The sequence below is a fragment of the Galliscardovia ingluviei genome, from assembly GCF_014635685.1.
GTDB classification, from domain to species: Bacteria; Actinomycetota; Actinomycetes; order Actinomycetales; family Bifidobacteriaceae; genus Galliscardovia; species Galliscardovia ingluviei.
The window spans coordinates 115,344-173,014 of sequence record NZ_BMDH01000003.1 but is presented as its reverse complement, the minus strand read 5'-3'; the positions used below and the strand labels follow the sequence as shown (position 1 = coordinate 173,014).

The 57,671-nt window shown below is 46.6% G+C and carries 52 protein-coding genes, 1 tRNA gene and 1 pseudogene (1 of these 54 only partly in view); 43 read left to right on the top strand and 11 right to left on the bottom strand.

What is annotated here, in order from left to right; all coding sequences use genetic code 11:
* Positions 1–310 precede the first annotated feature (310 nt).
* The 6 genes from IEU85_RS06825 to IEU85_RS06800 all read left to right on the top strand — a co-directional run bounded on the left by IEU85_RS06825 (position 311) and on the right by IEU85_RS06800 (position 5,425).
* Entirely contained in the window at positions 311–1,165 is an 855-nt protein-coding gene (locus tag IEU85_RS06825) for a carbohydrate ABC transporter permease (protein ID WP_188355500.1), read from the top strand.
* Positions 1,165–2,001, top strand: coding sequence for a carbohydrate ABC transporter permease (locus IEU85_RS06820; protein ID WP_188355499.1), 837 nt, complete (start codon positions 1,165–1,167; stop codon positions 1,999–2,001). The genes IEU85_RS06825 and IEU85_RS06820 overlap by 1 nt, the downstream gene beginning before the upstream one ends.
* A gap of 532 nt (positions 2,002–2,533) precedes the next feature.
* The gene (locus tag IEU85_RS06815; RefSeq protein WP_188355498.1) at positions 2,534–2,731 is read left to right on the top strand and encodes a hypothetical protein; all 198 of its coding nucleotides are present in this window, start codon (positions 2,534–2,536) and stop codon (positions 2,729–2,731) included.
* Positions 2,731–3,495 carry an ATP-binding cassette domain-containing protein gene (locus tag IEU85_RS06810; protein WP_188355497.1) on the top strand — a complete coding sequence of 255 codons (765 nt, stop codon included), beginning with the start codon at positions 2,731–2,733 and terminating at the stop codon, positions 3,493–3,495. Before IEU85_RS06815 ends, IEU85_RS06810 begins: the two co-directional genes overlap by 1 nt.
* A 66-nt stretch (positions 3,496–3,561) precedes the next feature.
* Entirely contained in the window at positions 3,562–4,758 is a 1,197-nt protein-coding gene (locus IEU85_RS06805) for a hypothetical protein (RefSeq protein WP_188355496.1), read from the top strand.
* Positions 4,759–4,819: 61 nt separating this feature from the next.
* Positions 4,820–5,425, top strand: coding sequence for a DUF624 domain-containing protein (locus IEU85_RS06800; protein ID WP_188355495.1), 606 nt, complete (start codon positions 4,820–4,822; stop codon positions 5,423–5,425).
* A gap of 78 nt (positions 5,426–5,503) precedes the next feature.
* Here the strand turns inward: IEU85_RS06800 and malQ are convergent, their stop codons facing one another.
* The gene (gene malQ / locus IEU85_RS06795) at positions 5,504–7,687 is read right to left on the bottom strand and encodes a 4-alpha-glucanotransferase (RefSeq protein ID WP_188355494.1); all 2,184 of its coding nucleotides are present in this window, start codon (positions 7,685–7,687) and stop codon (positions 5,504–5,506) included.
* A gap of 373 nt (positions 7,688–8,060) precedes the next feature.
* Between malQ and dnaK the strand changes: the two genes are divergently transcribed.
* The 5 genes from dnaK to IEU85_RS06770 all read left to right on the top strand — a co-directional run bounded on the left by dnaK (position 8,061) and on the right by IEU85_RS06770 (position 13,586).
* On the top strand, positions 8,061–9,944 hold the full coding sequence (gene dnaK, locus IEU85_RS06790) for a molecular chaperone DnaK (RefSeq protein WP_188355493.1): 1,884 nt from the start codon (positions 8,061–8,063) through the stop codon (positions 9,942–9,944).
* A 1-nt stretch (position 9,945) separates the two neighbouring features.
* Complete coding sequence (gene grpE / locus IEU85_RS06785) at positions 9,946–10,656, top strand: nucleotide exchange factor GrpE (protein WP_188355492.1); 711 nt, start codon at positions 9,946–9,948, stop codon at positions 10,654–10,656.
* A gap of 295 nt (positions 10,657–10,951) precedes the next feature.
* Positions 10,952–12,043, top strand: a complete 1,092-nt coding sequence (locus IEU85_RS06780) for a DnaJ C-terminal domain-containing protein (RefSeq protein WP_188355491.1) — start codon at positions 10,952–10,954, stop codon at positions 12,041–12,043.
* Between the two features lie 17 nt (positions 12,044–12,060).
* Positions 12,061–12,564, top strand: coding sequence for a heat shock protein transcriptional repressor HspR (locus tag IEU85_RS06775; RefSeq protein ID WP_188355490.1), 504 nt, complete (start codon positions 12,061–12,063; stop codon positions 12,562–12,564).
* A gap of 272 nt (positions 12,565–12,836) precedes the next feature.
* On the top strand, positions 12,837–13,586 hold the full coding sequence (locus IEU85_RS06770; protein ID WP_188355489.1) for a hypothetical protein: 750 nt from the start codon (positions 12,837–12,839) through the stop codon (positions 13,584–13,586).
* Between the two features lie 114 nt (positions 13,587–13,700).
* Here the strand turns inward: IEU85_RS06770 and IEU85_RS06765 are convergent, their stop codons facing one another.
* The gene (locus IEU85_RS06765) at positions 13,701–15,125 is read right to left on the bottom strand and encodes an L-serine ammonia-lyase (protein ID WP_188355488.1); all 1,425 of its coding nucleotides are present in this window, start codon (positions 15,123–15,125) and stop codon (positions 13,701–13,703) included.
* A gap of 139 nt (positions 15,126–15,264) precedes the next feature.
* Positions 15,265–15,747 carry a 23S rRNA (pseudouridine(1915)-N(3))-methyltransferase RlmH gene (gene rlmH, locus IEU85_RS06760; protein WP_188355487.1) on the bottom strand — a complete coding sequence of 161 codons (483 nt, stop codon included), beginning with the start codon at positions 15,745–15,747 and terminating at the stop codon, positions 15,265–15,267.
* Positions 15,748–15,822: 75 nt separating this feature from the next.
* On the opposite strand from rlmH, the gene IEU85_RS06755 reads away from it, so the two are divergent.
* Positions 15,823–16,050 carry a hypothetical protein gene (locus IEU85_RS06755; RefSeq protein WP_229714814.1) on the top strand — a complete coding sequence of 76 codons (228 nt, stop codon included), beginning with the start codon at positions 15,823–15,825 and terminating at the stop codon, positions 16,048–16,050.
* Between the two features lie 151 nt (positions 16,051–16,201).
* On the opposite strand, the gene upp is transcribed toward IEU85_RS06755, so the two are convergent.
* Positions 16,202–16,840 carry a uracil phosphoribosyltransferase gene (gene upp, locus IEU85_RS06750; protein ID WP_188355486.1) on the bottom strand — a complete coding sequence of 213 codons (639 nt, stop codon included), beginning with the start codon at positions 16,838–16,840 and terminating at the stop codon, positions 16,202–16,204.
* Positions 16,841–17,017: 177 nt separating this feature from the next.
* Between upp and IEU85_RS06745 the strand changes: the two genes are divergently transcribed.
* The 6 genes from IEU85_RS06745 (at position 17,018) to IEU85_RS06720 (ending at position 22,527) form a co-directional block, all read left to right on the top strand.
* Entirely contained in the window at positions 17,018–17,455 is a 438-nt protein-coding gene (locus IEU85_RS06745; RefSeq protein WP_188355521.1) for a nucleoside deaminase, read from the top strand.
* A 4-nt stretch (positions 17,456–17,459) separates the two neighbouring features.
* A complete protein-coding gene (gene ilvA, locus IEU85_RS06740; RefSeq protein ID WP_188355485.1) occupies positions 17,460–18,725 on the top strand; it encodes a threonine ammonia-lyase in 1,266 nt (421 codons plus the stop codon).
* A gap of 121 nt (positions 18,726–18,846) precedes the next feature.
* The gene (locus tag IEU85_RS06735; protein WP_188355484.1) at positions 18,847–19,218 is read left to right on the top strand and encodes a hypothetical protein; all 372 of its coding nucleotides are present in this window, start codon (positions 18,847–18,849) and stop codon (positions 19,216–19,218) included.
* A 178-nt stretch (positions 19,219–19,396) separates the two neighbouring features.
* A complete protein-coding gene (gene ftsY / locus IEU85_RS06730) occupies positions 19,397–20,536 on the top strand; it encodes a signal recognition particle-docking protein FtsY (RefSeq protein WP_443093424.1) in 1,140 nt (379 codons plus the stop codon).
* Between the two features lie 364 nt (positions 20,537–20,900).
* Positions 20,901–22,187 (top strand): ammonium transporter, encoded by a 1,287-nt coding sequence (locus tag IEU85_RS06725; RefSeq protein ID WP_188355482.1) that lies wholly within the window; start codon positions 20,901–20,903, stop codon positions 22,185–22,187.
* 1 nt (position 22,188) lies between these two features.
* Complete coding sequence (locus IEU85_RS06720; RefSeq protein WP_188355481.1) at positions 22,189–22,527, top strand: P-II family nitrogen regulator; 339 nt, start codon at positions 22,189–22,191, stop codon at positions 22,525–22,527.
* Between the two features lie 167 nt (positions 22,528–22,694).
* On the opposite strand, the gene IEU85_RS06715 is transcribed toward IEU85_RS06720, so the two are convergent.
* A complete protein-coding gene (locus IEU85_RS06715; protein ID WP_371866656.1) occupies positions 22,695–24,041 on the bottom strand; it encodes an MATE family efflux transporter in 1,347 nt (448 codons plus the stop codon).
* A 258-nt stretch (positions 24,042–24,299) separates the two neighbouring features.
* Here IEU85_RS06715 and dnaB point away from each other — a divergent pair, with 258 nt between their 5' ends.
* The 8 genes from dnaB (at position 24,300) to IEU85_RS06675 (ending at position 33,764) form a co-directional block, all read left to right on the top strand.
* Positions 24,300–25,730, top strand: coding sequence for a replicative DNA helicase (dnaB, locus tag IEU85_RS06710; RefSeq protein WP_229714812.1), 1,431 nt, complete (start codon positions 24,300–24,302; stop codon positions 25,728–25,730).
* A gap of 5 nt (positions 25,731–25,735) precedes the next feature.
* Positions 25,736–27,142 carry a Mur ligase family protein gene (locus IEU85_RS06705; RefSeq protein ID WP_188355479.1) on the top strand — a complete coding sequence of 469 codons (1,407 nt, stop codon included), beginning with the start codon at positions 25,736–25,738 and terminating at the stop codon, positions 27,140–27,142.
* 82 nt (positions 27,143–27,224) lie between these two features.
* Positions 27,225–28,007 carry a type 1 glutamine amidotransferase gene (locus IEU85_RS06700; RefSeq protein ID WP_188355478.1) on the top strand — a complete coding sequence of 261 codons (783 nt, stop codon included), beginning with the start codon at positions 27,225–27,227 and terminating at the stop codon, positions 28,005–28,007.
* 92 nt (positions 28,008–28,099) lie between these two features.
* Positions 28,100–28,594 (top strand): phasin family protein, encoded by a 495-nt coding sequence (locus IEU85_RS06695; RefSeq protein WP_188355477.1) that lies wholly within the window; start codon positions 28,100–28,102, stop codon positions 28,592–28,594.
* Positions 28,595–28,660: 66 nt separating this feature from the next.
* Positions 28,661–30,589 (top strand): ABC1 kinase family protein, encoded by a 1,929-nt coding sequence (locus tag IEU85_RS06690; protein WP_188355476.1) that lies wholly within the window; start codon positions 28,661–28,663, stop codon positions 30,587–30,589.
* Positions 30,590–30,754: 165 nt separating this feature from the next.
* Positions 30,755–31,474 (top strand): HAD family hydrolase, encoded by a 720-nt coding sequence (locus IEU85_RS06685; protein ID WP_188355519.1) that lies wholly within the window; start codon positions 30,755–30,757, stop codon positions 31,472–31,474.
* Positions 31,475–31,607: 133 nt separating this feature from the next.
* The gene (locus IEU85_RS06680; protein WP_188355475.1) at positions 31,608–32,630 is read left to right on the top strand and encodes a LacI family DNA-binding transcriptional regulator; all 1,023 of its coding nucleotides are present in this window, start codon (positions 31,608–31,610) and stop codon (positions 32,628–32,630) included.
* Between the two features lie 195 nt (positions 32,631–32,825).
* Positions 32,826–33,764 (top strand): glycosyltransferase family A protein, encoded by a 939-nt coding sequence (locus IEU85_RS06675; protein ID WP_188355474.1) that lies wholly within the window; start codon positions 32,826–32,828, stop codon positions 33,762–33,764.
* An 8-nt stretch (positions 33,765–33,772) separates the two neighbouring features.
* Here the strand turns inward: IEU85_RS06675 and IEU85_RS06670 are convergent.
* The 3 genes from IEU85_RS06670 to IEU85_RS06660 form a co-directional block, all read right to left on the bottom strand.
* A tRNA-Ala gene (locus IEU85_RS06670) sits at positions 33,773–33,845 on the bottom strand.
* Positions 33,846–33,911: 66 nt separating this feature from the next.
* Entirely contained in the window at positions 33,912–34,304 is a 393-nt protein-coding gene (locus IEU85_RS06665; RefSeq protein WP_188355473.1) for an MmcQ/YjbR family DNA-binding protein, read from the bottom strand.
* 24 nt (positions 34,305–34,328) lie between these two features.
* Positions 34,329–35,006, bottom strand: a complete 678-nt coding sequence (locus IEU85_RS06660; RefSeq protein ID WP_188355472.1) for a DedA family protein — start codon at positions 35,004–35,006, stop codon at positions 34,329–34,331.
* Between the two features lie 711 nt (positions 35,007–35,717).
* On the opposite strand from IEU85_RS06660, the gene IEU85_RS06655 reads away from it, so the two are divergent.
* The 14 genes and pseudogenes from IEU85_RS06655 to IEU85_RS06595 all read left to right on the top strand — a co-directional run bounded on the left by IEU85_RS06655 (position 35,718) and on the right by IEU85_RS06595 (position 48,815).
* Positions 35,718–37,055 carry a CpaE/TadZ family protein gene (locus IEU85_RS06655; protein WP_188355471.1) on the top strand — a complete coding sequence of 446 codons (1,338 nt, stop codon included), beginning with the start codon at positions 35,718–35,720 and terminating at the stop codon, positions 37,053–37,055.
* A 37-nt stretch (positions 37,056–37,092) separates the two neighbouring features.
* Positions 37,093–38,235, top strand: a complete 1,143-nt coding sequence (locus IEU85_RS06650; RefSeq protein ID WP_188355470.1) for a TadA family conjugal transfer-associated ATPase — start codon at positions 37,093–37,095, stop codon at positions 38,233–38,235.
* Positions 38,236–38,271: 36 nt separating this feature from the next.
* Positions 38,272–39,063 (top strand): hypothetical protein, encoded by a 792-nt coding sequence (locus tag IEU85_RS06645; protein ID WP_188355469.1) that lies wholly within the window; start codon positions 38,272–38,274, stop codon positions 39,061–39,063.
* A gap of 9 nt (positions 39,064–39,072) precedes the next feature.
* Positions 39,073–39,660, top strand: a complete 588-nt coding sequence (locus tag IEU85_RS06640) for a type II secretion system F family protein (protein ID WP_188355468.1) — start codon at positions 39,073–39,075, stop codon at positions 39,658–39,660.
* Between the two features lie 86 nt (positions 39,661–39,746).
* On the top strand, positions 39,747–39,983 hold the full coding sequence (locus IEU85_RS06635; RefSeq protein WP_229714811.1) for a DUF4244 domain-containing protein: 237 nt from the start codon (positions 39,747–39,749) through the stop codon (positions 39,981–39,983).
* Between the two features lie 14 nt (positions 39,984–39,997).
* Positions 39,998–40,552 carry a TadE family protein gene (locus IEU85_RS06630; protein WP_188355466.1) on the top strand — a complete coding sequence of 185 codons (555 nt, stop codon included), beginning with the start codon at positions 39,998–40,000 and terminating at the stop codon, positions 40,550–40,552.
* Between the two features lie 295 nt (positions 40,553–40,847).
* Positions 40,848–41,243, top strand: coding sequence for an Rv3654c family TadE-like protein (locus IEU85_RS06625; RefSeq protein WP_188355465.1), 396 nt, complete (start codon positions 40,848–40,850; stop codon positions 41,241–41,243).
* A 116-nt stretch (positions 41,244–41,359) separates the two neighbouring features.
* Positions 41,360–43,972 (top strand): DNA polymerase III subunit gamma and tau, encoded by a 2,613-nt coding sequence (locus tag IEU85_RS06620; protein ID WP_188355464.1) that lies wholly within the window; start codon positions 41,360–41,362, stop codon positions 43,970–43,972.
* Between the two features lie 104 nt (positions 43,973–44,076).
* A pseudogene (locus tag IEU85_RS08800) lies at positions 44,077–44,394 on the top strand (hypothetical protein); the annotation flags it as partial.
* A gap of 81 nt (positions 44,395–44,475) precedes the next feature.
* Positions 44,476–45,045 carry a toprim domain-containing protein gene (locus IEU85_RS06615; protein WP_229714819.1) on the top strand — a complete coding sequence of 190 codons (570 nt, stop codon included), beginning with the start codon at positions 44,476–44,478 and terminating at the stop codon, positions 45,043–45,045.
* Between the two features lie 271 nt (positions 45,046–45,316).
* Complete coding sequence (locus IEU85_RS06610) at positions 45,317–46,081, top strand: aspartate kinase (protein ID WP_188355463.1); 765 nt, start codon at positions 45,317–45,319, stop codon at positions 46,079–46,081.
* A gap of 173 nt (positions 46,082–46,254) precedes the next feature.
* Positions 46,255–46,824 carry an ACT domain-containing protein gene (locus IEU85_RS06605; protein WP_188355517.1) on the top strand — a complete coding sequence of 190 codons (570 nt, stop codon included), beginning with the start codon at positions 46,255–46,257 and terminating at the stop codon, positions 46,822–46,824.
* A 281-nt stretch (positions 46,825–47,105) separates the two neighbouring features.
* On the top strand, positions 47,106–48,176 hold the full coding sequence (locus tag IEU85_RS06600) for an aspartate-semialdehyde dehydrogenase (protein ID WP_188355462.1): 1,071 nt from the start codon (positions 47,106–47,108) through the stop codon (positions 48,174–48,176).
* A 12-nt stretch (positions 48,177–48,188) separates the two neighbouring features.
* A complete protein-coding gene (locus IEU85_RS06595) occupies positions 48,189–48,815 on the top strand; it encodes a DUF5701 family protein (RefSeq protein ID WP_188355461.1) in 627 nt (208 codons plus the stop codon).
* A 136-nt stretch (positions 48,816–48,951) separates the two neighbouring features.
* Here the strand turns inward: IEU85_RS06595 and IEU85_RS06590 are convergent, their stop codons facing one another.
* Both IEU85_RS06590 and IEU85_RS06585 read right to left on the bottom strand, forming a co-directional pair.
* Positions 48,952–49,626 carry a DUF308 domain-containing protein gene (locus IEU85_RS06590; RefSeq protein ID WP_188355460.1) on the bottom strand — a complete coding sequence of 225 codons (675 nt, stop codon included), beginning with the start codon at positions 49,624–49,626 and terminating at the stop codon, positions 48,952–48,954.
* A 70-nt stretch (positions 49,627–49,696) separates the two neighbouring features.
* A complete protein-coding gene (locus tag IEU85_RS06585) occupies positions 49,697–51,340 on the bottom strand; it encodes a PspC domain-containing protein (RefSeq protein ID WP_188355459.1) in 1,644 nt (547 codons plus the stop codon).
* Positions 51,341–51,461: 121 nt separating this feature from the next.
* On the opposite strand from IEU85_RS06585, the gene IEU85_RS06580 reads away from it, so the two are divergent.
* The 3 genes from IEU85_RS06580 to leuA all read left to right on the top strand — a co-directional run bounded on the left by IEU85_RS06580 (position 51,462) and on the right by leuA (position 55,915).
* The gene (locus tag IEU85_RS06580) at positions 51,462–52,739 is read left to right on the top strand and encodes a sensor histidine kinase (RefSeq protein WP_188355458.1); all 1,278 of its coding nucleotides are present in this window, start codon (positions 51,462–51,464) and stop codon (positions 52,737–52,739) included.
* Positions 52,740–52,821: 82 nt separating this feature from the next.
* Positions 52,822–53,634, top strand: coding sequence for a LuxR C-terminal-related transcriptional regulator (locus IEU85_RS06575; RefSeq protein WP_188355516.1), 813 nt, complete (start codon positions 52,822–52,824; stop codon positions 53,632–53,634).
* 361 nt (positions 53,635–53,995) lie between these two features.
* Positions 53,996–55,915, top strand: a complete 1,920-nt coding sequence (gene leuA, locus IEU85_RS06570; RefSeq protein WP_188355457.1) for a 2-isopropylmalate synthase — start codon at positions 53,996–53,998, stop codon at positions 55,913–55,915.
* A gap of 251 nt (positions 55,916–56,166) precedes the next feature.
* Here leuA and IEU85_RS06565 read toward each other — a convergent pair whose 3' ends face one another.
* On the bottom strand, positions 56,167–57,671 hold the 3' portion of the coding sequence (locus IEU85_RS06565) for a transglycosylase domain-containing protein (RefSeq protein WP_188355456.1). The gene runs 907 nt beyond the window's last position; the window shows 1,505 of its 2,412 coding nt (coding positions 908–2,412); its start codon lies beyond the right edge, outside the window — the gene reads right to left on this strand; it ends in the stop codon at positions 56,167–56,169.

Here is a 57,671-nt window from a genome sequence, read left to right as displayed (position 1 = left end):
TACACGATTTTTTGTACAAAAGTATGGATTTGCAGTGTTTTGCAAACGATTGGTCTACAAACGTTTGCAGATACCTCATTATAGCAGATTTTTTCGGAAAAACATTGGAAAATATGACACTGAGTGTTGCAAAAAAAAATTGCAAAACACAAGTATTCCATTTTTTATGACAACGTTTGACATTTATTGCAAACTGAACTAGCATATTGCATTAGCGTTGGATGCATGGTGCATTCAATAAAGAAGAGACCTAATCGCGGTGCAACACGAGGTTGTGGGGCAAACCAACGAAGGGAGCGGGTGGTGCTTCATGATTAGCATGGCAGGAAAAGCAATACGCCGGTGGTGGGCGTTATTCTCACTGCCGACATTTCTTGCGTTCATAATTGGCTTTGTCGTGCCATTTATTATGGGCGTATATTTGAGCTTCTGTGAGTTCACAACAGTAACAGATGGCGAATGGGTAGGATTGAAGAACTACACCAAGGCGCTTCATGATAAAGAGTTTGTGCACGCACTCGGCTTCTCAACAGCGTTTACCATTGTGACAACGATTGTAATCAATGTCGCAGCCTTTGCTATTGCATATATGCTTACGAAGGCTATTAAAGGTTCAACAATTTACCGCTCGGTATTCTTTATGCCAAACCTTATCGGCGGCATTATTCTAGGCTATATCTGGTTGCTGCTGCTGAATGGTATTTTGGCTCACTGGTCTCGCGCATTGACCTACTCAGCTACCTACGGTTTCTGGGGTCTGGTTATTTTGGTGTGCTGGCAGCAAATCGGTTATATGATGATTATTTATATTGCTGGTATGCAAGCGTTGCCAACAGACGTGCTCGAGGCAGCACAAATGGACGGCGCAACCGGCACGCAAACGATGTTCAAGATTATTATTCCTTTGATGATGCCTTCTATTACCGTTTGCTCATTCCTTACTGTAACTAACGGATTCAAGCTGTATGACCAGAACTTGGCGTTGACTAATGGTGCTCCAAGTAACATGTCTGAAGGCTTGGCAATGAATATTACTCGTACATTCTACGGACGCATGGGCTTTGAGGGCGTCGGTCAGGCTAAAGCTGTGCTGTTCTTCATTTTGGTAGCGGTGATTGCGCTGATTCAAAATAAGCTCACCACAAGCAAGGAGGTGGCAGCATAATGGGCGATAAGGTAAAGCACAGTGGTTTATGGAGCACGCTTTTTGCTGTAATTTCACTGGCATGGGTATTCCCAATTGTGCTGGTGCTCATCAACTCCTTCAAATCAAAAACCTATATTTCTGCTAACACCTTCTCTCTGCCAGTAGGCAAAGCATTCGTTGGTTTGGATAACTACACTCGTGGTATTGAAACGACAAAGTTCTTTGCAAGTTTCGGCTGGACCCTGCTGATTACTGTCGGCTCTGTAGTGCTGATTTTGCTGTGCACTTCAATGTGTGCTTGGTGGATTGTTCGCGTGAATAATTGGGCAGCAAAAGCATTGTATGTGATGTTCCTGTTCAATATGATTGTGCCATTCCAGATGGTAATGTTCACGCTTTCTAAGCTCGCTGATATGTTAAAGCTCAATACGCCATGGGGTTTGTGCATTGTGTACTTGGGCTTCGGTGCTGGCTTGGCAGTGTTTATTTTCACTGGCGTTATCAAGGGTATTCCTGCCGAGCTAGAAGAATCTGCAATGATTGATGGTGCTTCTGTACCACGTATTTTCTTCCAGATTGTGGTTCCAATTATGAAGCCATCTATTGTTTCTGTAGCAATTTTGGAAGCTATGTGGATCTGGAACGACTACCTGCTGCCATACTTAACTCTTGATTTGAGTAAGTATAAGACCATTTCTGTAGCTGTGCAGTATTTGAAGGGCGGCTATGGTTCGGTTGATATGGGCGCTATGATGGCGTGCTTGGTGCTGGCAATTATTCCAATTATCGTGTTCTACATGATCTGCCAGAAGTACATCGTCAAAGGTGTAATGGCTGGGGCTGTTAAGGGTTAAAGCCCTTGGCTGGACAGTCCGGTGGACTGTCCAGAGGCTCATGCTGAGCAAACTATGTTTGCGAAGTAATGTTGGGGCTGCGTATGCAGTCGATAATGGTCGGAGGGGGCTGTTAAGGGTTAAAAACCCTTATATTGACAATCCAGTGGATTGTCAATAAGCCCCAGCCGAGCAAGCCATGCTTGTGAGGTAAGTGTGTGGTCTGCGTAAGCAGTCAGAAATGGCTGGCCGTCAAGGACTAACCAGTCAAAAAATAATTTCAGATGAAATAAATACAGTGCTATCTGTCTCGCGCTTTGCTAACTTGCATTTGCGTGTGGCAGGTAGCATTTTGTATATGTTGTATATGTGCTAAATTTTTTTGTTTTACTATTTTTTTAATTTTGATCCCTGATTTGCCCTCTTAAATGGTCAATTTATGGAAACTATGGTGTTCTTGGAATATATATGAATTATTAAAGTGTACACTACACTCATATAAGGGCATTACTGATGCTCGATATTGATAGTGAAGTCTGATGGAAGAAGTGATATGGATTCGCAGAAACTACTTCTTCGGTTGGCTGTAATGCTTTGCTTTGCCGGGGGAGCTGTAGGCTTTGCCATAAAGCAGCAATATGTTTCGGCAATATTATTTGCTATTGTAGCTTTGGTTTTTCTTTATTCTGCATGGCAGAGTTATAAAAAATCTAGCGAAAACAGAAATAGTAGCGAGAGTAAGAAGCGCTAATGGATGGTGGCGGGATAGACTATAGTAAAACCAATATCACCAGAGAAAATATCAGTGATTGTGCTGATATACTATTACAGCTTCAATCGTTTTCATGCTGGTATAACAAACAACGACCCATTATTAAACAAGGCAATCTGCTCTTTGAAAATGGTTGTGCCACCGGCATTCTTGGAAAAAATGGTGCTGGTAAAACGACGCTGTTTAATGCTATTGCAGGGATACTAAATGGAGTCTCTTATGAGAAGTGTGTGTATTTAGGTGATTCCATTACTCTAAATTCTGTGGACTTTAAGCAATGTCGCATACTATCGTTTGCAGAAGATCATAGTTTCCCGACTTGGAATCTTGAATACTATATCAGTTTTATGAGTAGTGCGTACCGAGTGAAGTTGAAACCTGCATTAGTACATGAGCTTATTGACGGGTTCCAAGTCGGGCGTTATGTGCACGCGCCATTTCATGAGCTATCAAGTGGCAATAGGAAGAAATGCAACCTTATCGCAGCTTTTGCTTTACAGCGTCCTTTACTTATTCTTGATGAATCAACAGATTTCTTGGATTTTGAAGCGACTGAATATGTATATCAGTTGATTCGGCGAAGAACGAAGTGTGGATTATGTACTGTAGTGAGCTCTCATATCGCGCAGACATTCACTCGCTGTTGTGAATATTTGTACATCATTAGTGATGGTGAAATTAGTACACGTTACCGTACTCCGGCAACTGCTGATTCAATAGTAGCTCTTCTTAGTGGTAATTAGCGAGAGTATGGGTATAAGATGAGTGTGCATACTACAAATAAACAATCGAGATTGAATAGCTGTGTAGTGAATACGATTGCTTTGTTGAAGTATGTGGTTCGTGCATTTATCTCAAAAAATACAGTATTTTCTGCGATAATTTTTTCTTGTATCGCCTACCTGTTTTCGCAATTTTTTGCTGTCGCAGTATCTATGCATATGCTTGTATTTGGCATAGAACTAGCCTGCGCTTTATCCGCATATTTTACTGCAGAATCTTGGACACGCACTGACTCTTGGAGAGCTATTATTCTCACTCCGAACAAGCCTAGATTAATGCTAGTAGCGCTAACTTTTGCGGTAACGCTGGTGGTAGTAAGTGAAATACTAATCCCGATTACTGCGTTTACGGTAAGTAGCATGGACTTTCCTCATGCTGGGGAAGGTTGGGCGTATTTGCATATCGCAGTTCTTGCAGTTTTAGTTACGTGTATTGCTTGTATACTATTAGCTGTGCGTTTGCTGTTTCTCAAAACTGTTAGGGAATACAGTATTTTGTTGCTGATGGGTATGTTGTTGATGTTGCCTATGATTTTGCAACGGTATCAAGTACAGCATATGGTTTTTGATAGTGTGCTTTTACTAGCATCGATTGCTACTATTTGTTTCGCAATGGCACTGCCTTGTTCAAATATTATGTGTCTGTCGAGTGGGCAAACCGCGGTATTAACGTCGACAAGCAAACCTCGGTCAATAGTGCAAAAACTCATTGGGCATTCTCTTGTGTTGGGAGAATTGCGAACTTCTACAAGTGCCCAATTAAATACTATAGTGAGTGCGTTGTTTATGGGATTCTTTGCGTTCGTTACATCGCAAAGTGCAATGCAAATGCCTCTGGCGTTTATGCTCATTGGGATTAATTCTCCACTAACTACCATCATTTCTCGTAACAAAGATTCGCAACGTTTGCTAGCCATGCTGCCTCATGCTCCCGCGCTATGGGTGCGCTACTGGAGTGACTTATTCCTAATATGCGTCTTAACTTGTATTCCGCAATACGTGGTATATGCAATACTGCTACCGACTCCAATAGCCGTGATTTATATTATTGCCTCACTGGTTATTTGTATGCAGAATGCTGGAATCTCGGTTGCTTTGGATGTTGGTAAACCTTTGCATAATTGGAAAACGGAGCGCGAGGTACTAAAATCGTCGCGCAAGTTTGTTGCTTCACTTGTTACTGTTATTGAGTTGGGTGTTGCAATGTCGGTTGCTACTATATAGGTGCTTAAATAATACTGCGAAATAGACTTTAGATAAGCACAGCATTGTGTACAGTAGTGGTATGCATTTTCTTTCTCCGGACTCGCGGCTGATGCGTGGGCTTAGTAATTTGACTGACGCGATACTTATTAATGTGCTGCTGATTATTACATCAATCCCTGTGATCACTGCTGGGGCTTCTTTGACCGCAGCTCATGTGGCAGCACGTAAGGCGATTGTTGGAGAGGGGCACCTGTTTTCAAATTATGTGCAGGCGTGGAAGCGCAACTTGTTGCAATCGTTGCCATTATGGTTAGTGTATGGTGTTACTGGTGGGTTACTGGTATACGCTTGGCTATTCTTGCAAATTACACCGTTGCTTGTTCCAAAATTTGGGTTCAGTATTATTTGGCTGTTTGGCTTTGAATGGGTATTTGCGCTCCAGGCGCGGTTTGAAAATAGTGTGGGGCGTACGCTGGTGAATGCGCTTGTATTTTCAGTGACGAATATTGGGTATACGCTGGCGATGATTGCTATGGATGCGGTATATGTGGGGCTTCTGGTCGCTTGCTGGATACTGATGCCGCAGGGGCTGTTTTTATTGGTAGTGCTTGGTTACGGCACGCTGATTATGCTGCATATTCCTCTGCTTGAGCGAGCATTGCGCAAATATATTAACGAAGCATAATAAGTATTGTCACATAGAAACTGGGCTATAGCGTAATGCTATAGCCCATTATCTGTTGTACTTGGTTATCGTAAGAACTTACTGACGTGTGCTAAGCTCACCGTTCATAATGCGTGCCAGACGCTGAACTCGATCAAGCTTGAACACTTCATCAGTTGGCACAACGTGCTTATCTCCATCGGCCAGAGGAATACGCCAATTTGGATACTGCGTGCTAGTGCCAGGCTGATTCTGAGAGCGGCGCTCGCCTACGCCATCAACTAATGCCGCCTGATGCAGTAGCGAAGGGGTGGCAGTAAGCATGCAATGCAATGCCTCGACCACTTCTTGCACATGATGTTCAACATCTTGCGCATACTCTTGGCGTAACCAACCTTCTTCGACCAGCATATTCATCATAGCTGTGCGCTCTGCGAGAGCTGATGCCGCAAACTCTTCTACAGGTCCGGTAAGTAGATGTAGTTTTTCACGCAATTCAACATGTTCAAATTGCAAATAACCTGCTGTTGGAGGCAAATCGTGAGTAGTGACGGATGCCAAAGCGCCCTTACGATAATCTGATGCTGGAGCATACGGGTCGCCGGCATTTGGAGAATTATCAACGCGGGCAAACCATGCCACGTCAGTGCCGAGTACGCCATGTGCTGCGAGAGCTTCGCGCACTTCTTGAGGTACAGTGCCGAGATCTTCGCCAATAACCATGCCGCCTACGCGGGTGGCTTCAATAGTGAGTACTGCCAGCATCGCTTCGTGGTTGTAGGTCACATAAGCGCCATTTTTAGCACCTAAGCCCTTTGGAATCCACCAGAGACGGAAGAGTCCGAGCACGTGATCAATGCGCACTGCACCAGCGTGGGCGAAAACGGAATGTACCATTTCGCGGTAGGTCAAGTATCCAGTTTGCTCAAGATGGCGTGGGTTAAACGGAGGCTGTCCCCAATCCTGACCCTGCTGGTTGTAGAAATCTGGAGGGCAACCCACAGTGACACCGCCAAGGGCAAAGCGTTCAGGGTTGCCCCAGACATCAGAGCCTAGATCATGCACGCCAACAGCCATATCGAGCATGAGACCAAGGGTCATGCCTGCGTCTTTTGCTGCCTGCTGTGCTTCGGTGATCTGGCAGTCTGCAATCCATTGCAGCCAACGGTTAAACTCAAAGAGATCATGATGCTCTTCAATAAGGCTGTGGATGCGTTCACTTTGCAACGTAGTAGTGGTGAACCAAGAATCTTCGCCCCAAGGAGTTCCCCATACTTCAAAAGCCACGCACCAAGTTGCCCATGTGTCAAGGTCTGCGCCTGTGTTATCAAGGAACTGCTCGTAGGTAGCAGTACGGTCTGCATTCATGCCGTGGTCGAAAATAATACGCAATGCTGCGCGCTTTGCTTCCCAAGCGGCGTTAATGTCAATTGGTTCTGCATCGGTGTTAGCATCAGCAACGCGAGCATGTAAAGCATCTACTTGTGTGCGCTCTTGTTCGCTGAGCTGCGCGTATTCTGGAATATCTTGTGGTCGAATATAGGTGACGTTTAAGAAGCGTCGTGACTCTGGCAAGTATGGTGATGGCTCAAGCGGTGCAATTGGCGAGCAAGCGTGAATAGGGTTAATAAGCATAAAATCAGCGCCATGCGTATGTGCTGCATCGGTTGCAAGTGTGCGCAAATCCGAGTAATCGCCTACGCCCCATGAATCTTGAGAGCGCACGGAGTACATTTGTGTCATCCAACCCCAACGGCTGCGCTCTGCAATTGCTGGTGGCACTGGGATAGTCGCTGGTGCGCACAGTACAGTAGCTTGTGCTGTTGTTGTGCCGTTCGCAATAGTGAGTGTGTGGTAGCCCATAGGCACTTGCTTGCCAATCACTACGCTGTAGGTTACTGTGCCATCGGTGTTAGCTTTTTGGTCAACTGGCAGTGACTCGGTTTCGCCGTTTTCTAAATCAAGTAATGCTGTCGTATGCTCGTTTGCAGCAGGACCGAGCGTAAGTACAGTATCGCTGCCGGCTGTGGCAACTACAGTCGGGTTGATAAGGCGTTCTTGAGCTTGCTGCTGGATAGTTGCTAACGATTGCGCAATATGCTCATCATCAGAAGCATCAATATCTAGTGCTTTGAGCACACTTACAATTGCTTCATCTGTATTTTCTACATAGGTACCCAATTGGTCGATGTAGGATGTCGAAACACCGCATGCGTGTGCCAATTGAATCAATGGTCGAGCAAGACGCTCTTCACTCTCTTGTTGAATGGTGGTCTGTGCCATATTTCCTTGCCTTAATCCCAGTTTTGCAAACGTCACCAAAATATTTTCGCCAATGAAAACATGGCAAAGTTTGCGTATCGATGGATATATGATACATGTTTTTGACAACGATTGCAATACGACTTGCATATCGAGTTCATAATGCGACACGCCAGGTTGAGTCTGATTAACTCAAGTTTTGTGAAGAAGTGGGAATATAATTTGCCTTAAGGAAGTTGAGTGATATAGGCTCAAGTTTAGAGCAAGGCAAAACGAGCTGTGCAGTAACAGTAATACCGGCACCAGCAACAAGTAGCCTGCTAAGACTTGGAGCGAAAAGCTACAAACGAATAGAAATATATGCACAGCAATGTGCATAGCAAAAGGAGACAATATGGGACGCGCAGTAGGTATTGATTTAGGTACCACAAATTCTTGCATTGCTACACTCGAAGGTGGTCAGCCAACAGTAATCGTAAACGCTGAAGGCGCTCGCACTACACCATCAGTAGTAGCATTCAGCAAGTCTGGTGAAATTTTGGTAGGCGAAGTTGCTAAGCGTCAGGCAGTAACCAACGTTGACCGCACCATTAGCTCTGTAAAGCGCCATATGGGCACTGATTGGAGCGTAGAAATTGACGGAAAGAAGTGGACTCCACAAGAGATTTCCGCACAGATTTTGATGAAGCTCAAGAGGGATGCAGAAGCATACTTGGGCGAACCAGTAACTGATGCAGTAATTACCTGCCCAGCATACTTCAATGACGCACAGCGTCAGGCAACCAAGGACGCAGGCACTATTGCAGGCTTGAATGTGCTTCGTATTATTAACGAGCCAACCGCTGCAGCACTTGCTTACGGCTTGGAAAAGGGCAAGGAAGATGAAAGTATCCTAGTATTCGACTTGGGTGGCGGTACTTTTGATGTGTCCTTGCTGGAGATTGGTAAGGATGATGACGGCTTCTCCACAATTCAGGTGAAGGCAACCAATGGCGATAACCGCTTGGGTGGCGATGACTGGGATCAGAAGATTATCGACTGGCTTGTTGGCGAAGTAAAGAATAAGTATGGCGTTGATCTTTCCAAGGATAAGATTGCTTTGCAGCGCTTGAAGGAAGCAGCTGAGCAGGCAAAGAAGGAGTTGAGCTCGTCTACTTCAACCTCTATCTCAATGCAGTACTTGGCTATGACTGCTGACGGCGTACCAGTGCATCTTGATGAGACCTTAACTCGTGCACACTTCGAGGAAATGACTGCTGATTTGCTCGGCCGCTGCCGCACACCATTCAATAATGTGCTTTCAGACGCTGGCATCTCCATTTCTCAGATTGACCACGTAGTGCTTGTTGGTGGTTCAACACGTATGCCAGCAGTTAAGGAATTGGTCAAGGAGCTGACCGGCGGTAAAGAAGCAAATCAGTCTGTGAACCCAGATGAGGTAGTAGCAGTTGGTGCAGCTGTACAGTCTGGAGTTATTAAGGGCGACCGTAAGGATGTGCTGCTGATTGATGTAACTCCATTGAGCCTTGGTATTGAAACTAAGGGCGGCATTATGACCAAGCTCATTGATCGTAACACCGCTATTCCAACCAAGCGCAGTGAAGTCTTCTCAACAGCAGAAGATAACCAGCCATCTGTACTCATTCAGGTATATCAGGGTGAACGCGAATTTGCTCGCGATAACAAGCCACTGGGTACTTTTGAGCTGACTGGTATTGCTCCAGCTCCACGCGGTATTCCACAGATTGAAGTCACCTTTGATATTGACGCTAATGGCATTGTGCATGTCTCTGCAAAGGATAAGGGCACTGGTAAGGAACAGTCCATGACTATTACCGGTGGTTCTGGTCTGCCAAAGGACGAGATCGACCGCATGGTGAAGGAAGCAGAAGCACACGAAGCTGAAGATAAGCAGCGCCGTGAAGATGCTGAAACCCGTAATCAGGCTGAAAGCTTCGCATATCAGACTGAGAAGCTTGTCAACGACAACAAGGACAAGCTCTCTGACGATGTAGCTAAGGACGTAACCGACAAGGTGAACGCTTTGAAGGAAGCCTTGAAGGGTGAGGACATCGAGAAGATTAAGAGCGCACAAACTGAGTTGATGACTGCTGCTCAGAAGATTGGTGAGCAGCTGTACGCACAGCAGGGCGCTGAAGGCGCTGCAGGTGCCGCTGGCGCCGCTGGTGCAGGTGCTGCTAACGCTGGTGCACAGTCTGACGATGACGTAGTTGATGCCGAAGTCGTAGACGATGACGACAACAAGGACAACAAGTAATATGGCTGCATTCAATAAAGACGATTACTTGAACGACCTGCCCGAAGCCGATAAGGTAGCTGGGCAGGCCAGCCCTGATGGTGCAGCGTCTGACAATGCATCTAACGGTGCGGCACAGTCGGCAGATGCTCCTCAAGCCCATCACGAAGATAGTAATGAGGCAAGCGGGCAAGCTGAACATGCTGAGTCTACGAACTCTGAGGCAAGTGCTGCAGATAGTGCTCAGCAGAGTGCAGATAGTGCTGATAACGGTGAGCAAGGCGATGAATCCACCCTCACCCCACTTGGTCAAGCAAAGAAAGAAGCCGCTGAGTATTTAGAAGCATTGCAGCGTGAGCGTGCAGAATTTATCAATTTCCGCAACCGCGCAGCTAAGGAGCAGGATCGCTTCCGTCAGCATGGCATTATTGACGTGCTGACGGCATTGCTACCTGCTTTAGACGATATGGATCGCATCCGTGAACATGACGGCATGGATGATTCATTTAAGGCTGTCGCTGCAAAAATTGATAAAACCTTCGAAAAGTTCGGTGTGGAAAAGTTTGGTGTTAAGGGCGAGGAATTTGACCCAACTAAGCACGAAGCAATTTTGCATCGTCCTGACCCACAGGCGCAAAGTGAAACAGTAGATGCTGTAGTGGAGGCAGGATATCGCATTGGCGATCGCGTGATTCGCGCGGCACGTGTGGTAGTTGCTTCTCCGCAACAGTAGCCTCTGTGTATCGACTCTGTGGCAGTAACTGAGTAGAAACTACAAAAGCTGCGAGAGTTTTGCAATCTAGGTGTGTAATGGATATCTGTTGCACACCTAGTTTCAAATATGCGAAACTACAACATTGAACATGTAAACATTGTGCATGTATTGATGTGCAGCATGATGAGAATTATGTAAGACGTTTAACAGTAACGTCTAACGCATACACAAATAGAAACTTTCAACATATAGATAACAGAGAGCCCAAACACAATTCATGAAGCTTGGCTTACAGTCTTGAAAGGAGGCAGTGATGGCTGAGAATGAATGGTTAAATAAAGATTTCTATAAGGTCCTCGGTGTCTCCAAGGATGCTAAAGACGATGAAATCACCAAAGCATACCGCAAATTAGCACGTAAATATCACCCTGATCTTAATAAAACAAAAGAGGCAGAAGAAAAATTTAAGGACATTTCCGAAGCCTACGATGTGCTTTCTGATGCTAACCAGCGCAAGAAGTATGACGCTATTCGCCAATTTGGCATGGGTGGCGCTCGCTTTGCTGGAGGATCAGGACAGGGTGGATTTGACGCAGGATCCTTCGCAGATATGTTTGGATCCATGTTCGGCGGCGCTTCTGGTGCTGGCACTGGCGGACAGCGCATTCGATTCTCTACGTCTGGCACCAATGGCGGACCTGATCTAAGTGATATTCTAGGCGCGTTCGGCGGCGCTGGAGGCTTTGGTACAGGTTATGGTGCAGGCGCAGGTCATGCTGGAGCTGGCTATGGTGCTGGATATCAGGAAGCGCCACGTCCAGAGCAAGGCAAAGACCGCAATTCTACAATTACACTTACTCTGCGGCAAGCCATTAAGGGCGCTACAGTATCGCTTGGTGTTGGCGGGAAGAAGTTTAAAACGCATATTCCTGCTGGCGTGCGCGATGGGCAGAAAATCCGCCTTCCAGGTAAAGGACATGAAGGCAGGAATGGCGGTAAAAACGGCGACTTGTATCTGACTGTTAAAGTCAAGTCAGATGACCGCTTTGCTATGGACGGCAAAGATGTGGTGATGACACTTCCAATCACCGTGGCAGAAGCTGCATTTGGCGGCAAAGTGAATACTACGGATATTGACGGCAAGCCGCTCACGGTAAAAATTCCAGCAGGCTCAGACACAGGTAGCGTAGTGCGCGTAAAAGGCAAAGGCGTAGTACGTCCAGAGGGTGCCGGTGATTTAGTAGCTCACTTAGAAGTGCATATTCCAACGAACTGGAATATGTTGCAAAAGAAAGCTGCGAAAGATTTCGAGGCGAAAACCTCTCGATTCTCTGAGCAGTTGGCTGAACAGCGCGAAAACGGCGTAGCGCACACTGCTCAACAGTCGCACGATAAAGCTGAGTAGCAAGCAGGAGGAGACACATGGTGTATCAGCAACATATTCGTCTAGCTCCGCAGGTGCGCAAAGCCTACGAAGCTGCGGCAGAGGCGCTTGTCAGCGGCAGAATTACGCTTGATGTGGTTGACGAGTTTGGTCTTAACGCTGATTTTCCAGTGTTTTCTGTAGGGCAAGCGGCGCTTGTAGCAGATATCCATCCGCAGACATTGAGGCAGTACGATCGGCTTGGGCTGATTGTCCCTCAGCGTACTGCGGGTGGCGCCCGTCGATACAGTCTGCGTGATATTGAGCGACTTTCGCAAGCACAGCATATGAGCCAGGATGAGTCTATTAACTTGGCTGGTATTACGAGGATTTTGCAGCTGATGGAGGAAAACCGTCAGCTACGCCGCCAAGTGATGCAGTTGCGCCGCCGCATGGAAGGATCCTTTGTATTTCAAGCTGATAGCGATGGCGAAGTCACAGAAGTGCAACGTCGTCAAGCACGCCGTCGCACGCATGCGATGCTGCAAATTACCGCACAGTAACAATAGAGGTTTCAGTCGAACAATGTGTCTGAAACCTCTTTGCGTTTTAACAGTTTGCTCATGCCAGATGTCTTTGCGTAGTCCAGTGTGGACTATTGAGGATGAATTATGCTTGAACTTCTGATTTTGCGCGTTCGGCAAGCCATATATTTACGATTGCGTTGCGGCTTACTGCAAGATGGTTGGCCTGTCTGTCAAGCTCATCGACGAGCCACTGTGAATGGAGATTTCTCAATGGCTGAGTGTTACACTAAAGTATGGTGCTGCAACAAATGAAATCAAAGCAAAGTCGCGCTTCTCATACTTCTCATACCTTTCATACTTCAAGAGATAGTAAGTTCTCACATCGTATTACAGATGTTCTAGTCGCTATTCTTGCTGTACTTATTGTTGTAGGCATTTTTCTAGAAAATATGCAAGCACGAAATCAGTTTTTTGCCAGCCTCCCGCAAGAGCCATCTGCAGCAACTCGACAAATCATTATACGAAAGCTCAATCAATTCGATCGAGCATTAGGAGAATTACACCAGCAGTCTGGATCTGCTGGTCAGCATACAAGTCAATATGCAACCCAGTCAAAAGGCGATGCGGCATCAGACCAGCAGAATCTAGCTGTATTGCGTCCTAGCGAGTTGCAGTTTGCCCATGAATATGAACGCTTTCTACCGGATGAAGAAAGTCCTGGAACCATTACTAATCTGCGCATACAATCAAAAATCAGTAATGCTATACCAATGCCATTATCTGCGTTTGCACACTCAACGTATTCAAAGTATATTGTGGTTGCCTATATTACGACAAGCTGGCAGGGGCACTATGATAACGGGGTATTATCGAGCAGCATGAGTGATGTTTGTACATTTATTGTGCAGGTACCAACTCAAGGGGTGCCAGTATTGCCAGAGATACAGGCATTTTCTCTATTTGACTACGCTATAGTGGAGATGCAGCAATCTGATGAACTCAAGCGACGTGAGAGCGAACCATGGTGGATGGAATTTTTCAACCCTATCAAGTGGTAGTGTGCGGACTGTCAAAGCTAATCATAGTTAATCGTAGCTAATCGAGACCAATCATAGTAGATTGCCGAAATCACTCCTCGAGCGTATGACAGTCGGCATCAGCGCCATCCTTGACTAGCATTCGGTGACGTTAACTGCCAAGCCGCCCTGGGAAGTCTCCTTATACTTGCTCATCATATCTAAACCAGTATCTTTCATTGTTTTAATAGCAGAATCCAAAGAAACAATATGCGAGCCATCGCCAAGTAACGCCATACGAGCAGCGTTAATTGCGGTATTAGTGGCCATAGCGTTGCGCTCAATGCATGGAATTTGCACCAACCCGCCAATAGGGTCGCAAGTTAGTCCCAAATTGTGCTCAATACCAATTTCTGCTGCATTTTCAACTTGACGCGGAGTGCCACCAAGCACAGCACAGAGTGCGCCAGCTGCCATAGAGCATGCTGATCCAACTTCTCCCTGGCAGCCAACTTCTGCTCCAGAAATAGAGGCATTACGCTTAAATAAGTAGCCAATAGCTGATGCAGTGAGTAAGAAAGTGTAGATTCCCCGCGGCGCCCACTTGCCAGAAAGTAGCCAATAATAGTGCAATACTGCTGGAATAATGCCCGCAGCACCATTGGTTGGCGCAGTAACAATTCGTCCCCCGCCAGCATTTTCCTCATTGACTGCCATAGCAAACAGTGCTGCCCATTCAGCATCGGCTCCATGTGCGCGTAAATCAGCAATTGGGGTTTTACCATCTAATACATATGCTAGGTCTGGGCGCATACGTTCGTATAGTTTTGGAGCGCGGCGGCGCACATGTAATCCGCCGGGCAGCATTTCCTCAGTACTGGTACACCCGTTGGACACGCATTCGCGCATAGTACGCCAAATATGGTCCATGCTCTGCTCGGTCTGCTTTTGAGGGCGTAGCGCATGTTCATTAGCCCACATTAAATCAGCAATAGAGCATTGATGCTGCTCACACAGAGCAATCATTTCTGTTGCAGAACAAAAATCAAAGGGAATGGTTGTTGTTTTTGCATGAGCATCTTGCACAGTGGCTATAGGTTCTCGCATTTGCTCTTCTGTTGCAATAAACCCACCGCCAATAGAATAATATGTTTCTTCCAAAACGGCAGTGTTGCTGGCATCAAACGCGCTCAAGGTTACACGGTTCGGATGCAGACCTGGAGCATGCCAGCGGTCAAATTCAATATCATCGCGCGCAAACGGCATACGGATAGTGCCATTAAGCCATAGTTCGCCGCGCTCACTACATATATCTAAATCATGGAGCACGTCTTGTGGATCCACGGTTTCTGGAGTTTTCCCTTCAAGACCAGCAAGTACAGCTCGATCGGTGCCGTGGCCAAGGCCTGTTTGTGCTAAAGAGCCAAATAAAGTGGCATGAATACGAGTAATTGGCTTCTGTGAAGTGGCATGATATTTAGCTACGCGCTGTGCAAATTCATGTGCTGCTCGCATTGGTCCTACTGTATGTGAAGATGATGGCCCGATGCCAATAGAAAACATGTCCAAAACGCTAAGCATGCCATTTCCTTTCAAGTGTTTTGTAATCTTTTGGACGCAAAACCTGCTACTCGAATGCTAAGCCTAGTGATATTGTGCGCTCTTGTGAAGCTCGGCGCGTTTACTGTGACTTGCTTATGTATGGCACTTATTGCAAGACTTACTTATGGTACGGTTCGTGCGCATTAATTTTGAATGCACGATACACTTGCTCCAGCAAAATCACGCGCATCAGCTGGTGAGGGAACGTCATAGGAGAAAGACTCAGCAGCATATCTGCTCGTTTCAATATTGATGTATCGATGCCAAGTGATCCGCCAATAATGAGCTGAATATGGCTCGATCCTTGCAAAGCCAACGCATTGAGCTTTTCAGCCAGTGCTGGTGAAGAGAGCATTTTGCCCTCAATAGCAAGCGCAATCACATAAGTGCCATCGTGAATATGTTTTGCCAAGCGCTCGCCTTCTTTTGCTTTAATCTGTTCTTCCTGTGCTGCGCTAGCATTGTCTGGTGTTTTTTCATCAGCGACTTCAATAATGCGTAATTTACAATACCGGCTTAAACGTTTGCTGTATTCGTCAATGGCGTCACGTAAATACCGTTCTTTAATTTTTCCCACACAAAGTACATCAATATTGAGCATACCGTTATTCTAAAAGCCTGTGCGCATAATGTATTTGATATATTGATGATATCAATATACGGAAAGATGGTAATAATGGGCGAAAAAAATATTGATACAGAAATGGAACAAGAATATGATTTTTCGAGCGCTCGACCAAATCCGTATGTTGTTAAGCGGCGTCCCGTAAGTATGAATCTTGCTGAAGAGGAAATTTCTTATTTCAAGCAGCAAGCTCAATCAACTGGGATCCCTTATCAAAATCTCATCAATCTGTATTTAGTACAGTGTGCAAGAGAGCACAAAACGCTCAAATTTTCTTAAAGCATTAATGGTGACTAGCTGAATCCAACTAGTCACCATTAACGTTATATAGAATGATCTATATAGAGTTTGCGCTATGCAGCATTTGTAGTACTGCGTTCAATAGCTATAAATCTGTGATTTCAAGTCTTGTAGCTATTAGTCGTGGCTATTAGTCCACAATGCCATACAAGCGATCTCCAGCATCACCAAGACCAGGCACAATATAAGCCTTCTCATTGAGCTTTTCATCAACTGCAGCAACAACTACACGTACGTTAATGCTTGGATCTACAGCAGTTTCCAAACGCTTCAACCCCTCAGGTGCAGCCAGCACATCAATGCACGTAATTTCACGAGCGCCGCGTTCTGCCAAATACTCAATAGCTGCCACTAAAGTGCCGCCGGTAGCCAACATAGGATCCAGCAAAAATACGTGGCGACCAGTTAGATCATCTGGCAAACGATTTGCGTAGGTAATAATATCAAGCGTTTCCTCATCGCGCTTCATGCCCAAGAAACCAACCTCGGCAGTTGGCAACAGTTTCATCATGCCGTCGAGCATGCCGAGACCGGCACGCAGCACAGGCACAATCATCGGACGAGGGGGAGCAATACGCTTACCAGTCATTGGAGCAACTGGTGTTTCAATATCAACATCTTCCACTAGCAAGTCGCGCGTTGCCTCGTAGGCTTCGAGCATAACAATCTCGCTAACGAGTTCACGGAAGGTGTTTGAAGGAGTGTTCTTATCACGAAGAACAGTGAGCTTATGATCCACTAATGGGTGTGAGACTACATGAAGTTCCATACTTTCCAGCTTATCGCGAACGCTACTCAAGTGTGTGCATGTGTGGTTAAATGAGTGTTGAAAGGGGCACGCATGGCGCACAATCATCAACAACAGCACCAACATACTGCGCATTGCAAGGATTGCACTAATACTGGCAGCGGGAGTTTACATATTGCAGATCTTGCATACCATGCCATGAGCGATGCTCTGGAACTTGCCCATAAAGCAGCCCAGCAAGGCGATGTTCCTGTAGGGGCAGTGGTGCTGAATGCCGTAGGAGATATTATCGGCAAAGGGTATAACCATCGCCAAGCACACCAAGACCCCCTAGCGCATGCTGAAGTGCTGGCACTGCGCGATGCTGCGCGCGCTCTTGGTACGTGGAACCTTAATGCATGCACACTGGTGGTGACTCTCGAACCATGCCCTATGTGTGCGGGAGCGGCAGTAAGTGCGCATGTAGGAAATATTGCTTTTGGGGCATGGGATAGCAAAATGGGTGCATGCGGGTCTGTATGGGATATTGCACGCGATCCACATATTGGAGCAACTCCGCAAGTCATTGGTGATGTCCGCCAAGCGGAATGTATGGCACTTTTAGCTGACTTCTTTACCCAAACGCGGCTAAGATAGGGGCATGGATCAACAGGAAGTATTACAAAATTTACGTAGAGATCACGCAGCAGAGCTCAAGCTCGCTGCCGAGCGCTTGCATGGTACCGTCCGCCACACGGAAATCATTGACTCTCCAGTATTAAGCGAACTTACTGGACACATAATTAAACTCAAACCAGAAAATTTGCAGGTAACCGGCTCATTCAAAATTCGTGGCGCATACAATAAAATTGCTTCTCTTTCTGATGATCAAATTGCAAAAGGAATTGTTACCGCATCTGCAGGCAATCACGCACAAGGCGTAGCCTATGCTGCTCGCGAGCGTCATATACAGGCTACTGTGGTTATGCCACAAATTACTCCACCGCTGAAAGTAGACGCTACAAAAGCCTATGGCGCGAATGTGGTGCTGCATGGTGAAGTATTCGACGAATCCGCAGCCCATGCGCAATACCTTGCGCAAAGTCAAGGAATGATCATGATTCCGCCATTTGACGACTACGAAGTGGTATGTGGTCAAGGTACTATCGGTCTTGAAATATTAGAAGACGTGCCAGATGTCACTGATGTGATTGTGCCTTTAGGCGGCGGCGGACTAGGTGCAGGTGTGGCGCTTGCTATTAAAACATTTAAGCCAGAGGTACGAGTGATTGGCGCTATTCCAGAGGGTTCTCCAGCATGGCGTGATTCGCTTCGGTCAGGTCGTGTCAGTCCGGCAGATCAGGTAGTTACCTCTGCGGAAGGCGTAGCTGTTAAGCACCCGGGAGATCTTACTTTTGCATTGCTTAACGAATTCCTTGACGACTTGGTTATGGTTTCTGAACGCGATATCAATGAGATGATTCTCCTGATGCTCGAAAAGCATAAGCTCGTTATCGAAGCGGCAGGAGCAGTGTCTTTAGCAGCACTGGAACATTTGAATTTGCGCTCGCGAGCATTCGCATCTGCTGGAGGTAATCACGTAGTAGTGCCTATTGTTTCTGGCGGCAATATTGACACGGTAACTATGGGCGCTGTGATTCAAAAAGGTATGATTGCGCGTGGACGCATTATGCAGTTTGAAGTTGAACTTCCAGATACTCCAGGTCAGCTGGTGAAAGTAGCAACATTATGTGCCAACCAGCGCGCTAATGTTATCGCATTGGATCACGATCAGTTCAAGGCATCAGGGCATTACACAAATGCAGTATCACTAAGCGTGACTGTGGAGACGAATGGTCCTGCACATATTGACCAGATTTTGCAGGCTTTGCGAGACGAAGGATTCCAGCCGCGGCGCGTATACTAGTCGGTTGAGAGCAAATTGCTATACCTCTGACTAGGATAGTGATGGTACTGCTAGTGCATATATCGTATGTATTATTCAGATGAGCATGCACTAGCAGTGAGGTTTTGCGACAATATCAGGTATGGGTGTTATGGGCATTGTGCTGATTGTTGTGTGGGTTGCTATTATTGTTGCCGCAGTGGCTGCTATTTTGATGCATGCGCGTAAGGAGTCGCATCAATCAGACAGTATGTATGGCAACGGAAATAGCGCCCCTAAACGCCCCCGTGTAGTGAGTACACAAATTGCCTACACGCCATCTACTGCTGCAATGCGTGGAGATACTGCTGGTGAAGAGCTAAATGCTACCAGCGAAAACCCCGTGTATGTGAACGAATCTTCCTCAGTTGTTGAAGTTCGAGCGCTACGTCACCCATCCGCAGCTGCAACCTCAACAACATCCTCATCAAGTGCGCAGCATGCCGCCAAAGAGCAGTCTGGAACCAAGGACTAACCTCAAGCAGCCTGCACTACAGCATTTCGAACTTCATTGTAATCCGCTAATCTGCACGCTCGCATAAGCACAGTGCACAGTAATAGGTATCCTAGAATACATGGATACGATGGAAATTGTTATTATTGCCATACTCTGCATCGCGGTAGGTGTGGCACTTATTGCTTTAGCTTTGCACATGAATGCCAAGCGCAAGCAAGCACAGAGTACGAATCAACCGCAGAGTGCAGCTCAATCAGAATCAGTAGAGCAATCACAGGCGTTATCTGCTGATACATCCCAGCAGCAACAACAAACTCAGCAGGCTCAGCAACCGCAGAAACAGCCTCAAACGCAATCTACTCAACCAAATGCCGCTGCTACTGAGCATGGTTCACAACCACAAGAACCAGAATCTATTGCCAGTCGCCTGACTAGACTTAAAGCCAAATTAGGGTCAAGTGCTAACCCGCTCGGCAAAGCGCTTTTCAATATTCTTACCCAAGACAATCTCTCCGAAGAAGATTGGGAAGATGTAGAAGACACATTGCTACTTGCCGATGTGGGGGCTGAGGCGAGTGAGCAGCTTGTCGAAGAATTACGTCGTGACGCGCGTATTCATGGTGAACGCGATCCTCAGGCTGTGCGCGATATGCTCAAAGAGCGACTACTCGATATTGTGGGTCGTGACACTGACCGTTCTCTGGTGGCGCTACGTGAGGATGCTGGGCAGCCAAGCGTCATTATTATGGTTGGCGTCAATGGTACTGGTAAAACAACAACTGCTGGCAAACTTGCACGCTTATTCGTAGCCCAGCATAAGCAAGTTGTTTTAGGTGCCGCTGATACGTTCCGTGCTGCCGCAGCTGATCAGCTTGTCACTTGGGGTGAGCGTAGCGGTGTGCCAGTAGTGCGCTCAGAAAAAGACGGTGCAGACCCTGCTTCTGTAGCTTTTGATGCGGCACGTACTGCGCAAGAGTCTCATGCCGATGTGCTGATTATTGATACAGCAGGACGCTTGCAAAATAAAGCAAATCTTATGGATGAGCTTGGAAAAATTCGCCGCGTTGTCGAAAAAACCACGCCTGTTGAAGAAGTATTGCTTGTGCTCGATGCCACAACTGGTCAAAACGGCATGATGCAAGCAAAAGTATTTGCTGAGGCTATCGGCATTACTGGTGTAGTGCTGACCAAACTTGATGGTTCTGCCAAGGGCGGCATTGTTGTTAATGTGCAGCGTGAGCTTGGCGTGCCAGTGAAATTAGTCGGTTTGGGTGAAGGGCCTGACGACTTAGCACCATTTGATCCGCAATCCTTCGTAGAAGGCATGCTTGCGTAACGCAATGCACACCTGCTGAAACGAATCTGTAATAATTAACCGCTAGGTACGCTACTGACTGCAACAATAGCGTATTATAGCGGTTTTTGTATATGCGGAAACGATCCAAAAACTACATACTTGGCAGTTGATGGCGCAGAGTTGTTTATCTTTGGAATAAGAAGATAACGAAGTTGTTACACTCAACTGCTGTTGAAATATTGCTGTAACTACTGATATTCACTCATGTAACTCGAATCCTTTTTACTAACCATAGTTTCTTCTTGTACTTGCCAACTAGCTTGCGATTGGAGTTGACACAGTGCTCTAGAAACACCTGAACCCTATATGCGTAAACCCGCATGGGTGTGAAAGGGAGGTAGTCATGGATTCGGGAAACGCCGCATGGATGCTTACTGCAGCGGCTTTAGTATTTTTGATGACGCCTGGAGTTGCGTTCTTCTATGGTGGCATGGTTCGAGCAAAAGCTATTTTGAATATGCTGATGCTTTCTGTTGCCGCTCTTGCTGTTACTTCAGTAGTATGGACATTCTGGGGTTGGTCCATCGCATACGGCGGTGATTCTATCGCCGGTATTTTTGGAGATCCTATTAAAGGATTTTTGCTCCATGATGTGATGAAACCTGTAGACGGAGTATTTACCTCTGTTGACGGGGCTGATGCACCATATCCGCACAGTATTGATGTGGCATTTCAAGCAACATTTGCCATGATTACCGTTGCTTTGATTACCGGTGCGCTCGCAGAACGTATTCGATTCAGCACATGGATGATATTTGTAGCACTATGGATTACGCTGGTGTATGCGCCGATGGCACACATGGTGTGGAATGGCGGTTTGCTATCTGCCGATGGCGCTATTTCAAAACTCTTAGGAGCGAGTGCGCACGATTTTGCAGGTGGAACAGTAGTCCATATTAACGCGGCAACTGCGGCATTAGTAGCAGTCTTGATTATCGGCAAGCGCAAGGGCTTTGGTAAAGAACCATTTAGGCCACATCACGTGCCATTTGTTATGCTTGGCGCATTCTTGCTGTGGTTTGGCTGGTTTGGTTTTAATGCTGGTTCTGCTTTTGCTGCCAACGGTACTGCAGGCTACGCTTGGGTAAGCACTACCGCTGCCACGGCTGCGGCAACTCTTGGCTGGCTCTTTACCGAACGCATTACTACCGGTCACTACACCGCAATGGGCGCTGCTTCTGGCATGGTCGCAGGTCTGGTTGCTATTACTCCTGCAGCTGATGTTGTTTCTCCACTATGGTCCATGGTAATTGGCTTAATTGCAGGCATCGTAACATATTTCGCATGCAGTCTGAAATACAAGTTTGGCTATGATGACTCACTTGATGTTGTGGGTGTGCATGGTGTTGGTGGTGTAACCGGCACTGTTCTCATTGGTCTTTTTGGTGAAGGTACTGGTTTGCTAGCAGGTGGTAGCTGGCATCAGCTTGCTGTGCAAATTGTGATTGCCCTAGTAGTAATTGCTTATTCCGGAGTACTGACTGCAATTATTGTTTTTGCTCTACAAAAGACCATGGGTTGGCGAGTCAGCGAACATCAGGAAATTGAGGGTATCGATATTGCAGAACATGGTGAACGTGCTTACGATTTCACGAGCACTGTGAACGCAGTATTCAAGGAGGTGAAGTGAGATGAAACTTGTAACCGCAATCGTACAGCCTCATAAATTTGATGAAGTAAAAGATGCACTGACCTCAGCTGGTATTCACGGTATGACGGTGAGTGAAGCTAATGGATATGGACAGCAGCATGGTCATACCGAGGTGTATCGAGGTGTGCAATATTTAGTGGATTTAACACCAAAAGTGCGCATTGAAATATTAACCGAGGATGACCAAGTAGAGCATATTGCCCAAATTATTACGCAAGCTGCATTTACAGGAAAAATGGGCGACGGCAAAATTTGGGTTGTACCTATCGAATCGGTTATTCGTGTGCGTACTGGAGAAACCGGAGTAGCTGCTCTCTAACAATACTCAGATAAGCTCATATCGAGTATAGGGCTTGCATTGAGTATAGGGATGCAGTAATCAACAGTGAAAACTTGGCGCTAGTCTCTATGAGCATGGGAGAGATTAGCGCCATTATGTTGTTATATAACTATTTCATTATGAACATTCGTTATGCAGCTATCTCGCTATGCATCTGTCTCTCTATGCATCCAAGAATCAGTTCTAGCACGCAGTGCATTCGTAATAGTACGCCCTCCCATTTGCACAATATTAAATACTCCCCAAAGTGCAATAGTAAGTACTGTTGGATGCTGAATATGGGGGAATAAAAATGCAATACATGCGACAAGCACAACAAGATACACAGCGCTTACTCCTGAACATGTCAAAGCAAGATAGCGGAAATCCCCAGCACCAATCAAAATGCCATCTAGCGCCCACATCCAGCCGAGCATAGGGAAAAATATACCAACTGTAGCCATTCCAGCAGTAATAAGAATCTGGATTTCAGCATTAGGTGTAAATGCAAAAGCAAAGCAAGCCCCGAGGAAGGCGAATATTGCGCCAACAACTACACCAAGCAGCGTACCAGTAATTGCTGTGGTACGAGTGAGTTTGCGAGCTTGGTCAAATGCTTTCGCTCCAAGAGCAGCTCCAACCAGCGTCTGCCCGGCAATAGCAACAGAATCTAAAATATTTAACGCGAAATTCCATGCAGCATTCACAGCCTGATATGCGGCAAGTACTTGCGTGCCAAGGCGAGCTGCAACCATAACCGTCGCTACCATCGCCACACGCAAAGCAAGAGTGCGGATAAATAGTGGCCAGCCATCACTGCTGGCAGCTTTAATACCCTCAATACGAGGACGCAAACTCACGCCGTCATGACGGGCCCAAAGGCAGGCTGGAATAGCTAACCACAACCCCATAGACCATTGAGCAATAAGTGTGGCAATACCAGATCCGGCAATTCCCCAGCCAAACACAATAACAAAAAGCACGTCAAGTATAGTGTTAATCACCGCACCGCCGACTGCGGCAATAAGAGTAATGCGAATGCGTTGCAGTCCGCGGAAAATGCCAGTAGCAGCATACACTAATAACATTCCAGGAGCGCCGAGCACAATAGCTCTGGTATACAGCACAGCTTGCTCGAGTACTTCACCCTGACCGCCAAGCAGTATACACAGTGGCCGCGCAACAACAAATAAACACAGCGCTAATGCCGTGCCGATCAGTAAAGCTAACCACAGACCATCAATACCAGCTTGCAAACCATCTTTACGCTTGCCAGCTCCGAAAAAATGCGCAACCTGCGATGTTGTAGAGTATGCGAGAAAAATGCATAACCCCACTGCTGTAAGAATAATCGTAGATCCAAGAGAAAGACCAGCCAATGCTGCATCGCCAACATGACCCACAATAGCGGTATCGATCAGTACAAATGTCGGTTCTGCAATAAGCTGCCCTAAAGTAGGTATTGCGAGCAGCAGGAGCTGCTTAGGTGAGGCAACTGGCTGTGTGGTTTTCACTTCGTTCTGTTTTTGCACATAGGGGATTATAGTAAAGCGCATTGGGTTGGTGAAGAGTTTCTCATATTTGTAGGCTAATTGTTATGAATGCCACATCGGCGTTGCAAAAGAGGTTGGTGGGGTTAGGAGGTGCGGTGGAGAATATGTGTTTGCTGTGAGCTTGGCAAGTAGTGTGTGAATTCTTTGCAAGGCGATATTATGCTCTGTTGTCTTGCCATCATGACGGCTATACTCGAAATGGTAACTAGAGGGAGCAGTATGGCAGAGCAACATGGAACAGCACTTGCGGTAGCAGCATCAGATAGCGCACGTGGGAAAGACGTGATTTTTGACCGTATTCCGCCACATGATGACGATGCAGAAATGGCAGTACTTGGCGGCATGCTGATGAGTAAAGACGCTATTGGTGAAGTCTCTCAGATGATTACTACTACAGACTTTTACCAGCCCAAACACCAGACGATTTATGATGCCATTATTACCTTATTTGCAGCATCTCAGCCAGTTGACGCGGTGATTGTGGCTAATCGGCTGCTCAAAGATGGTGAATTAGAAAAAATAGGTGGATCTGAATACTTACATTCGCTGGTGGCTGCAGTGCCAACTGCTGCTAACGCCTCATATTATGCGGAAATTGTGCATCAGCGAGCTATTTTGCGTAATGTAATTGCTGCTGGAACGAAAATTGCGCAGATGGGGTATGCTGCGGAAGGCTCTCAGGCAGAAGATATTGTGAATTTAGCCCAGGCTGAAGTGTACGAAATGGGCATTGGAAAAGTTCGCCAAGACTACGAAATTATCGGATCAGTTGTGGGCGATACTTTGCAGCTGATTGAAGATATGCAAAGTGGCGAAATTCAGCAGGGTATTAAAACAGGATTCAAAGATATTGATGATGTAACTCAAGGTTTGCAGCCCGGGCAGATGATTGTGGTAGCAGGTCGCCCTGCAATGGGTAAGTCCACGCTTGGTATTGATTTTGCCCGCCATGCAGCACTGCATGAGCATCAAACGGCTGTGGTGTTCTCCTTGGAAATGAGCAAAAATGAGTTAGCGCAGCGCATTATTGCTGCAGAAACAAATATTTCACTTGGTGATTTGCGCAGAGTAGAGCGCATTACTGCCGATAAATGGAATACGCTGAATAATTTCCTCGGTAAATTACGTGATGCACCGTTGTTTATTGATGATTCCCCGAATATGAGTTTGATGGAAATTCGCGCTAAATGCCGTCGTTTGAAGCAAACCAATGACTTAAAACTTGTGGTGATTGACTACTTACAGCTGATGACCTCAGGAAAAGCTATCGAAAGCAGGCAGCAGGAAGTTTCGGAATTCTCACGTGCGCTAAAACTCTTAGCGAAAGAGCTTGAAGTGCCAGTGGTTGCGCTTTCGCAGTTGAACAGAAGCTCTGAGATGCGCAATGATAAAAAGCCGCAGCTTTCTGATTTGCGTGAATCTGGTTCTATTGAGCAGGATGCTGACGTGGTATTTCTGGTACATCGACCAGAAGTCTATAATCCAGAAGAGCGCCAAGGCGAGGCCGATATTATTATGGCCAAGCATCGTAACGGTCCAACGGACACATTTACGCTGACCTTTACTGGTCAATTTAGTCGCTTCAATAATATGGCGCATGATGCTGGAATGAGCAATATGGCCATGCCACCAATTCCTCAAGGAGTGTAACGTCAATGCAAAGCACTAAGCGCCCTTGGCAGGCAGTATTCACACCAGCAATAGGTAAGGTAATACGCAAACTTGCTTCGCTGCGAGGTGGAGGTACTGCTCTTCCTGGAAAAATTATTGAACAATATGATCCAAGTTTTTTGGCTCGATCTCTTGCCCAATTGCCCTATGGCGTGGTACTAGTCTCTGGAACTAACGGCAAAACCACCACCACGCGCATGGTGGCTTCTGTATTTGAACAGTGTGGACTGAAAGTATTTACTAATCCAACGGGTTCAAATTTCACACGAGGCGTGGTTTCGGCACTACTCGGTGCAGTTGATATGCGAGGTCGGCTGGATGCTGATATTGCAGTACTTGAACTTGATGAAGCCTATGCAGTACATTTTGTGAAGCAGGTACATCCTCGGGCTGCATTACTGCTGAATGTGATGCGCGATCAACTTGATCGCTTCGGAGAGATTGATCATACGGCGCAACTGCTTGGCAAAGTAGCTGCTGCAACCGAGGGTGTGGTTGTGCTCAACCGCGAGGATCCGCGTATTCGGGCGTTAGCACATGACGTTCCTGCTGGTACCAGTGTGCGGTATTTCGGGCTGGCACCAGCGTTGCGCGAACAATTCCCTACTGATGATGCTATGCAAACGACAGTGAGTGTGCAGCAAGAATCAGTACAGGAAGTTAATGCTGCAGATGCGCAAACTGAACATACGCATGTTATAGATAAGCAAACAGGGAATGCGCAAACTGAAGATGCACAGACTGAAGATGCGCAAATCCCTGCTGCTGATGTATTGCTTACACAAGTAGGCACGCATCAAGCCACATATCAGTTTGGCGATCAGCAATACGCTACACCGATGCGCTTAGAAGGCTTATACAACCTCTATAACGCGGCCGCAGCGCTGGCAGTAGTGCATGCTGTGCAACCAGAGCTCAGTCCAGAAACACTTATTCGGGCTATTGCACAAGTCACTCCTGCTTTTGGTAGAGGAGAAACTATTGACTACCATGGCACCCCAATTGAACTGGTATTAGTGAAAAATCCTATGGGATTTAGGCTTGCACTGGCTTCATTTGACCCATCGCGTACAGCAACAATGATCGCTATCAATGATGAATACGCTGATGGTCGCGATATGAGCTGGCTGTGGGATGTTGATTTTACATCTTTGCGTAAGCAGGGCGTTGCAATGGTTTCTGGTGTGCGTGCTTGGGATATGGCATTGCGGTTGCAATACGATCAAGTAGCAGTAGAGCATGTGGATACTGAGCTCACTGCTGCTGTAGATCAGTTCTGCGATAGTGATAGCGAGACACCAAAACGCATATACTGCACATATACGGCTATGCTGGCAATACGCTCACATCTAGCGCATAAAACACATGTAGATGATGTTGGTTTGAAATAGTTTCGAACATTCTTCAACGTCTAAAATGAACGTCTGAAAAGTTTCGAAATAGTGATAGCACAATTGCAGAAATGGTGTACTGATGACTAGCGAACAAACTTTCCCAATACAGAGCACTCCTCGAGTTTTAGATATTGTGAGCCTCTACCCCAATGACATGAATATCTATGGGGACTCAGGCAATGTGCTCACCATTATGAGGCGTGCGCAATTATACGGCTATCAGCCAGTACTCCATGCCTATAATCAAGGCGATCCATGGCCAGAGCAGGTTGATATGATTATCGGCGGTGGCGGTCAGGACAAGGGACAAAGTGCCATCCAAGATGATTTATATATGCGTGCTCCGCAATTGCAAGCACTTGCGCAAGATGGCGTTCCAATGCTGATGATTTGTGGTCTATACCAGCTTTTTGGCGACTATTTTGAAACTGCTACCGGAGAGCGCATCCAAGGTATTGGCATACTTGGCGTACATACTACTGGTCAAGATACGCGCATGATCGGCAATGTCGTAGAACATTCTGATGAGTTCGGCGATATTGTAGGGTACGAGAATCATTCTGGGCAGACTGTGCTGCATGCAGGAGTTGAGCCTTTAGGACGTGTAGATCATGACGGTATGGGCAATAATGGTCAGGATCATACAGAAGGCGCTCGCTTGCATAATGTTATTGGCACCTATATGCACGGCTCGTTACTTCCTAAAAATCCACGTATTGCAGACTTTTTAATTGGTCAGGCTGCGCGCAGACGATGTGGGGAATTTAGACCATTAAGCGACGCTAATGGCAAGCGTGAGCTTGAGCGGCTCAATACCTTAGCTGAGCAAGCTCGACATGTTGCTATGAAGCGCCCTCGGTAGTGTGACACGTGACGCCTTACGTGGTGAATACCAGCAAAGTAACATTGGTGTACTACCATAGGAGCAAGCAACTATATGCCAAGGAGGGCGATATGGCAGATTTACATATTGACGAAATAAATGAAAGTATGCGTAACCTTGTTTTGGCAGGAATTGGTGCAGTTGCTGCTGGTGCTGAGCAAGGTCAAAAAGTTGTTGAAGAGCTCGTACGCAAAGGTGAGGGAGTAGTCAAGCAAAGCAAAGTAGCTAATACTGAACTTTCTCGCCATGCAAAAGATGCAGCATCAAACGCGCTCCATGATGCCAGTGCTGCAGCGCATAATACCGCTCAAGAAGCAGCTCAGGGAGCTAAGGACGTCGTAGGCGATGTGATGGATGCGGCTTTGAAGGCTCGATTGTCGCTGATGAGCGATGAAGAGCGCGAAAACTATGTTGCAAAAGTAGGCGAGCTTGCTCAGCAAATTGTTGAGGAGCGTAAGGCACGTGCAGAACAGGAAGCCGCTGAGGCTGAGGCACAAGCTGCTGAACACGCTGATGAGGAAGCTCAAGAAGCACAAGCATCAGATACCGAGACAGCAGCAGAGTAATTATGACAGCGTAAGCAATTGCTATAGATATGGCAAGTTGGTATTAGCGTTATAGAAAGTTGGAATATGGCTCAGGCAGTAGAACCACCAAGCAATCAGACATCATCTTCTACTGAATATGCTCAGTCTGGTTCTGCTGCCTCTGCTGGATCTAGCATTTTTACTGATGCTACCAGCACTGTGGATTCAGCTAATTCTAGCGAGCAAATCGGCACTCAATCTATCGATGTAGGAACTGCAGGATCTGAGTTTATCGGCGCGGAATCTACTGGCGCGGAATCTGCTGACACCGAACCTGCTACCCATACTGCCGATACGGTCAAAGCGCCGCAACCACCAACAATTGGGCTTTTTGGTAGCAGTGGTACTAATTTCGCTCAGCAATATCACGTCACGCGTGCTGGTAAAGTGCGTCGTATCCGCGAAATATTCTCCATTGCGCGAAAATTTGATATTTTCCACGGGCTAACCCCAGTAAAAATGAGGTTAATGCTTGAAGCTATGGGACCGACCTTTGTAAAAGTTGGTCAAAATCTATCGCTGCGAAGCGAAATCTTACCGCAAGAGTTCTGCGATGAGCTCTCCAAACTGCGTGCAGAAGCAGATCCTATGCCATACGAGCAAGTATTACATGTGCTTACTCAAGAATATGGCAAGCCAGTACAAGAAATTTTCTCAGAAATTGACCGAACGCCACTCGGTTCTGCATCCCTTGCTCAAGTGCATCGCGCTAAACTAATTTCAGGAGAAGACGTTGCGGTCAAAGTGCAGCGCCCGGGCGTGCGCGAAACTATGGCTCAAGATATCGATATTATGCGTTCGGTAGCTCGCTATGCGCGCCATGTGGTGAAATCAACGCAAATTGTAGATTTACATGGTGTTGTTGATGAGCTTTGGGAAACTTTCCAATCAGAAACTAACTTTTTAATTGAAGCGCAGAATTTGCGCGATTTTCGAGACTTCTGCGCGGACTATCAGTATATGGACTGCCCGAAACCGTACATGGCATTATGCACATCGCATGTTGTAGTGATGGATTATGTAAACGGAATTTCTATTTCGCATCCAGATCAGCTGGTTGAAGCTGGATACGATTTGGAAGAAATTGGCGCCAAACTTGTTGATAATTACGCTGCACAAGTGCTTGACGAAGGATTTTTCCACGCCGACCCGCATCCTGGCAATATTATGGTGCATGACGGGTGCATTATGATGCTGGATCTTGGTATGACTGGCAAATTGAATGCGCGTAACCGTTCTATTATGCGCGACATGATTTTTGCAGTTGGTAGGCAGGATTCTCCAGCACTGGCAGAGGCATTTTTGCGATTTGCTGGGCCGAGCGACGTGTCACAGGTTGATCATCCAGGACTGTTGGCTGATCTTGACGCTATTGTGCAAGATTTTGCGACAGTACAGTTGAGAGATCTTAATGTTGGCGAACTTATTAGTGCGCTTATTGCATTAGCGCGTAAACACAATATTGAATTACCAAGTATTATTACTACGGTTGGGCGTGGGCTGGTCACTCTCGAAGGAGTGCTTGATGAATTCCTGCCTGACACCGACATGATTGATATTATTACTGCACACATTGCTTCATCAACTGGCGTGCGTGGGGCTATTCATGACGAGGCGCAGCGACTTGCCATTGAAAGCAATAAAGCGCTACATGGTTCACTTGGTGCGCTTGCAGAGGCACAGACTGCTGCACGAATGCTCACTCGCGGTCAAATTAAAACCAATATTGAGCTAGTTGGTTCTCAAGAGCCTATTCGTCAAATGAGCTATATGGTGGATCGTCTTACCATGGCTATGATTGTGGTGGGCTTGTATGTGGGCTCATCCATTGTGTATTTTGCTGGTATTAAGCCGGTGGTATTTGGTATTCCAATTATTGGCTTTATGGGATATGTGGTGGCATTTGTGGTGTCATGCTGGATTGTGCTGGATATTATGCACAAAAACCGCAAGCCAAAGTCAAAAGGTCGGTAACGTGCTTATTCAGTAGCAAGTGCTGTAGCAAGTGTCGCAACAAGTGTTGTAGCAAGTGTCAAATTTCACTCATTCCACGGGTTTCTTTACAGTAGAAGTATGACTGAACAGAAGCAAGCCGAGACGCAGAGCGCAAAACCTTTTTTGGCGCAGTATGACGAGACTATGATTGCGCGCAGAATTGCCGAGCAACAGTTACCGCTCGCAGTATTTTGGGATATGGATGGTACGCTGATTGATTCCGAACCATATTGGCATGATGGTGAGATTGAGATTGCGCATGCCAACGGTGGTGAGTGGGATGAAGCATTAGGCTGGCAGTGCACAGGAACGTCAGTGCCTAATGTTGCTCGCAAAATGATTGAGCACGGCACCAAGCTTTCTGTTCAGGAAATCCATGACCAATTGATATCGTATGTTGCTCGCCGTGAGCAGGAGCGTATGCCTTGGATTCCGGGCGCACGTGAGGCTTTGGAGCTAGTGGCGCAGGCTGGTATTCCATCAGTATTGGTGACTTCCTCGCCTCGTCATGTGGCTAGAGGATTGGTGCGTCAGGCGCCGACTGGAGCATTTGGCGGATACGTATGTGGTGATGATGTGCGTGCAAATAAGCCTGATCCAGACCCATACCGTCAGGCAGCACGAGTGCTTGGCATTGATCCTGATGATGCGCATCTGATGGCTAGATGTGTTGCTTTTGAAGACTCTGGCGTGGGTTTGCAGTCTGCCACAGCAGCTGGTACTACAGTTTTGGCGCTTACCGGCTATATTCGCACTGCTGATGGCCAGCCAGCAGGTCCATTCTTTGATAGCATTGCCACATATGATGAGTTAAGTATTGATACTTTACGCAATATGGTAAGCCGCCGTTTGCAAAGCCTATAACCTGTACATATTACGCACAGTGCGCATAATGTGGGTGAAGGCTTGACATTAGTTAAGTACGGTATTAGTTAAGTACGGCATGTAGCAAATCAGAGCAGTAGAGTAGGGGCACAGCCTAGTTAGGGAGCAAGTCATGGCAAGTTTGCAAGATGTAGCAGACCTTGCTGGAGTATCGGTTTCCACAGTTTCACGAGCATTACGCGGCACCGGTCGTGTAAGTGAAGCTACGCGAAACCGCATAAAGCAAGCTGCAGAATCAGTGCATTTCACGCTCTCTCGCAGCGCCTCCTCTTTAGCAAGCGGCAAAACAATGCGCGTGAGCATTGTGGTTATTGACCGCATCAATACTTGGTTTAATGCCTCCGCTATTCAGGGAGCATATGAAGTGCTTGAACCCGCGGGCTATGATGTAGTGCCGCGAGTTGTGAGTACCAGCGAAGACCTTGATGCATTTGTTCGCCACCTGCCAGGCAACCGGAATCTAGACGGTATTATTGTTGTTTCTATCAATCTTGATGACGAGTATGTGCGTATTTTGCGCGATATTACTGTGCCGTCAGTGGGGTTAGATGCGCGTAGTCGAGCAGGATATAGTGCAACTGTTCGTGTTGATGAGCAAGTAGCTATGCGTCAAGCAGTCGGTCTGCTGCATTCTTTAGGGCATCGCAGAATTGGCTTTGTGGAAATGCCGAATAATCCAGACTTTTTACTCTCTGCTAAGCGCCGCTCTGGTGCTTTCTTGCGTGCTGCTCGTGATTTAGGGTATAACGAGTTCGATTTAAGTGTGTTTGAGGGGCAGGATTTCGGGCATTTTCGCAGTTTTGATGAAGCTGTTTCGCAGACGTCATCGCGTATTATTGCACAGTTTAGGCGTCCAACAGCATTGTGTGTGGAGATTGATGATTTTGCTATTGCTTTGCAATATGCGTTGCGCAAAGCAGGAATTCGCGTGCCAGAAGATATTGCGCTTATTGGATTTGATGATAATTCACGTGCTGAAATGGCTGGACTGACTACGCTACGGCAAGATCCACATCGCATGGGACAACTCGCTGCTGAACAGATTCTGCAGCTGATGCAAGGGCAAGTATTGGCAGAGCCTCACCAATTACTTCAAACTACGCTGGTTACACGGCAGAGCACAGGCGCTTTATAGAAGTTTGCTAACGCTCTGGGGAATTTGCTAACGATTTGAAAAGTTCGCTAACGATTTGTAGAAGAGTTTGTAGAAGATATTTTGGGCATTTGCAACCAAAATCTCTTCTAGGATAAGTAAGCGAATATCGATTTGAAAAGATAGTTGAATAGCTGGCTTTATCTTGAAGTTGGCATTGCCATGTAGGATGTGAACATGGGAGACAAGGATACATCGCAGCGTAGCACTCAGCCAATTACAGTGGTTATTACTGCGTATAATCAAGGGGATTTGCCACTACAATCTGTGCAATCCGCCCTGCAGCAAACCTTACTTCCAACTCAGGTTATTGTGGTTGATGATGGTTCGATAGATCAGCAATCTTTAGATGTGCTTGAGCAGATTCAGCAATTAGCTCACAATAAGCATATTCCTCAAATAACAGTGATGACACAAGAGAATGCTGGTGTCAGTGCAGCGCGTAACGCTGGTATTGCCGCCGCTACAACACCATATATTGCGGTGCTTGATGGCGATGACATGTTTATGCCGAATTTTTTGGAGCAAGCGAGTGCTGAGCTGAGCAAGTCTTCTCAGATAGTCGCGGTTTCTAGCTGGTTACAGTGTTTTGGTGTGCTCGATGCGGTGGTCAAGCCAATCGGTGGTAGCTTAGAGGACTTCTTACCGCGTAATTGTTGCCCGGCGGCATGTCTTATTCGTCAAGCTGATTGGCAGAGTGCAGGCGGGTATACCGAATCTATGCGCCATGGGTTTGAAGATTGGGATTTCTTCTTAAAACTGTTGGAAAATGGGGGCTCTGGTACATCAACTATTACTGTGCTAGAGCAGCCTCTGATTCAATACCGTACCGCGCCAGCAAGCGCCAATATTGCCAGCATGACGAGCCGAACGGAAATTTTGCGTGATATGATTACGCGGCATCGCGAGTCTTATGCACAGCATGTCGATAGTGTGGTACTCGCCTTGGACGCACTTGCTACGACGCGATTGCGTATGTGGGAAGATGCCGTACAAGTTCATCCAGAACTCCAACAGCACTCGCTGGCAACTCAAGAATTTATGCGCTCGCCATCATTCGGTGACGGTGGTATGGCAGCGGCAGTGCGCTTGCGTGTAAGCGATTATACTAAGTGATAAATTTGTGGAGCTAAGGGGAGTCGAACCCCTGACCTCTTCGATGCGAACGAAGCGCTCTACCAACTGAGCTATAGCCCCATGCACTCACAAGCATTATTGCAGTATCAAGTACCACCGAGTACCTGCGCGTACCAACCTGCTTAACTATAATACGGATTGCGGACTGCTGGACTCGCGTGCGAAACGCTCAGGATGAACAGGCTGCATAGCTTTAGGCAAGCTCGCAACAACGTTTAAGTATGAGTCAATAATAAGTTCCCGTAAGAGTTGATCATTGACATCCTTATGAGCATACACAGAAATCCAATGTTTTTTGTTCATGTGATACCCAGGCGTGATGCCTTCATAAGTTTCGCATAAGAGCTTGGCGTCGGCAGGGTCAGCTTTAAGATTGATTATGGCATTACCTTGGTGCTCGGTAAAGAGAGCGAACCATTTCTCGCGCACCCGCGCCGCATCCCAACGGTCGGCAAAAGGATAGATTTCTGCTGCGGGCAGTTCTTGCGCAATTTGTTTGGCAAGTGCAATAAAATCCATAATCCTTTTGCCTACCTACTACTTTTAGTTTTGCTTGGTATTCTTGGCTTTATTAGCACGTGCTTTAAGCAGTCCAATAATAGTTGGCAGCAAAGAAACCAATAGAATAAGGACAATTACTAATTCAAAATGTTGCTGGACGGCTGGAATGTTGCCGAAGAAATACCCTAAGAATGTGAAAAGCGAGGACCAGCATACACCGCCAAGTATGGAGAATGGGGTGAAGCGTGCCCATCGCATGCCAGAAAGTCCGCTAATAAATGGCATAAACGTGCGAATGAACGGGAAAAATCTACCGAGGAATACAGCTAATGGTCCCCATTTTTCAATCATTGCTTCTGTTTTCGCCATGCGTTCAGGTGTCATTGCTTTGACTTTGCCGGATTGAATAATGCGTCTGCCGAAGAAATGGCCAATCCAGTAATTGCACTGGTCACCAATAATCGGAGCAGTCCATACTACTGGAAGCAGCATAGCTAGCGGGAGAGCGGCTTGACCGGTTTGTGCGTCTGGTGCTGCAAAAACGCCAGCTGCAAAAAGGAGAGAGTCGCCGGGCAAGAATGGGAAGAATACTACGCCGGTTTCAATGAAGATGATGAGGAAAATAAATCCTACGGCAACGCCTGGGCCCATGGCAATCCATCCTGCAATGGCTGCGCGAGGATCCTTGAGCAGGTGAATGAGAAAATTAATGAGGCTCATGTGAGTCTAATCCTTAGCACTAAAAGTTTTCGCCCTTAAGAATAGCAGGGTGAGTGACGGATTGCGCAGCTTCTTCTCTAGTTTTACAAATCCTTGTAACGAATTTAGCTAAATCTCCACATAGGAATATGAGTTGGGGCATGGAGCGCACGAATCGTTTTATAGACGAGAAAGAACCTCGTACAAAAAATGGAGATACTTTTCTGTGTATATATGTCTTTTCTGTGCATGATGCTACAAAATTGAGGCACGCAAAAACCGACCCCCTAACGGGGGTCGGTTCTATGTACAAGTTCAACTTCGCGGAATCTCTGCACAACACCATCGTCATGGCGGTAAAGTCTCTTCGTATCCGCCCAACATCATCAACCGTTTGTGGTCATCAACCTTTGTGGGCTTCCGCTGTTAAGTTGTTCTTGTAGTCATTATTATGCCAAGAAAAACCAGTAATGCCAACCCCTGAGCACAGAAAAACCACAAAAGTTTGATAATTATAGAAAAATCGTCTGGAGCTTGTTGTTTGTGGATTTTTGAACGGTCATAAGTTCTCATACGTGTATTAAATGTTTCTTTTTGTGCTATTTAGTGCTGTATGTTGAAAATACAAGCGTGTTGAATACCCCCTTCTAATGCATTTGTTCGGGGGTGCATACTTGTTAACAATGGCAGCGAGATATATACAACTCAATCGCATAACACCACAATAGTGCTATGAAACATGCACAGAGTACAAAAACACCAAGCATTAAGCCAGTGAACGCTGTACAACATGACACTGCGCAACACGGCATACAACACGAGGTAGTGCAGCATAGCGGTATACAACACAGTGCTGTACCACACAGTGCGCCAGAATATGCGAAACCCCAGCTAGAGTATGCGCCTTCTGAAGAATCGCATGCCAGCAGTTTGTCTTTGCTGGATACCCAAAGTAGCAGTGCACTGAAAGGCAAACATGATAGGCGGACAGACGGCGAGCCTGTCATCGACGAAATGCCATATTATATGCCAAAAGAGCTCAGGGCATTAACGCAACAACAAAGATCACCCGCTACATCTGCTGCATTGTCATCTTATGCGACAACCGATAACCTCGTATCTAGTCGTACTCATAGTAAAAAGCAAACATCTGACGATAACCTATCCGGTGCTGGAACTCTGATTATGATACACAGTGCAAGTGGAGGAATAGGCACCAGTGTGCTTGCTGCCCTTATCGCATGGAGCTTGAAACTACGCCAATATGAGTGCGCGATCCTTGATTTAGATCTCAACGCCGGCGGACTTGACATACTACTTGGGCAGGAAAGTGCCCCAGGTTTGCGATGGAGCCAGATTCGAGCCCCGTTGGGCAGTATTGATGGACAATCACTCTGTCAAGAATTGCCGCGCTGGCAAGGTATGCCATTACTTGCGAGCGATTCATGGCAACATAGCCCTGCTCAATGGTGGGAAGTACTTGCTGCAGTGCGTGCGCTACTACAGTGCAAACAGATCGTTATCGCAGATGCAGGTACACAGTATCCCAAGCACCTACAGCAATTTGATACCAGTGACGGTATGCATACACTTAACTCGATGCAGTCGGGTAATGATCTGCCAGTACCAACCGCGCGACATAGTACCCAATCGCGAGCTAAACATATGCGACAGCAAGAAGAAGTAGAAACTCTACCTTCTCAATTACAAACCCAAGCGCAAACAGTAGTGCATGTTGTTGCGGTGGAGATGAGTGTACTTGGGCTAGCAAGAGCACGCGGCATGATTCATGCTTGGCAACACTGCAGTGACCCAACTATTGCACGAGAATGGCGTAACCCTGTACTGATAGGGAAAATCCCACATGTATCGCGTTCGCTATTAGTGCAAAGCCAAGATGCCCAAGCATATCTACAACGCCCTATTACCGCTCAATTCGCACGGCACCGGGCACTAAGGCATTCGCTCAATGCTGGGCTTGGAATACGAAATATCCCACGACAGTATAGGCGCTCTTTACAAGCAGTGTGTAGTGAGATTATGCAGCGTATCCCAGATGAGGGGCAGTAAATATGCTTTGCAGTTGCTATTAGGGAAAGGAGGAGATATGGGAGAACACCTAGTACTTGGGCCACTTGACGCCTTGGCACAAGATACACAAGTAACGGATATTACGGTTACTTGCGAAGGTCAAGTTTGGGTTGATCGTGGCAATGGCATGGAATTTGAACCTATGCGCAGCAGTATCAATAGTGCGCATGGAGTGAGAGAGTATGCGGTACAACTATGTGCACAGCTCGGTAAACGACTTGATGATGTGCATCCGATTGCAGACGCAGCCACACAATCAGGTGTCCGTATTCATGCGGTAATCGCGCCACTTGTGCCATACGGAGCATCGTTGAGTATTCGATTTCCAGACCGCACCCGTTCAACATTAGACTCACTCGTCACATTAGGAGCATTTCCAGCAATATGGATGCCAATTTTGCAGGCTATTGTGGATCGCCATGCCACAGTACTTATTGCAGGAGGTACAGGAACTGGGAAAACCACCATGCTCAAAGCGCTTTTAGAACAAGTGGATGCTTGTGAACGCATTGTCAGCGTCGAAGAAGTGCGAGAACTTGGCTCGCTCCATCATGACAATACAGTTTCTCTCGCCAGTAGAGAAGCCAATGTTGAGGGAAAAGGAGCTGTAGGGCTGTCACAGTTAGTAAAAGCAACGCTACGCATGCGCCCAGATCGTGTAGTACTTGGGGAATGCCGCGGTGAAGAAATTGCAGACTTGCTTCGAGCTCTCAATTCAGGGCATCGTGGCGGTATGACTACGGTGCACGCAGACAGTATTGAGCGTCTACCTGCGAGACTAATCACCTTAGGTTTGCTTGCCGAACTAACGCCTCAGGCGATAGCAATGCTTGCAGCAGGAGCCTTTGATGTAGTAATTCATATGCGCCGCACTACACATGGAGTACGGCATATTGCACAAATTGGTCAACTAATTACTTCAAATCAAGGAGAGCTTGTAGGTCAGATGGCATGTGCTTGGGATGGTGTGAGAGAACCAAAATATGGTCCAGGCTGGTCAGGTTTGGCACAATTACTGCAATTGTCAACAGAAGCAATGCCTTTTCTACCAACATGTTCTACTGCTGAACACGTTGCTGACACCGAGCGCTATCGCATAGCTTACACAACAAGCAACACATTGCATGCTGCAACCTCTTCATATACCGCAATGGCATGAGAAGACAGGGCTTGATAAGGATAAGGGGGTGTGGCTATGACGATATCAATACTCATACTGGTGTCCAGTGCGGTACTCGGATTCTGCGCAGTTGGCACAACATACCGTACAAGCGAGCGCATGTGCGCAATTACACCAGTGCGCAGTAGAGCGCAACGCCGTATAGGGATTCGGGCGATTCTAGCGCATATTATGTCGACTTTGCGCAATGGTGGTACGACATTGCAGGCATTTCAGGATCTCGCAGGGTATACCTATCCAACAGCGTCGCTGAGCGTAGAGCGCGTTCATCATGTTTGTGCAGCCCGGAAGCTATCTGATGAATCACCATCGGTAACTGAGCAAGTAGCTGTAGAGGCGTATATGGCATATGCGTTAAGTGAGCAAATAGGGTGCGAAACCTCGCGGTGTTTACAAGTGGTGGTCGATGCATACAAACGTGCGCAACTTCTTCATGATTTACGTGAGCAAGCATTAACAACTCCTCAAGCTACGGCAAGACTGCTTGCTGCATTGCCGTTACTTACTCTTGTGCTTGGTGAAGCAATGGGCGCTCATCCATTGCACTTTTTGTGTACGACTACCCTCGGCAGGCTCTGCCTTGTAGCCGCTTTGCTGTGGTATATAGCCGGATTAGTGTGGATTCAGCGTTTACTTGCTGCTGTACAAGAGCAAGATGCCATAGAAGGGCAGGTATTTGCTCACACAGTACAAGCCCGATTGCAACACCGCAGGGATTATCGTTCGGTATATACTCAAAAACTTAGATTTCGTCTCGGCGCGGGCAGTAGTGCGCGTAATCGTCGTGCATTGCCTGTCAGGGTATAGGAGGCGAAAATGAGCAATACAGTTATTATCACTTCGCTGATAGCTGCGGCAGTATTCGGTGGCTCAATACAGCCATATCAATGGGCACAAGTAGTGCAGAGAAGCTCTCATTATGGGTTGCCGAGTGATGCAGTAATTATTGCCATGCTGAGTGTAGCTATGCAATCAGGCCTATCCATGACGCGAGCGCTGCGCGTTATTGCACAATTATGCGAATATGTCTGTGGATTACAAGCTCGACCAGTAACTCAATATATACAGCATGTTTGCGTTGAACTAGAACGAGGCAATGATTGGGAGACTTCTTGGGGTATAGACACTGGCGCTCGAACTGCGCATGCGGTTATGAATTCTACACACAAGCACCTGATCCTCACGCTGTATGAAGCACTTGAAGCCTCTTGGAAGCGCGGCATATCGCCAATTATCCGTTTAGATGCAGCTTTAGAACGTATGGAAAGTGCGAGTAAACAGCAAGTAGAAGAAGCTGCTGCTGTGCTTGCTGTACGAGTACTACTTCCTGTAGGGTTATGTTTTTTGCCAGCGTTCATTCTTATTGGCATCGTACCAGCAATCGCATCTTTTGCAGGAGGGTAATGCATCCAGAACCCAAAGATTTTCCAAAAGTAACACTATCCAAACAAATCATAGAAAGGAATATTATGAACAACCACAGTCCCATAATGTCGAAGTTGCAGCCAGAGAGTATAAAAGATCGCGTACACCGAGCTATGTGCTTGCTGGATGCTAGAGCCAAACTCGTAGCAAGAGAGCCTGAAGCAGGCCTTGCTACTGCAGAATATGCTGTAGTAATGATTGCAGCAACTGGTTTTGCTGGGTTGCTGGTGGCGATTTTGAAGTCATCGGCTGTGCGCACTATGCTCACCAATATTGTTAAAACCGCGTTGAGTGTGGCATAGAGTATTGGAACACTATGGCATCACAACAATATATGGAAGAGTATATAGGTGGTGCATCGCAGACATCACGGAGTACTACACAAGCTGAGTATTGCATACAGCAGATAGCACTATGGTGTAAACGTCAAAGTATGACAGGCTATGCGGTACTCCGTGATCTGGGTGTGACAGCATACTCGAATATCAAACGATGGGTGAACATCGCGTATGTACGATGTAAACAATGCCCCAGTGATGTAGGTGCTGTTACAGCGGAATTTGCTGTGATACTCCCTGCAATTATGATTCTTGTATTGATTTTACTAACGTCAGCAAGAGCTTCCATGATTGCACTATCTTGCCAAGACGCTGCAAGAGTAACTGCACGCACGCTTGCTATCGATGATGACACTAGTCAAGCGCAATCGATTGCTCAACGCGCCATACAAACAGCGGTAACAGTACGTGTCCAACAAACTGACACAACAATAACAGTACATACACAATGCCCAGTATTACCGAAACCGCTTTCAGGAGTGCCATTTCACGTAGAAGGATATGCGGTTGCTACACGGGAACTCTTGCAATAACTTCTGTGAAAAGTAGTTTACGTGGCACGCAGTAACTCGCGTGGCATACGGCAGATCGATGTCGCAGATTACTCAGCCTTACAGACTTTTTTCACTGCACACACACTTACTGCTGTGGTTTGATTATTCCCACCTCGACTTGCCAATGCTATTGAAAACTATTGATATTAAAGGAAAAGAGATGAATAGATTATGCAAGTTATCTCATGCCCACAAGAACCAGAGCCTGCAGATGAGCAGCACAACAACGAGCAACACAACGTGCTCTTACATATTCAGTGTACTGCGCAAACACGTGAGATGTCGACCACCATCCACATCATCAACTCGCGCAATACAAAGCGTGCGCAAAGCCGATATCGGGTCGGCTACTGTGGTGGGTATCGGTATGGTTGTGGCGGTGGGCATACTGATCTCGATGCTGCTTACTATCGCTCTAGTGATGAAAGCTGGGGCTGTTGCAAGAACTGCAGCAGATCATGCAGCCATCGCTGCAGCCCAACAGTACACTTTTGGATCAGCAGACCCATGTGCGACTGCTAACACAGTAAGTCAAGCAAATCATGCAGAACTCGTCTCATGCATGATACAAGGGCAAGATACTCTTGTCAGCGTGCAGGTGGCTACACACACGCCACTTATTGCATATGCGCATGCGTATACGCGAGCGGGACCAGTGCAGTGCGAGTAACATGTACAGTACAATTGCATGGTTGAAATAGGTACTTGTAATGCACATCCTCTTGCACATTACACAGCATGAGCTAGGCTTAATATGCAATGTTGATGAGTAGGAAAAGGTGAAATATGGCTTTGGCGTTATATCGACGATATAGACCAGACACTTTTGACGGTGTAATTGGCCAAGATCAAGTAACACTTCCTCTCATGCGTGCGCTTGATAACAATAAGCTCACTCATGCGTACCTATTTTCTGGACCGCGAGGGTGTGGCAAAACTAGCTCTGCCCGTATTCTTGCACGTTGCGTGAATTGTGCTCAAGGTCCAACCTCTCACCCATGCGGTGTATGCGATAGCTGTAAAGATTTAGCCACCGGAGGACCTGAGTCTATTGATGTGGTTGAAATTGATGCAGCAAGCCATAATGGTGTGGATGATGCGCGTGAATTACGCGAGCGAGCAGGCTTTGCTCCAGTAAGAGATCGCTATAAGATTTTTATCTTAGACGAAGCTCATATGGTGACTGCTCAAGGATTTAATGCGCTGCTGAAAATTGTTGAAGAGCCACCTGAACATGTGATGTTCATTTTTGCTACCACAGAGCCTGAAAAAGTTATTGGCACGATACGCTCACGTACCCATCATTATCCATTTAGACTTGTTCCTCCTGAAATTATGGGACCATATCTAGAACAGATATGTGAGCAAGAATCCATCGAAGCAGCTCCTGGAGTATTACAGCTTGCGATGCGTGCGGGTGGTGGCTCAATGCGAGATACACTCTCCGTGCTTGATCAGTTAATTATTGGAGCAAATCATGGTGTTATTGAGCTTAAGAGTGCTCAGGCACTGCTTGGTTTTACGCCAGAAGAATTGATCAATAACGCAATTGAAGCAGTTATACAGCATGATGGTGCTGCACTCTATGGTGTAGTAAGTGATGTGATTATTGGTGGGTATGATACTCGTCGATTCGTCGAAGATCTGCTCGCGAGGATTCGTGATTTACTTATTCTGGCATTGGCTGGTGAGCAAGCGGAACATACGCTTGGTGATACGGGTGTTAATACACAACAGTTACATAACCAAGCCCAAGCTTTAGGATTGCAATATCTGACACGAATGGCTCAAGATTGTAATGACGCATTAGCGCATATGTCAGGCGCAACCTCACCAAGATTACGCCTTGAACTATTGGCTGCAAAATTGCTGATTCCTAGCGTTGAGCAAAATAACCATCAAACACAATCAGACGAAGCTGGTGGTGATGCTTCTGGTGCAGCTCCAGCTGGCATAGAGATCACTCATACTGGAGAACATTCCTCAGCGCACGGTGCAGCAACTCAGACAGATGCGTCAGCAGAGACTACCGGTTCAGCCTCGCCAATATCAGCGCCATCTGTAGCAGTAAGTAATAGTCAAAAACGTGCTGCCTCGGTCAGTGCAACGTTATCGGCGTTGGGTGATGCCAGTAACGCGTTACAACAGCAAAATATGCAGCAACAGAGTGTGCAACACAATGTCCCTGAGCATAATGCACAGCAAACCAGTGCACAACCAGCTAATGCGCAACAAACAAGTGCACAACCAGTTACGACACAGCCATCTGGTGCGCCTCAACACTTGCAGCGCCAAGAGACAGCTCAAGAGACTACGGCGTCGCAAGCGCAGGGAGCTGCCCCAGCATCACAGCAAGAAGAGCACATTTCAACAGAAAACGTCGATGAACGCTGGGATGCGCTCGTACAAGGACTTCCTGCAGATATTGCGCAGTATGTGAATCGAACAAAAATTCCTAGAGTGCTGCTCACTACAACGGGTAAGCCAACACTCTGGGTTAAGTTTGACACAGCTCTGAGCAAATATGCGTTTGCTCTAGCTGTAAGCAATGAAGAGATGCACGGAACGCATGCGGTAGTCGATATATTACGAGCAGAAACTAAGCGAGTTTTCGGTAATGCTGTGGTCTTTTCTCCAGCAAAAAAGCTGGGGGATGGCAGCACCGCAGTGCCATATAGTAAGCTCTCTGCCCAAGAACAGCAGCGTATTAAAGCGCAGCTTTTGCAGGCACAACTCCAATCGCAAGTATTACATTCGTTAAATAGCGATACTACTGCTGCATCGCATCAGCAAACTAGTGAACATCATGAGACTTCATCTAATGGTGAAGCACACCATGATTCAGCACATCAGGCAGCAGAAAGCAACGCTCGTGCTGATGATGCTGACCCTTGGGCGCCTACGAATAAAGCACAAACACTGCATAGTATAGAGGTGCCACACCTGAATACTGATGATCCGTGGGCACAATCGTTTGCTCAGAAGTCGGCTCGAGTGACAGCGCGCGCAACGTTCGGTGCAACAGTACGTAATTCGGCGCATGATAATGGTCAATTGCATGCGCAAGAGCAACCGGACGGCCAACGTGCCACGGATAATCTCAATACTGCACAACACAACAGCGCCGGTAGTGCTGGTGAGTACAGTGGTATCGCAGATAATGCCAGTGCCAGCGAACCGTTAGCAGATACTACAGCTAATCAGGGCCTATATCAGCATACGGTTGATCCAGAAAGTGATGAGTATTCGCTTGATGACGATGTAGTGCAGTCTGCTGCAGGGCTTGATTTCGCTGCTTTACGAGCGGCATTTAATGTCAAGCAAGAAGAAGAGTTTGCAGCAGATGACCCGAGGAATCCGCTGGTTATAGAAGCCAAAGCACATCGTGATGCACAGTAACGCAAGACGTATGCGCGCAAGATACAAGACGAATGTGTACAAGATAAGTATGTATTTGAGTAGGCATCATATTTGCGAATAGGTAAATCTGAGCATGGGCGCGTATGTACAGGAGCACTGGCGAATTGTGCCGTGCGCGCACAGTGCACATAAGCGGCATACAAGGTAGTACAGTTAAGCTGTATCCGCGTATTCAGTGTGCGTATATCGGCGAAAGGACAGCATTGGCATTAGCGTATGACGGTGCGATTGCACAACTTATTGATGCATTTGCAGGACTGCCTGGCATCGGGCCTAAAGGTGCGCAGCGTATCGCGTTTTACTTACTGGGAGCGGATGAAGTAAAAGCGCAGCATTTAGCAGATGCCATTATGGAAGTGAAAGCAAAAGTACGATTTTGCGAAATCTGCGGCAATGTCTGTGAAACAAGTCCATGCCCGATTTGTGTTGACCCTCGACGAGATCATAGCGTTATTTGCGTGGTGCAAGAACCTAAGGACGTAATGAGTATTGAGCGCACGCGCGAATATCGCGGAATGTATCATGTGCTTGGTGGAGCTATCGACCCCATGGCTAATATTGGCCCGGCTGATTTGGCAATACCTCAGTTATTACATCGTTTAGCACCATTATCAGGGGATAGCGAAAACGACAGTACTGCTGTTACTGAATCTGAACAAGAGTCTGTCACAGTGCCAGCTGTTCAACAGTCTTTAGGTATTTATGATCAGTATGCACACCAAACACCATCAGCGGATAACCATGCATCATCGACCAAGAACAGCCTGCAGTCAGATCAAGGAGCTCAGCTAGGCGAGCAGCCAAGTGAACAGTCAGCACACAGTCAGCGGTTACGTATGGCTCAAGAGCAGTATGAAGAAGTCCAAGAAGTGATTCTGGCGCTTAACCCGAATATTGAAGGGGATGCTACCACACGATATCTAGCTCAATTATTGGGGCCACTCGGCATTACCGTTACCCGCCTCGCTAGCGGTCTACCAGTAGGATCTGATTTAGAGTATGCAGATGAAATAACGTTAGGGCGTGCTATTTCTGGCAGACGACAAGCCTGAGCAGCGAAGCACAGACTGCGTGAGTACACGTAACAGTGCATAGTATCCGCATAGTATCCATAATGCAGACTTGTGAGCTCAAATACGGGCAGTTATTTCTATAATCATGCTACTTGCGTACACTAGCTATGAGTACTAGGACATCATTGGTTAAGTATGTGAACATATAGAAACCTGTGACCAGTTGCTAGTATGCAAGCGTATGTACCAACGAGTATGAGAATGCTCATGAGTATGTACAGGTACCCGTAACCGTGAGATTGGATGTCAAGTGGCACTTATCGTTCAGAAGTATGGCGGATCGTCAGTAGCAGATACCGAATCGATTAAACGAGTTGCTCGCCGAATTATTGACACCAAGCGAAAAGGACATGATGTCGCTGTAGTAGTTTCGGCTATGGGAGATACCACTGATGACCTTATCGACCAAGCGCTTGATATTGATTCCAACCCGCCAGACCGTGAAATGGATATGCTGATGACAGCAGGTGAGCGCATTTCCATGAGCTTGCTTGCTATGGCAATTCACGCAGCCGGCGCCCATGCACAGTCTTTCACCGGTCGGCAGGCAGGTTTCCTTACTGATGCACGATATGGCGCGGCACATATTCGCGCAGTAAAACCGCAGCGCGTTAAAGATGCCCTTGCACAAGGCGATGTTGCTATTGTTGCAGGCTTCCAAGGCATCAACGCTTTAGGTGATCCAACAACACTTGGGCGCGGTGGTTCGGATACTTCTGCAGTGGCGCTCGCAGTGGCACTTGGCGCTGATATTTGTGAAATTTACACTGATGTTGATGGCATTTTTACCGCTGATCCCCGCATTGTTCCAGCAGCAAAGCGCATTCCTAATATTTCCTATGAAGAGATTCTAGAAATGTCTGCATGTGGCTCAAAAGTGTTGGCATTGCGATGTGTTGAATATGCAGAGCACTTCTCTATGCCGTTGCATGTGCGTAGTTCTTTCTCGCATCGACCGGGAACCTTGGTGTTGCCTGAGGGAGTGGATGCTGGAAGTATTCCTAATGTGCAGTAGACGACTGTGCAATAGACAGCGGCAACAGCAATAGGTAGTAGGTAGCGAATAACAGTACATAAAAAGAAATAGCGATATTAAGACTTGAACGAGTCGATTAGCATACAAGTACCACAGAAAAGTAGGAACTCATGAATAATGCAACTAGCAATAATACCGCATCTCAGCGCTCAGTGACTGATAATGAAGTCAACCAGTCTATGGGAGACTTGTTCCCAACGCTCGGTCCAGAAGATCCAGTAGTAGCAGGCATTGCACATGATCGCAGTGAAGCGCAGATTACACTTCGCCGTATTCCAGACCATCCTGGTGTGTGCGCGTCTGTATTTACTTCGCTTGCAGATGCTGGGATCAATGTTGATATGATCGTACAAGCTGCAGCTTCAACGGGTACTGCAGATGTATCCTTTACTGCATCCGAAGGCCAAATTCGTGAAGTAGAGCGTGCTCTTGATGAGCAGAAAGAAGCGCTTGGCTACGAATCGTATGATATCGATACGGAAGTCGGTAAGATCGCGCTGGTCGGCGTTGGTATGAAAACTCATTCCGGCATCGCAGCATTGTTTTTCCGCGCATTGAGTGAACATAATATCAATGTGCTGATGATTTCTACTTCAGAAATTCGCATTTCTGCAATGGTTCCGCTCAAAGATCTTGATGATGCTGTGCGTGCAGTACATACGGCATTTAGTCTTGATGCTGCGCAGGTTGAGGCAGTAGTATATGGCGGCACTGGTCGCTAATGCAGTCTAGTAAAGCTAATGCAGTCTAGTAAAGCTAATGCAGTCTAGTGCAGCCAGTATGGCTGGTTGCGCCAAGTATGGCTGATTGAGCGAATACATGCTGATACAAAGTCGAATACCGAAATATATCAATATACCCTAATAAATACCAGAATACCAGCAGAATTACTACCAGAAGAATTCTGAAATTGCCCACAAAATAAACTTCATACCACATATGCAGGCTATAGAAACTATGCTTAGAGTGGTATACGGTACCAAAAACAGCTGAAGGAGCTACCATGGTGCAAATCAATAATACAGGCGTAAATGTTGCAGTGCTCGGTGCAACTGGTCAAGTCGGTATGGTGATGCGCCGCATTCTTGCTGAACGACATTTCCCAGTGAAGGATTTGCGTTTTTTGGCTTCCGCGCGTTCAGCAGGAACTGAGTTGGAATTTGAAGGTCACACCATTACAGTAGAAGATGTGGCTACTGCCGATTTGCATAATATTGATATTGCTATTTTTTCCGCGGGTGGTGGCACTTCCAAGCAGTGGGCTCCAAAGTTTGCAGAAGCTGGCGCATACGTGGTTGATAATTCTTCGCAATGGCGTATGCATGATGATGTGCCTCTGGTTGTGGCAGAAGTGAATCCTGAGGACTTGAATGATGTGCCAAGTCATATTATTGCTAATCCTAACTGCACTACTATGGCCTGTATGCCAGCGTTGAAAGCTCTTTCTGATCAGTTCGGTTTGCAGCGTCTGATTGTCTCTTCCTATCAGGCAGTGTCTGGTGCTGGTCGTGCTGGTGTGGAGCAGTTGATGAACGAGGCTCAAGCAGCTGTTGAACAAGGTGCTGATAAGTTAGTATTCGATGGCAATGCAATTACATTCCCTGAACCAACGAAAGTAGTACGCACTATTGCCTTTAATGCAGTGCCGTTCATTGGCGCTATTGTGGATGACGGCAGTGAGGAAACTGATGAAGAGCAAAAACTGCGCAATGAAAGCCGTAAGATTTTGCATCTGCCAAATCTGTTGGCAAGCTGCACCTGCGTACGTGTTGGCGTATTCACTTCACACGGTATGAGCATTAATGCTGAGTTTGAGCGTGATGTCACTCCAGATCAAGCGCGTGAAGTATTGGCACAAGCTCCTGGCGTGCAGTTGGTTGATATTCCAACGCCTCAGCTCGCTGCTGGTAAAGATCCAAGTTTTGTGGGTCGAATTCGTCAAGATCAGGCGGTGCCAGGTCATAAAGGATTGTCTATGTTTATTACTAACGACAATTTGCGTAAAGGCGCTGCTTTAAACGCTATTCAGATTGCAGAAATTGTGGCGAGTAAGCATTTTGCAGATAAACTCTGATAAGCTGGCGGCATGTCTGTAGCATCAATTGAAGCGCAAAAGCAATTAGATAGGCTGGTAGCTTTAGGCTATCCGGATGTTGCTGATATGAGTGCAGCAGCATTTCGGTCGTTGGCTACCCCGCTTATTACGGCGTTAGAGCAGTCTGAGCTGGATGAGCATATTTTGCTTATTCCAACTCGGGAGCTGGTAACTCCTGAATCGCTTATTGCGCGAACAAGCATTAACCGTATGGCTGGTTTTACAACGATGCCACCGCGTGATATTGCAAGTTTCATGCCACAAGATGGTTTTGAACCGCCAGAAGGTCCGTTCTATATTGTGGTTGATCCGCATACAGGCACGAAATACACGAATCGTGAGCCTGATATTGCGCGTAAACTTGTTGAATCAGACGGACGCTTGCCATTAACTCTTGAAGAGGGGCTTGCTATTGCTACGCAGCATCCGGATTGGCTGGTGCATAAGAATGGGTTTAATTTGCTTGGCTCCCGTAGTCCAGATGGTCGTGTGCCAAGTATTTGGATGAGCCAGAATGCACCAAGACTAGGGTCTGTGTGGCCATCAAGCCGGCACACATGGTTGGGTAATGCGTACTGTATGGAGCGCCGCGGCGTATCACTATTCCACTACATGTAGCAATGTAGCACGGCCCAATCGCATGAGAATCACATCGCATAAGAGGCACATCTGGTAATCGATGTGCCTCTTTACTGTTGCCGTAGCATTCAATAGTTTATCGATAATGCATCAATAGTAGTGGTTGCAAACAGCATTACTTCGATGTATGTGGAGTGGTTGTTGACGGTGACGACTTGTGTTCTTTGCTGGCTTGTATGGAAGCGGCAATACCGGTAACAACAAGAATAAGTCCAATTGCCACAAAAATAACGATAGCTAGTAATCCCCAAGTTTGTGCAGAAATATGCCAATCCAGACTTACTCCTGCTACTAGAAATAGCCCAATTACGCCGACAATTGCAAGAATAACACCCCAAACAATCGTGGCTACACTAGGACCCGTAGCAGGAATAATCCGTGTCTTTGGCAATGTGCGAGCATTTGGCTGCTGCCATCCAGGGTAGGCGGCATAAGCATCTTGGGCGTTGGTGGAATCAGTATCTGCAGCGCCAGCGCCGGGATATCCGTGGGTTTGTGATTCTTGAGTGTATTGCTGGGCTGCTTGTTGCATGGCAATAGTGGCATCATCAGCTATAGTGTGCTCGTGTACAGTGTGTTTTGTTGCAGTGTGCTCGGATGTAGTATGTTCGGGTACGCTATGTTCAGCGTGAAGATCATCTGAGTTGCTGTTTGGCACTGTTGGCATCTCATCACTATCTGCAACATTGGCAAGTTCGGTTGCTAAAGTTGCATCATCTTCATTGAGGTCGCGCGCCTGTGTTGGTATTGCCTGTGTTGGTATTGCTTGTGTTGGTGATTCCTGATCCATAATTCCCCCTAACAAAATGTGTCCTGCATATGGCATTCACTACTGTGTGAGTGCTGGTGATCAAGTAATGCTATTCGTCCAGATCGTAATCGCTGGTATTATCCGGGTCTATTACACTGGAACCGTCCGCGTATTGCACAGTGATTTGACTCATAAGCGCCCTTCCTGTGAGGATAAGCGTATCGGTATTGTCTGTTGTGTCATTGTGCATTACACCGAATGACCAATCATGATCAATCGAATCTGAGGAGAAAATCATCCGAGTTTCGTTGTGTGCAGTGCACTGCTGGGGAAGAATAATATCTATGTTGCTCATAATAGTTTCAATATTCAAGGTTCCAGTTGGGCATGATGTGCCATGAGTGTCAGACCAGTGTTGCAAATCAATAGTTGCATTGCTAGCAACGATTTCGGCACCATGCGTAAAAAGCTGGTCGGCTTGGTCTGCAGTAAATAATCGGTCTGTGTTCTTAATAACTACTTGCCCATGTTGCCCAGTAGTTATGGTGTGCCAAGCGTGCATAGTTGGTAGTACTGGCATTACCACAATAGATGTAATCAGTGCCACAATAGTAAGAGGTATCAAACCACCTGATTTTCTGCCCGAAATACCCGTTGCTACAGTAATAATGCCAAGTATAGCGGTCGCCGCAAATACCCAAATAAGAGTGGCAACAACAGCCCCGTGTACACTAGTAACTAGTCCAGAAAATGTAATAATTGTAACGAGCACTGCTAGTGAAATAAACAGCAATCCTGCCGTGATGCCAACAATAGTTGGGCCTGCTGGCTTACGCATTTTGACAATTTGCTCTGGCGCATTGGCTACTGGCGTCCCCTGATAGGGCGTGCGGTAAGGCGTGCTATACGGCGTTTGATATGGTGAATATGTCTGATTGAAGGATGGCTGACCATTTGGCGCTTGTTGGTATGAGCGCCCTGTGGTAGCTTGTTGTGCCTGTTGCTGAGCTTTGAATGGTGACTGTCCATATGGTGGTTGCCCAAATGGTTGTGCCCCATACGGCTGCTGCCCAAATGGTTGTTGTTTTTGTTGCTTGTTTTGATGATTGGTATAAATAATCCAAGCAATAATAATTGCTACTACTGTTACAGCAACCAAAGGGAATAATGCGACAGTACCGGGGCATCCAATAATAAGGAAAAGTATTGCTACCCAAAAAGCACCGCTGAGTTTGCCGTAAAATAGTGCGTCTTGTACTAGAATACTGGCATCTTTTTCATCTGGAAGAAGTAGCCATGCAATTGCGTAGAGCAAAATACCGCTTCCGCCGATAATGGTTAACGCCAGAATAATAATGCGAATGGCGAGTGGATCCCATCCGAGACGGTGAGCAATACCGCTTGCTACGCCGCCTATCCAACGGTCAGTACCGCGGTATATACCAAAGGCGCGAATGCGGTTAAAGAATGCCTCGCCCATCTTTGGCTGCTGTGGCGTTTGCCCATATGGTGACTGCTGCCCAAAAGGCTGCTGCTGGTATTGCGAGTGCTGCTGGTTTTGCTGCTGCCCCGCTTGCTGCCCATATGGCGTTTGCTGTTGCGTGTCATATGGCGCGTTACTGGGCTGTGTATTGCCCGGCTGGTTGCTGCCTGGTTGCGTATTAAACTCACTCATAATCTGCATCTCTCTTACTGAATAATGCGTGTGCTGCAAAGCATGGATAACGGATAGATTCATATGTGCATGCAGCATGATTTCGCTACTCTTATTTCACAGCAGATAAGCGTCTTGCGCAATAAGGGTTTCCCCTGATTTATCCCTGATTGTGTAGTATTTTGCGGGTCAGGGAGAGTAATCAGGGTAAGGTAGAAGTGTGAATACGCAGCCTACACCACAATCTGATCCGCATCAGGCTCAACCTACTACACCATTAGGGCGCACTACCTTAAGCGCGCTTGTTGATGCTGCCGGTCAGGCACAGCAGTCTGCTAAGCCGATCACCCGAGCGACAGTAGCTACTATTACTTCACTGGTTGGCGTGATCAGTGCTGTGCTTATACCGATGATGATATTGATATTACATCTTTCTTGGCAAGTGGCTATTGGCATTGTGATGATTTTTATAGGTGTATCCATTGGCTGGACACAAATGAGTTTTATCACTAATCCAGCACCTTATATTGATGAGAGTGCGTATGGCGCAATGCAATCTAGTAGTTCTCGGCAATCTGCAATAGCTGCTACTTCTGTTCGACGTCACAATAAATTAGTAAGTATTGCTGTTGCTACATTGGCATTATGCATTGCTGTTACTGGTGTGCTGATGATTTGTTCGATTGCAATTCGATTGCAGGATCTGATTATTGGTGCCCTAGCAGGTGTGCTGATGCTGGCGGTTATTGCCATTATTATTGCGCCATGGTGGATGAGTTTATTAGCTGATTTAGGCGCGCAGCGTGCCAAAACTGCAAATGAGGCTTTGCGCGCTGATATTGCAACACGATTACATGATTCTGTACTCCAAACATTAGCGCTTATTCGTCTGCATGCTGATGAATCCCAAACGGTTGCATCACTTGCGCGTATGCAGGAACGAGAATTACGTGCTTGGCTCTATACCGGTCAGCAGACGGCATCTACGCCTGCGTCTACTGCTGATCCTACTACCGAAACAACAGATCCACAGACCTCAGCAGGTTACCAACAACCGAATCTGGTACATCCTAAACATCCACATATTCATAACGGCATGCCAATTGAACAGGCTATTGCAGCGCTTGCAGCATATGTTGAAGATACGCGGCAGCAAGCCATTGAAGTAGTAACTGTAGGACAGGCTTCGGTAAGCGATGCTACGCTGCCTATCCTTGATGCAGCCACAGAAGCTATGCATAATGCAGCACAATATGGCAGCACCCCAATTACGGTGTATTGCGAGGTGCAACACCAGCAATCTGCGCAAATTATCAGCATATTTATTCGTGATCACGGGCAGGGATTTGATACTGAGCACTTACCGCAAGGGCATATGGGTATTCGTGAGTCCATTATTGGTAGAATGCGGCGAGCTGGGGGAGAAGCGCGCATTATTTCCAAACCTCAGTGGGGTACTGAGGTGCGTTTGACATTACGTATAGTAGAGCAAAGTTGAGTGTAGTACAGTGGAATACGTGCAAAACCAACCATTATCAGGAGTACCCACCGACGCTGATGCTAGTGCTGCGCCGAGTGACATGCATCCTATTCGAGTAGCTGTAGTAGATGATCATAGTCTATTTCGAGCAGGGGTAATTGCTTCACTTAGCCAAGCAAGCGATATCGCAGTAGTAGGGCAAGCTGCTGATGTGCCAAGTTCTATTGCCATGATTAGCCAAGTACAGCCCGATGTTGTGTTACTTGATGTGCATATGCCAGGGGGTCAGGGAGGCGGCGGTGCAGAAATAATTCTGCAATCTGTGTCAAAAGCTCCAAAAACCCTGTATTTAGCGCTCTCTGTGTCGGATGCTCCAGCAGATGTGGGAGCTGTAATTCGTGCTGGCGCTCGCGGGTATGTGACAAAAACTATCGCTGCAGAAGATTTAATCGCTTCGATTCGGCAGGTGGCAGAAGGCTATGCGGTGCTTAGCCCGAGACTAGCGGGATTTGTGTTAAATGCATTCCAAAGTGCTCCGGCCCCTGAACCTGGCCCTGCTAGCACGCAACCAAATGCCAATATAGGAACCAATAAGAGTAGCAATCTGCCACATATTGGTGCAGTTGCTTCGGACACAGACAGTGTTTATAGTGCAGAGCACACTGATCATGCAGCTATCCCCAATGGTATCGATGATGCTGATGATATTGATGTTGGTATTGATGCGCTTAGCCCGCGTGAGCAAGATGTTATGCGGTTAATTGCGCGCGGATACACGTATAAAGAGGTAGCGAGTGAGCTGTTTATTTCTATAAAAACTGTAGAAACACATGTCTCTAAAGTATTGCGCAAATTGCAACTTTCTAATAGAGGAGAGCTGACGCGCTGGGCGACATTGCGTCATATCGTGTAGGGCAATTGCGTAGTGCAGTGCGTGTAACACAGTGTGTATAAAAATGTGCATAGCACAGCACGCATAAGCACAATACTCACAATACTAATACTATTTTGTAGAAAAATGGACGACAAGCACTAGGAACAATTATAACCGAGTACACTGGAATATACGCGTGCTTACCAGCGTATTGCGCAAGCATGAGCCAAACTCAGGCGTGCATGTGTACGTCGTGCATATATCAACTGTATGCTGGCGCGAATACGAACTCGGATGGTGCAGTTCATATTGCTAAGCACTAGGGTACAGGCAGACAAGCCTACTGATAAGCCGCGCACAAACTACATATACACTATGCCGTTATGACGAAGGAGGAATCATGGATCAGCAATCAGACCGCAATACTAGCTCTGTGTTTGATTTGGCAGCTCGTGTTGCCGTATCCAATGGAGGAAACAATGATCCATTGTTGCCTCCTGCACGATACCTTGGTTGCCCGCAACGCCCAAGCAATATGCCATATCACAAGTATGCATCATTTGCTATGCAGGTGCCGTTTGATTATCCAGAACGCACGTGGCCAAATAAAACAATTCAGCGCGCGCCGCGTTGGTGTTCTGTTGATTTGCGTGATGGCAATCAAGCACTAGTTAATCCGATGGATTCTGAGCGCAAACTGCGCATGTGGAATCTGCTGGTAGATATGGGATATAAGGAAATTGAAGTAGGTTTCCCTTCTGCATCGCAAACGGATTACGACTTTATTCGTATGCTTATTGAGCGCGAACTTATCCCACAAGATGTTACTATTGCTGTGCTTACTCAGGCACGTGAGCATTTAATTCGCCGCACATATGAGTGTTTGCAAGGCGCTAAGCGTGCCGTAGTGCATTTTTATAATTCTGTTTCTGTGCTCCAGCGCGAAGTGGTGTTCCGCAAAGATAAAGCGGCTATTACCAAACTTGCTACTGATGCCGCGCATTTATGCAAAGAATTGGAAGCAGATGCGCATGGTACGGAAATTTTCTACGAATACTCTCCTGAATCATTTACAGGAACTGAGCCAGATTATGCAGTTGAAGTATGTAATGCCGTTATTGATGTTATTCAACCGACGGTAGAGCATCCAATGATTATCAACCTGCCAGCAACTGTAGAAATGACCACACCAAATGTGTTTGCGGATCAGGTAGAGTATGTTTCTACGCATTTGAAGAACCGCGACGCCGTAGTGCTGTCACTGCACCCGCATAATGATGAAGGCATGGCTGTTGCTGCTGCCGAACTGGGTATTTTGGCAGGTGCTGACCGTATTGAAGGTTGCCTGCTGGGCAATGGTGAGCGTACTGGTAATGTTGATTTAGTAACGCTTGGTTTGAATCTACTGACGCAAGGTATTGATCCACAAGTGGACCTCTCTAATGTGCCAAATATTAGAAAAACTGTGGAATACTGCAATCAAATTCGTATTGCAGAGCGTCACCCATATGCTGGAAACTTTGTTTTTACAGCATTCTCTGGTTCTCATCAAGATGCTATTAAGAAGGGTCTTGAAGCGCGTCAAGCTGCTGCAGAGCATGATAATGCGCAGCTGGATAATTATGTGTGGCTTGTGCCATATCTACCTATTGATCCAAAGGATGTAGGTAGTAATTACGAGGCGATTATTCGCGTTAATTCGCAGTCTGGTAAGGGCGGTATGGCATACCTGCTGAAGGCTAATCATAATCTTGATTTGCCAAAGCGTCTGCAAGTTGAATTTGACAAGATTGTGCAGCACTATGCAGATAGCACGAAAAAGGAAGTCAAAGACGAAGATATTTGGCGTCTGTTTAAGGATGAGTATCTGCCGATTGAGTCTGGCGGGCAAACTGATGCCAGCGCATTTGTGGCAGATCATGAGGATGCTTCGCTGTGTCAGTGGGGTCGTTTGAAGCTACTGAAGGTGTCGGTGTCTTCTGGTGAAGATGGTTCGGATACTGTGCTGAAAGCGACAGTACTTGACCGCGGTCTTTCTGCTGACGCGCAACCTGTTGAACGCAAAATCAACGGCATTGGTAATGGTCCAATTGCAGCATTCCTTAATGCTTTGCATGCGCTTGATATTACGGTATCGGTAATGGATTACGCGGAACATGCTATGGGCACTGGTACGGATGCCATGGCTGCTTCATACGTGGAATGTGAAATTGGCGAGGAATCAGCTGCCCAAGTTATTTGGGGTGTTGGTATTGATTCTTCTATTACTACTAGCTCGCTGAAAGCTATTATTTCTGCTATCAATCGCACTATGAGGTAAAGAATTACATAAACATTGCGCAAACGTATGGTGGGTAAGCGCATATGCTTACTGCCATAGCATGTAGTGCGAAGCTATATCGTGTGGTGACCTTGAATACTAAACGGTAATACTGATTTAAGTACTCAGGGTCACCACAACTATATGGTCATTATTATCAATCGCGCTGTTTGCTGCAACTGTATAGTCGATAAGCGGTACAACTGTATAGTTAAAAACGACAGCATGTACTTTGTAGTCCTTGGGCTGAACTACTGCCCTTGCCTCTTGTTTTGTCCACTGTTGGCATTACCAGCAGTTCCAGAAGCGCCAGTATCCGAAGATCCGCTATTTTCTTCAGATGAGCCAGCCTCGCCAGATATGCCACCGTCACCATTACCACCACTTCCTCCTGCAGATGCGCCTGCCTCGGAACCATTGTTATGAGTATCTGATTCCTGCTCATTGGTTGCAGACTCATCTGATGGTGTTTTTTGCTGGGTGTTATACTGATTAGTAGTGTTTGACTTCTCAGACTCTTGGCTTGATGTAGATTTCTTTTGCACTTGTTGCTTGCCCAATCCCCAAGTGCCGTCCTTACCGCCAATAGTTCCCGTATCGGTGACTTTAGGGAATTGTTCAGCCTCAGCCCCTGCCAGCGCTTGACGAGTATATGTAGCGTAGAGATGCTCTGGGAACATCATGCCATTAACATACTCTCCAAATGTAGGAATTTCTTGTGCAGAACCGTCTTCTCCTGGATACCAGATAGCAAAGTAACTTAAGAATGATGGGGTGAATCCGACAAAACATCCTGCTTTAACATCATTTGCAGTTCCTGATTTACCAGCCATGGGCAGCCCAATAGTTCGTGATTCTCGGCCTGTACCATATTGGATAGTTGCTTGCATTGCTTGTACTACAAGTCCAGTATCTTGAGCAGAGAACACTTGCTCACCTTGTGTTGGAGAGTTATAGAGCTCCTTCTTATTGCCGTTATAGACATGAGCCACGATATGCAATGGTATTTTTTTACCTTGGTTAGCAATTGTTTGATAGCCCTGTGTCATAGATTTAAGTGTGAGACCATCATTGCCAAGTGTGGTATATAATGATGCCTCTCCTGTAGTGGAAATATCCCCAGTAACGCCAGCTTTATGAGCGGTATCTGCTACACCTTGAGCTCCAATTTTCTGTTGAATATCCATAAATGGCATATTTACTGAGTATGCAATAGCATGTGTTAAATCAATTGGTCCGTAGCTTGCATTACCCGCATTAGTAAGTGGCTGACTTAATCCTGGGAAGGTTCGCGGAGAATTACCATTAAATTTAGTTTGTAAACTTACACCTTGTTCTACAGCTGCCAGTAGTGTAAATGGCTTCATTGTAGAACCAACTTCAAAAGTTGCTTGGGTGACATTATTATATGGTTTGGTGATGTAATCTTCTCCTGCATATAGTGCAATAATGGAGCCGTCTTTTGGATTGATGGAAATGCCGCCCACTTGCAGTCCTTGCGGCATCCCGTTTTCCGCAATTGCTGGGCTTGCAGTTTGATACATCAAATCTTGTTTAGCTTTGTCAATAGTGGTAACAATGCTATATCCACCGGTATCAAGATCTTCCTCAGTGAAAGCCTTAGACTTTATGAGTTCTTGTCGAACCATTTGCAGGAGGTAACCATTGGTGCCTTGATACACATTATTCGCATTGTATTCAATAGTATCTGGCATTTGTGCGGCTTTTGCGTCTTTTGCGCTAATACTATTGTCTT

What these genes read in the sequence shown, in the direction of transcription:
- IEU85_RS06825 (WP_188355500.1), top strand. Translation starts at nt 311, where the DNA reads ATGATTAGCATGGCAGGAAAAGCAATACGCCGGTGGTGGGCGTTATTC.
- IEU85_RS06820 (WP_188355499.1), top strand. Translation starts at nt 1,165, where the DNA reads ATGGGCGATAAGGTAAAGCACAGTGGTTTATGGAGCACGCTTTTTGCT.
- IEU85_RS06815 (WP_188355498.1), top strand. Translation starts at nt 2,534, where the DNA reads ATGGATTCGCAGAAACTACTTCTTCGGTTGGCTGTAATGCTTTGCTTT.
- IEU85_RS06810 (WP_188355497.1), top strand. Translation starts at nt 2,731, where the DNA reads ATGGATGGTGGCGGGATAGACTATAGTAAAACCAATATCACCAGAGAA.
- IEU85_RS06800 (WP_188355495.1), top strand. Translation starts at nt 4,820, where the DNA reads ATGCATTTTCTTTCTCCGGACTCGCGGCTGATGCGTGGGCTTAGTAAT.
- malQ (WP_188355494.1), bottom strand. Translation starts at nt 7,687, where the DNA reads ATGGCACAGACCACCATTCAACAAGAGAGTGAAGAGCGTCTTGCTCGA.
- dnaK (WP_188355493.1), top strand. Translation starts at nt 8,061, where the DNA reads ATGGGACGCGCAGTAGGTATTGATTTAGGTACCACAAATTCTTGCATT.
- grpE (WP_188355492.1), top strand. Translation starts at nt 9,946, where the DNA reads ATGGCTGCATTCAATAAAGACGATTACTTGAACGACCTGCCCGAAGCC.
- IEU85_RS06780 (WP_188355491.1), top strand. Translation starts at nt 10,952, where the DNA reads ATGGCTGAGAATGAATGGTTAAATAAAGATTTCTATAAGGTCCTCGGT.
- IEU85_RS06775 (WP_188355490.1), top strand. Translation starts at nt 12,061, where the DNA reads ATGGTGTATCAGCAACATATTCGTCTAGCTCCGCAGGTGCGCAAAGCC.
- IEU85_RS06770 (WP_188355489.1), top strand. Translation starts at nt 12,837, where the DNA reads ATGAAATCAAAGCAAAGTCGCGCTTCTCATACTTCTCATACCTTTCAT.
- IEU85_RS06765 (WP_188355488.1), bottom strand. Translation starts at nt 15,125, where the DNA reads ATGCTTAGCGTTTTGGACATGTTTTCTATTGGCATCGGGCCATCATCT.
- rlmH (WP_188355487.1), bottom strand. Translation starts at nt 15,747, where the DNA reads ATGCTCAATATTGATGTACTTTGTGTGGGAAAAATTAAAGAACGGTAT.
- IEU85_RS06755 (WP_229714814.1), top strand. Translation starts at nt 15,823, where the DNA reads ATGGGCGAAAAAAATATTGATACAGAAATGGAACAAGAATATGATTTT.
- upp (WP_188355486.1), bottom strand. Translation starts at nt 16,840, where the DNA reads ATGGAACTTCATGTAGTCTCACACCCATTAGTGGATCATAAGCTCACT.
- IEU85_RS06745 (WP_188355521.1), top strand. Translation starts at nt 17,018, where the DNA reads ATGAGCGATGCTCTGGAACTTGCCCATAAAGCAGCCCAGCAAGGCGAT.
- ilvA (WP_188355485.1), top strand. Translation starts at nt 17,460, where the DNA reads ATGGATCAACAGGAAGTATTACAAAATTTACGTAGAGATCACGCAGCA.
- IEU85_RS06735 (WP_188355484.1), top strand. Translation starts at nt 18,847, where the DNA reads ATGGGTGTTATGGGCATTGTGCTGATTGTTGTGTGGGTTGCTATTATT.
- ftsY (WP_443093424.1), top strand. Translation starts at nt 19,397, where the DNA reads ATGAATGCCAAGCGCAAGCAAGCACAGAGTACGAATCAACCGCAGAGT.
- IEU85_RS06725 (WP_188355482.1), top strand. Translation starts at nt 20,901, where the DNA reads ATGGATTCGGGAAACGCCGCATGGATGCTTACTGCAGCGGCTTTAGTA.
- IEU85_RS06720 (WP_188355481.1), top strand. Translation starts at nt 22,189, where the DNA reads ATGAAACTTGTAACCGCAATCGTACAGCCTCATAAATTTGATGAAGTA.
- dnaB (WP_229714812.1), top strand. Translation starts at nt 24,300, where the DNA reads ATGGCAGAGCAACATGGAACAGCACTTGCGGTAGCAGCATCAGATAGC.
- IEU85_RS06705 (WP_188355479.1), top strand. Translation starts at nt 25,736, where the DNA reads ATGCAAAGCACTAAGCGCCCTTGGCAGGCAGTATTCACACCAGCAATA.
- IEU85_RS06700 (WP_188355478.1), top strand. Translation starts at nt 27,225, where the DNA reads ATGACTAGCGAACAAACTTTCCCAATACAGAGCACTCCTCGAGTTTTA.
- IEU85_RS06695 (WP_188355477.1), top strand. Translation starts at nt 28,100, where the DNA reads ATGGCAGATTTACATATTGACGAAATAAATGAAAGTATGCGTAACCTT.
- IEU85_RS06690 (WP_188355476.1), top strand. Translation starts at nt 28,661, where the DNA reads ATGGCTCAGGCAGTAGAACCACCAAGCAATCAGACATCATCTTCTACT.
- IEU85_RS06685 (WP_188355519.1), top strand. Translation starts at nt 30,755, where the DNA reads ATGATTGCGCGCAGAATTGCCGAGCAACAGTTACCGCTCGCAGTATTT.
- IEU85_RS06680 (WP_188355475.1), top strand. Translation starts at nt 31,608, where the DNA reads ATGGCAAGTTTGCAAGATGTAGCAGACCTTGCTGGAGTATCGGTTTCC.
- IEU85_RS06675 (WP_188355474.1), top strand. Translation starts at nt 32,826, where the DNA reads ATGGGAGACAAGGATACATCGCAGCGTAGCACTCAGCCAATTACAGTG.
- IEU85_RS06665 (WP_188355473.1), bottom strand. Translation starts at nt 34,304, where the DNA reads ATGGATTTTATTGCACTTGCCAAACAAATTGCGCAAGAACTGCCCGCA.
- IEU85_RS06660 (WP_188355472.1), bottom strand. Translation starts at nt 35,006, where the DNA reads ATGAGCCTCATTAATTTTCTCATTCACCTGCTCAAGGATCCTCGCGCA.
- IEU85_RS06655 (WP_188355471.1), top strand. Translation starts at nt 35,718, where the DNA reads ATGAAACATGCACAGAGTACAAAAACACCAAGCATTAAGCCAGTGAAC.
- IEU85_RS06650 (WP_188355470.1), top strand. Translation starts at nt 37,093, where the DNA reads ATGGGAGAACACCTAGTACTTGGGCCACTTGACGCCTTGGCACAAGAT.
- IEU85_RS06645 (WP_188355469.1), top strand. Translation starts at nt 38,272, where the DNA reads ATGACGATATCAATACTCATACTGGTGTCCAGTGCGGTACTCGGATTC.
- IEU85_RS06640 (WP_188355468.1), top strand. Translation starts at nt 39,073, where the DNA reads ATGAGCAATACAGTTATTATCACTTCGCTGATAGCTGCGGCAGTATTC.
- IEU85_RS06635 (WP_229714811.1), top strand. Translation starts at nt 39,747, where the DNA reads ATGTCGAAGTTGCAGCCAGAGAGTATAAAAGATCGCGTACACCGAGCT.
- IEU85_RS06630 (WP_188355466.1), top strand. Translation starts at nt 39,998, where the DNA reads ATGGCATCACAACAATATATGGAAGAGTATATAGGTGGTGCATCGCAG.
- IEU85_RS06620 (WP_188355464.1), top strand. Translation starts at nt 41,360, where the DNA reads ATGGCTTTGGCGTTATATCGACGATATAGACCAGACACTTTTGACGGT.
- IEU85_RS06615 (WP_229714819.1), top strand. Translation starts at nt 44,476, where the DNA reads ATGAGTATTGAGCGCACGCGCGAATATCGCGGAATGTATCATGTGCTT.
- IEU85_RS06600 (WP_188355462.1), top strand. Translation starts at nt 47,106, where the DNA reads ATGGTGCAAATCAATAATACAGGCGTAAATGTTGCAGTGCTCGGTGCA.
- IEU85_RS06595 (WP_188355461.1), top strand. Translation starts at nt 48,189, where the DNA reads ATGTCTGTAGCATCAATTGAAGCGCAAAAGCAATTAGATAGGCTGGTA.
- IEU85_RS06590 (WP_188355460.1), bottom strand. Translation starts at nt 49,626, where the DNA reads ATGGATCAGGAATCACCAACACAAGCAATACCAACACAGGCAATACCA.
- IEU85_RS06585 (WP_188355459.1), bottom strand. Translation starts at nt 51,340, where the DNA reads ATGCTGCATGCACATATGAATCTATCCGTTATCCATGCTTTGCAGCAC.
- IEU85_RS06575 (WP_188355516.1), top strand. Translation starts at nt 52,822, where the DNA reads ATGCATCCTATTCGAGTAGCTGTAGTAGATGATCATAGTCTATTTCGA.
- leuA (WP_188355457.1), top strand. Translation starts at nt 53,996, where the DNA reads ATGGATCAGCAATCAGACCGCAATACTAGCTCTGTGTTTGATTTGGCA.